Origin of the sequence: Pedobacter sp. UBA5917 (genome assembly GCF_002432345.1) — a bacterium.
GTDB lineage: Bacteria > Bacteroidota > Bacteroidia > Sphingobacteriales > Sphingobacteriaceae > Pedobacter.
In genome coordinates, this window is sequence record NZ_DJDT01000161.1 from 1 (window position 1) to 57265 (window position 57265).

The window sequence follows — 57265 nt, forward strand, 5'->3', positions numbered from 1 at the left end:
AGCAGGAATGCTTACCGATCTGTTATTGGATGGCGTTATTGCAGGTTTGGGCGGTATTTTTGTATTTATCCCACAAATAGCCATTCTTTTTGCTTTTATATCCATTTTGGAAGATACCGGCTATATGGCCCGCGTTACCTTTATGATGGATAAAGTGATGAGCAAGGTAGGTTTGAACGGAAAATCGGTGGTACCCATGATTGGTGGTCTGGCCTGTGCTGTGCCTTCTATTATGGCCGCCAGGAATATTGAGAACTGGAAAGACCGGATGATTACCATCATGGTTACCCCATTGGTAAGCTGCTCAGCCAGGCTTCCGGTATATATTTTAATCATCTCCCTGATTATTCCCTCTAAAACGGTTCTTGGTATTTTTAATTTACAGGGCCTGGCGCTGATGGTGATGTACCTTGTGGGTATTGTTGCTGCGGTATTAGTAGCCTGGGTGATGAAATTTATCATTAAAACCAAAGAAAGATCGTATTTCATCATGGAACTGCCGGTTTACCGCATGCCAAGGTGGAAAAATGTGGCTTATACCATGTACGAGAAATCGAAAACCTTTGTTTTCGAAGCCGGTAAGGTAATTATTGCCATTTCGATAATTCTTTGGGTAATGGCCTCATTCGGACCGGGAAACCGTTTTGAGAGCATCGATAAAAAATATGAATCCGCTTTGGCTGATACGACAAAAAATACTGATCACATTAAAACACTGGTGGCTACCGAGAAGCTCGAAAATTCTTATGTGGGGCTTTTGGGGCACGCCATTGAACCTGCCATCCGCCCGCTGGGTTACGATTGGAAGATTGGGATTGGTTTAATTACCTCTTTTGCTGCCCGCGAAGCTTTTGTAGGGACCATGGCAACCATTTACAGTGTTGATGGTGGTGATGAAGATACAAGTACCATCCGGGAGCGTATGTCGGCCTCTAAAAACAGCCGTACAGGTTTGCCTGTTTATACCTTTGCAACAGGTATTTCGCTGATGCTTTTTTATGCTTTTGCCATGCAGTGCATGAGTACCGTGGCCATCGTTTACCGCGAAACCAAAGGCTGGAAATGGCCGGTAATCCAGTTGGGTTATATGACGGCTATGGCTTATGTAGCGGCGCTGATTGCTTATCAGTTGTTGAAGTAATTAGACCCGTCATTTCGAGCGGAGTGTAACGAAGCCGAGAAATCTGTCTCGAGATAGATCTCTCCCTGCCCGTTGCAGGCGGGTGTTCCACTGCGTTTCAGTCGAGATGACGACGTTTATTATTTAGTCTTTTTCCTTCGGTATGATTGCACCGATTTTTAGATTGCACAGATTGTAGCTTTTCACGTTTAAATTAATAGGCGAATCGATATTATTGCACTTACCTTTGTTAATAAACCCGGTAGAAGCGGTTCCGATTTAAGCATTGTTATTATTGTTTTTTGGTATGCTTGCTTGTTTCACAGGTTTCATCGGAATTAGCGGATAACGGGACTGCTGTTCCCGGAATCCTACTGAATGTTCATTTTCTAATAGGGCACCTAATTTTTTATTTTAGTCACTATCCTTTGGTCTTTAGTCTTTCTGCTTTAGTCTTCCTTACCCCAATTCAATCTGTCGCTTAATACTCTCTTCTAACGAGATTAAAGTCTCTGTACGCTGGATACCGTTCACCGCCTGGATTTCTTCGTTTAAAACATGGCGTAAATGGTTGGTATCCCTGCAGATAATTTTGGCAAACATACTGTAGGCACCTGTGGTGTAATGAAGTTCTACCACTTCCTTAATTTTGCTCAGCTGTGCAACCGCATCTTTATACTGGATCCCTTTTTCCAGATAGATACCCAGAAAGGCGCAGATATCGTAACCGGCCTTCTGAGGGTCGATAATTAAGTGAGAGCCTTTTATAATGCCCATTTCCTGTAGTTTCTTCATCCTAACATGTATCGTTCCGCCCGAAACAATCAGATCTTTAGCGATTTCTGTATAGGGTTTAGTGGCATCCTGCATCAATTGCTTTAATATATCGATGTCGAGGTTGTCAATTTCTAAATTGGAATTGTCTTTTTTAAGCATATTTTTGAATTATGATAAGCGAATTTACAAATATTTATCAATATTATAAAAATAAAATTAAATGTTTAAAATATTTGCAAGGTATTGGATGTTCCTTTACATTTGTATCAAGCAATTAACAAAAAGGAAACGTTCTTTCAAAATTGTTTAACAAAAAATGTAGGGTGGTGAAACAGGCAGACACACCTCCTTGTCTCGGTGGCGGAGAATAATGGGAATATACTGGCAACAGTACTAACCACTCCTTGAAGGTTCGATTCCTTCCCCTACAGCGGCTTTAGTCCTAAGTCAAGAGTCAATAGTCTTTTTAGACTTGGGACTGCAGACTTTGGACTAATGACTATATAATGTTGGGTGGTGAAATTGGCAGACACGCCTCCTTGTCTCGGTGGTGGGGAATAATGGGACAAACGCAGTTTATTGGGTTGACCACAAATTAATTTTTTGAACTGTAGCTAACTACCCCTTGAAGGTTCGACTCCTTCCCCAACAGCATTTTTTATGAATAATAAGTTAGTTAATTGAGCAATCCTGGATAGGTTGCTCTTTTTCTTTTTAAGGCTAATTTTAACATTTTTGTAGATATATTCCTATATTACCAGTTCAATTTATTCTAACCTGTGTAATGCCAGTAATGAAAAAACGTGTATCCATAAAAGATATAGCCAAACAGTTAAATATTTCCATTACAACCGTATCGTTCGTAATCAATGGAAAAGCGAGAGAGAAGAACATCAGCGAATCGCTTACCAAAAAAGTTTTGGATCTTGTTGCCGAATTAAATTATCAGCCCAACGCCCTTGCTACCAGTTTACGAACAGGCAAAACAAAAATTATCGGTTTCCTGGTTGATGATATTTCAGAACCATTTTTCTCGGGCATTGCACGCCGCATTGATGAAATTGCCTCCAGCCTCGGTTATAAAATCCTTTTTAGCAGTACCCGTAACGATACCGAAAAAGCGATAGAGTTATTGCAGATTTTTAAAGACAGACATGTTGACGGCTACATTATGGCATTGCCCGAAGGTTTGGAAGAAGAAGTGAAAAAGCTGATCCAAACGGAGGCACCGGTTGTGCTGTTCGATCGTTATGTACAGGATGTTAATGCCGATTATGTTATTATTGCCAACGAAAACAGTACGCTCGAAGCTACCGAGCACCTGATTAACAATGGCTATAAAAATATAGGTTTTGTTACGATTGATACCGCTCAGCAACAAATGGTAGATCGTTTAACCGGTTACGAAACCGCGGTGAAAAAGCACCAACTGCCTGCCATTGTAAAAAAGATTAGTTATGTAAATTCTGCCGAATCAATAAAAGAAATGGCAAAATTTTTTAAGAAAGAAAAACAGCTCGATGCGGTAATTTTTGCGGCCAACTATATCTGTTTGGATGGTTTAAGAACGTTCAGAAAAGAAGGTATCCATATCCATAAAGACCTTGCTGTAGTATCTTTCGATGATTTCGAGATCCTGGAGTTCTGCGAGCCACCTGTTACGGCCATTGCGCAGCCCCTTGAAGCCATTGCCGAAAACATTATGAAGATTTTATTGAACAAACTTAAAAAAGCTGGTAAAAACATCGGAAATGCGCAGGTATCGCTTCCAACCATTTTAAACGTACGCGCATCAAGTGCAAAAAAATAGCATAAAAAAAGGGAAAAGATTTAAATCCATTCCCTTTTTAATCATGTTTGCTACAGCTTAAACTGTCATTACATCTTTTTCTTTAGCTTCTGCGTGTTTATCAACTTTGATGATATAAGCATCGGTCAGTTTTTGTACTTCACCTTCGCCTGTTTTAATTTCGTCGTCTGATACACCTTCGCCTTTTAATTTCTGGATTTTAGAATTGGCATCTTTACGGATGTTACGAACGGTAACACGGCCTCTTTCTGCTTCTTCCTTTACTTTTTTAACCAGGTCTTTCCTGCGCTCTTCTGTTAGGGGAGGTACAACCAGGCGGATTACAATACCGTCATTTTGGGGATTGATACCGATATTGGCTACCTGGATAGCTTTTTCGATAACGGTTAAAAGTGATTTTTCCCAAGGTTGGATTACGATTGTCCTTGCATCCGGTGTATTGATGCTTGCTACCTGCGCCAATGCTGTAGAAGCTCCATAATAGTCAACAAAGATACCATCCAACATTCCAGCTGATGCTTTACCAGCCCTTATTTTAGTTAATTCAGCTTCACAATGATCGATCGCTTTCTCCATAGAAGATTGCGCATCCATTAATTGCAATTGTATGAGTTCGTTCATAATTGTATGTATATCTACAAAAATAATATTTTTTTTAATGCTTACTTCACCAATGTACCGATTGGTTCGCCACTGGCAATTTTCATGAAGTTACCATGTTTGTTCATATCAAACACAATAATCGGAAGTTGGTTTTCCTCGCAAAGGGTAAAAGCTGTCATGTCCATTACATTTAAGCCTTTATCGTAAACTTCCCTGAACGAAATATCATTGTACTTTGTCGCCAAAGGATCTTTTTCAGGGTCGGCAGTATAAATTCCATCAACACGTGTACCTTTTAAAACCACATCGGCTTTAATTTCGATTGCACGTAATGCCGCTGCAGAGTCGGTTGTGAAATATGGATTTCCGGTACCGGCACCAAAAATAACCACGCGGCCTTTTTCTAAGTGGCGTACTGCTCTTCTGCGGATAAACGGCTCACAGATCTGCTCCATTTTAATTGCAGTAAGCAAACGGGTTTTGATACCAACTTTCTCCAATGCATCTTGCAGGGCCATAGAATTGATCACTGTTGCCAACATGCCCATGTAATCGGCCTGAGCCCTGTCCATCCCACTTTTTTCGGCGCTTAAGCCCCTAAAAATATTTCCTCCACCGATTACGATAGCGATTTCCAGTCCTTTATCGTGTACTGCTTTGATATCTTCTGCATATTGCTTAACACGATCATTATCAATACCGTATTGTTTATCGCCCATTAGCGATTCTCCGCTAAGCTTTAGTAGGATGCGCTTGTATTTCATGACCTCAAAAATATTAACATTTTTTTAATACCGAGCTATGCTTTTTAATAATTGATGTAAATATTTAAATAGAAATAGCGGTTTAAAGAAAAAGAGCGAATTTATTAAATAAACTGCCCCCAAATAGTGTAGCTTTTTGGGGGCAGTAGAGAAAAAAAATATTTAAAATTATAACTAGTTAAAGGTATACCGTACGCCAAACTGTGCCTGCCAGCGCGAAATCTGGTCGGTAATATTTTTATACGTGGTGGTATATGGTGTTAAATTTGCTTTGTCCTGATAAGGGAAAGAATAAGTTGGTTTTCCTGATGTTGCATCTAAACCTTTATAGGCCAGTAATACTGCGGTATTGTAGGTTGATAAGGGAATATTTGGTGTTTGGTATAAACCCCAATCGCTGTTTAACAGGTTACCAACGTTAATGATATCCAAACTGAACTGAAGCGTATTCCTTTTGCCTTTTGCACCTACAAAGAAATCCTGTGCGATGTGCAGATCGGCCCTTTTAAAGTACGACATGATGGCGCCGTTTCTTTTTGCAAATTGACCTCTGTGCTTGCTTAAATAGCTATCCTGACTGATGTAAGCATTTAGCTGATTCCAGATCTGATCCTGGGTGCGGGTATCGCCAACAAAATCGGGCACTAAAATAATATCGCCTTTGTTTTGTGGAATGTAAAGTAAATCATTCGCGCCACCATCGTTGTTAATATCACCTGATGAAACGTAACTGAATGCACCATTATTGGCCGATTCGAAAATGATACCTACTGTGGTAGCTGCATGTTTAAAATACTCTTTTTTATAGCTTAATGAAGCAATAACCCTGTTCGGCTGGATGAAGTTGGTGTTGGCCAGAACATCCGAATTTGCATCACCGGCAATGGCCCTTTGCGACCAGATAGAACTTGCGGTAGAACCACCATCGTTTACAGATCTAGATTGACTGTAGGTATAGGCCACACTTGCATTAAAGCCACTGAAGAAAGATTTTTGTAACTGACCAGTGATGAAATATGAATAACCTTTATTGGTATTCTGCATGTAGATAAATGGCGAAATAGACGGATTTGCCGCCGTAGTACCGGTTTGTGTCGATTTTACGGTATAACGTTGCTGTCCTTCAATTCCTGGCAGTGTAATTAAGCCCGTTGAATTATTAGGCAATGCTGCATTTGAGAAATTTACAGCGTTAATATCTTTAGTGTATGATGCTTCTAAAGTCGCAATAATACCCATTGGTAATTTTTGATCAACGGCTACGTTTGTTCTCCAGATCTGTGGATATTTAAAATCTTTCGAAGCCGCATCTACCTCATAAGAAGTATTGGCACTAACTGTACCCGGTGCCGGGCGGTTTGCATTAACATTTGGGTTAAAAATCAACCTTGGATCGCCAGGGGTTGATACAGTAGCAGAACTGAATAATGTTCCGGTGTTAGAAGCCTGGTTGGAAATCCATACATAAGGCACCTGACCGGTAAAAATTCCGGTTCCTCCACGTAATTGTGTGGTTTTATCTCCAAAAACGTCATAATTAAAGCCTACACGCGGCGAGAACAATAATTTTTTATTCGGAAACTTAGAAATGTCAACCTGTAAACCATTTTGGAAGGTTAATGCCGCCAAATTCGGGTTCGGATCTAACTTGGTAGGAAAATAAGTATAATCGGCACGGATACCATAAGTTAATTTGAAGTTATCACTCACCTGGTATTTATCCTGTGCATATAAACTCAGGTTATACGACGACATTTTGGCAAATGGAAACGAGCCATCGGCCAAAGCAGAGTTACGGTACGAATAACTTACTGCAGGCTGGTTATTGATAAAATCGTCGGCTGTTCTAAAATAATATAAACCATTATAGTTGGGAGCAAAACCATTTAAAAATTTATTTAACTGGTTGCTTGTTCCGATGGTGATTTCGTGTTTACCCGCATAAATCGAGAAATCGTCCGAAAATTGATAAATATCAGAGTTTAACAGGTTACCTGCTGTGAAAACCTCGTAACCAAAACTGGTTAAAATGCCACCGTTTCCGTTACCGATATCAACCATTGGTAATTCAGCGCCATTTGAACCGCGGAAATCCCTTAGTGCAGAATAGCCTAAAGTTAATTTGTTCGACATACTGTTGCCGATCCTGGTGTTTAATTCAACAATGCCGATGTTAAAGTTATTGTTAATGGTATAACTCGAACCGAAATAAGGCATAGAGGTTGATGAAGGAGAACGGCTACCATTTAAACCTGCCGGAATACCCGAGCCGCTGGCCACAACCTGTCTGTTTGATTTTAAGTAGAAATATTTTGCACTTAAAGTGTTGTTTGCGTTGATATTCCAGTCTATTTTGGCCGTAATTTTATCACTTTGGGTTTTGTATGGATAATTTTCGTACGGGCCGGTCGCGTAATTGTATTTGCTCATTAAATAGTTTGATAACTTATCTAATGTAGCTGCATCTGCTGCCGAAACGTTAGCTCCTGATAAACCTGGACGTGAGGCTACAAAAGAGGTTGCTGGTGTACTGATCCTTTCCTGCTCGCCCGAAACAAAGAAAAACAATTTGTCTTTAATAATCGGTCCGCCGATATTCAAACCACGTTGGTTATAGCTGAAATCAACAATCGGTATTTTGGTAACACCTGCCGAATATCCTGTTAAATCCGTACCTCTGGTGTAGTAGTATGCCGAGCCCTTAAAATCATTTGTTCCTGATTTTACAATGGTATTGATACCTGCCCCGGTGAAAGATCCCTGACGAACATCGTAAGGTGCAATATCAACCTGGATCTGCTCAATCGCATCTAACGAAATTGGTTGAGAATTGGCCTGTCCACCCAAACTGCCTGATAAGCCGAAAGAGTTGTTAAATAAGGCTCCATCAACTGTTAAATTGTTGTAAGAACCGCTTCTGCCGCCAAAACTTAAACCACCAACAGTTGTAGAATTGGCAGAAGGTGTTAATTTGGTAAAATCGGATAACGAACGGCTGATGGTTGGTAAATTATCGATCTGCTGTCGAGTTATCGTTTCCCTTGCACCGGTCCGCGATGAGTTAATCACCTTATCCTGTGTTCCTTTTACCACAACATCAGCCAGGTTTTGCGAGGTTTCGGTAAGTGAAACATCAACCCTTAAATCTTCACCAATAGTGGTATTCAGGTTTTCCTTAACCAGTTCGTTATAACCAATATAGCTTATTTTAATGGTGTATGGACCGCCAACACGTACGTTCGGCAGGTTGTACCTACCATCGGCCCTGGTAATGGTTGAATATTTTGTACCTGAGGGGATGTGTATGGCGGTAACCGTTGCGCCAGGTATCACCCCTTTTTGATCTTTAACTGTACCAATAAATGATGCAGTGGTAACCCCTTGTGCGAAACCATAAACGGTTACCACAAGCATAAATGACAATAATAGTAGCAATTTTTTCATTAATTCATGTTTTTTTATTAGTGATGAAGCAATTATAATTTGTTGTTACCCTTATCGTAATAAAATTATGATATTTCACTCAATTTTTAACAAAAATACGCTGACTTAATGCTGCTAATGTTCTATTTATATTAATTAATTGTTAAGCACTTGCCTTGTTCGGGAAAAATTAGTTTTAAATCTTTCGGTTTTCCTGAAATTAATTGCCTTTTTACTATTTCGGCTGTTTTTTGTGGAGGTTTAACGTGGGTTATAATGAAAGAAACTTTTTTAAAAGCTTTTTCGTTCGTTAAAGCTTCAAGTTTCGACAGTTCGTTAAAGAAAAGTTTTGGTTTAAGGTGCCCAAACAATAGCTTATCTGGCTGTTCGTTGGGGAAAGAAACCTCTAAAAAGATAGCTTTTAATTGCCCTGCAGTAATCAAAGGCGCTATGTTCTGCCACAGCTTGGCCAGTTTATCCGATTTTTCAATTTCATCGGCACCGGTATCTCCCAAATAAAGTGCGTAACTATCGTTATGGCCAATCAGGAAAGCTGTGCTTTTGTAGGGGTTGCCGTGGCTGAGTTCGAAGGCCTTTACGTTCATATCTGTTCCTTCAAGTGGATAGGTATTACCTTCTAGCAAAGGAAAATAAGTATACTTTTTTAGCTGTGGTTTTTCGCCTTCGTTGGCAAAATTTGCCCAGGCATCCCAGGTAAAATATTTATCCCTTAAAATGTTGAGTACAGAAGGCAAACCATAAATGTTTTTCGCCGTATCGGCAGGAGAATTAATGATCAGGCCAGCTAAATGGTCTAAATGTCCATGGGATATCAAATAACCTTTAATCTGCCTGCGCTGTATTTCCTCACTGATTCCTTTCAGCGATTTTAGGTCGATTGCTTTTTGGATACCGGCATTTATGGTACCTGCATCAAGACAAACATATTTATCGCTTCCTTTTGGAGCAATCATGTAAGATGATAAATTACTTTCATCATCACCACCTTTAACACCAAGCGGAATAACAGTAAATCCTTTATCTGTTTCCTGCGCCCACGAATTACAGGCATAAACAGAAAAGAAAATAATGGCTGGAAGAATTTTTTTGAACATATTGGATAGATTATATCGTTTCGCCTTTAAAAATGACTTCTTTTAAATTCAATTCATCATCAAGCACTATTAAATTAGCTGTTTCGCCGCTTGCTATATTTGCAGTCAGATTTTCAATCCCAATTAACTTTGCAGGATATTGTGTAGCCATTTTAACCGCATCGTTTAAATCAATTCCACAGTATGATACACAGTTTTTAACAGCTTCCAACATGGTAAGCGAAGAGCCTGAAAGTGTACCATCGGGCATTACATATTTATTACCTTTCTGGATGTGCTGATAAGGTCCGGTATTGCAGGCAGTAACTGCATCTGTAATCAGGAATAAACGTTCTTTTAATAATTTCTGCGCAAATTTAACCACCTCGAAATCAAGGTGTTGCCCATCGGCGATGATACTGGCCATTGCCTTATCGTGGCTGAAAACTGCGGTTGGTATACCCGGTTCGCGGTGATGGATCGGACTCATGGCATTAAAGAGGTGCGTAGTGGTTTGTATCCCTTTGTTGTAGGCAGCGGTTGCTTCTTTGAAAGTTGCATTACTGTGCCCTAATGAAACAACTACACCATTATTTAACAGGTATTCGATTATTTCATCATCCTGAACTTCTGGAGCAATGGTCATCATTTTGATCACGCCATCTCCAAAATCGATCAGTTTCTTGATTTCATCCAATGAGGCTTTACGTACAAATGCAGGTATGTGCGCACCCAAACGTTTTGGGTTTAAAAAAGGCCCTTCTAAATGTAAACCCAAACAATTCTTAGCTACTGAGCGGTGCGCTTTAGCAACTTTAATACATTCGTTAAAAACTTCAGGAGAATTTGTTGCCATACAGGCCAGGAAACCTGTAGTTCCTTTTTTTAACAGATCCTCTTCCATTATAGTCAAAGATTCTACGCTTGGATCAGCAGAAAATAACCTGTTGCCAGCGCCATAAATCTGCAGGTCTATAAAACCTGGTACAACAAGCGAATGACTGTTTTCTTTGTTGCTACTTTCCTTAATATTTGAAATAATTGCACCGTCGATTACGATGTCCTGATTCTTTTTTAAATCGTTGCCCTGAAAATAGGAGGTATTGGGGATTACTTTAGGCATAACAAACGTTTGAGTAAATTTAATCTTACACGGTCAAAGTTAAATATTGTGGCTATATATTTGGGTAATAAGATAAAATAACCAAATGAATGAAAATCAGTCTAATAGAAGAAGTTTTTTAAAAGCCAGCCTAACTTTAAGTGCTGCTACACTGGTGGCACCATCGATGGCGATTGCAGATTTGCCCAATAATGAAGAGGGTTTTAAAATTGCGGTTGGTCCTTATCTCCAAACCAATTTTGATAACGCAATGACCGTTCTTTGGCTGACCAATAAAAATGCCGCGGGCTGGGTAGAATATGGCGAGCAGGCGGATCAGTTAAACCAAAAAGCTTATGGAAAAGCCCAACTGGGACTGATGCAGGCCAATAGTAAACTCAATGCTGTAACGCTTAACAACCTAAAACCCGGTGCAAAATATTATTATAAAATTGTTTCAAAAGAGATTAATGATTTTCAACCATATAAATTAACATATGGTGAAACGGTGAGCAGCGCTGTAGAGGAATTTGTTAATGCCGATCAAAGTAAGGATGAGGTTTCGTTTTTAATGTTGAACGATACACACGACAGGCCTGAGTCTATTCCACATTTGTTGGGATTGGTTCCGGATAAGAAGCAGGATTTTATCTTTTTTAACGGTGATATATTCGATTACCAGACCGACGAAAAGCAGATTATCGAGCACATGCTTCAACCGTGTGTAGATAATTTCGCCAAAAATACACCATTTATTTATGTAAGGGGCAATCACGAAACACGTGGTAAGTTTGCACGCGAATTTCCGCAGTACTACATGCATGTTGGTCATACCGCTTTTACTTTAGGGCCGGTACGTTTTGTGATTTTAGACACCGGCGAGGATAAGGAAGATGCGCATCCGGTTTATGCTGGTATTGTAGATTTTGATGATTACCGGGTTCAGCAGGCTGAATGGTTTAAAGCAGAAATGAATTCGAAAGCATTTAAAAAGGCATCATTCAGAATTGTAATGATGCACATTCCTCCACGCTTCTCCGGCGATGCGCATGGCCCAAAGCACTGCACCGAATTGTTTGAGCCCTTACTTAATCAGGGAAAAGTTGATTTGGTATTAAGTGGGCATACGCATAAATATATGGTTCACCAGCCTGATAAAAACTTAAACCATTATCCTTTAATTATTGGTGGCGGACCTAAAACAGGCATAAGAACCATCACAAAAATAAAAGCTGATAAAAATAAAGTAACGGTGAGTATGCTTAATGATTCGGGGAAAGAAGTAGGGACTTATACTGCTTTGAGGAAGTAGGAGAATTGCATGCGGCCGTCATGCTGTCCCGAAGTTTCGGGATCAGCATCTATCTCGCATGTAGACCCTGAAATGAATTCAGGGTGACGACGGGGGGATAGAACATAAAAAAAGCCCCAATTTCTTGGAGCTTTTTTTAAATATGTTTTTCAGTGCTTATGCACCTAATTGTACACGTTTGAAAGCTGATACTGTTAAACCTTTAGAAGTGTTATCTAAAAATTTACGTACATCGATAGAACTATCTTTAACAAACTCCTGGTTTAATAAAGTGCTGTCTTTGTAGAATTTGTTCAATTTACCAGCAGCAATTTTTTCAACCATTTCTTCTGGTTTGCCTTCTTGACGGATAACGTCTTTAGCAATCTCGATTTCACGTTCGATAGTAGCAGGATCAACACCGTCTTTATCAACAGCAATTGGGCTCATTGCAGCAATCTGCATAGCCACATCTTTACCAGCTTCAGTAATATCTGCACCGTTAGTATTTTCAAATACTACTAAAACGCCCATTTTACCATTAGAGTGGATATATGAAACGATTTTTTCACCAGAAACGTTTGCATACTCCTGGATAACGATTTTCTCTCCGATTTTACCGGTTAATTCAGTAATAGTTTCGGCAACTGTACGTCCATCTTCCAAAGTAATTGCTGATAATTCTTCAGCAGTAGCAGGATTGTTGGCAACTGCTGCAGCTAAAACAGCCTGAGCCAAATTACGGAAATCTTCAACTTTAGAAACCGGCTCGGTTTCGCAAGCTAAAGCAACTAATTTACCATTTGTACCGTCTGCTGAAACAGCGATTGATACCAGGCCTTCAGAAGTAGCATTACCAGAACGGGCTGCAGATACTTTTTGACCTTTTTTACGTAATAAATCAACAGCTGCTTCGAAATCGCCATTAGCTTCAACTAGAGCTTTTTTGCAATCCATCATACCAGCGCCAGTTTGTTGGCGTAGTTTATTTACATCTGCTGCAGAAATTTGTACTGTAGACATTTTATTTCCTTTTTAAAGTTTAAAATCTTGTTATAACAATTACAGGTTACAAGTTACAAGCGCTAAGTTAAACTCTTGTTAAGCCAACTTAAAACCTGAAACCAGTAACCTGCAATTAAAAAATATTACTATTCTTCTGTTTTAGTTTCTTCTGATGCTGACGCTTCAACTTCTGCCTCAGCAGCTTTTTTACGTCTAGGCTCTTTTGATTCAGGAGCATCAGCTGCTGCTTTAGCGGCTACTGCTTCTTTTTCTGCCTCATCATCTTTTTCGCGTTTACGCTCATCTAAACCTTCTTCGATCGCTTTGATAATTACATCAGTAATTAAAGAGATAGATTTAGTAGCATCATCATTCGCAGGGATTGGGAAATCGATGTTAGAAGGATCAGAGTTTGTATCAACCATCGCAAAAGTTGGGATGTTCAATTTTAACGCTTCAGTTACCGCGATGTGTTCTTTCTTAACATCAATTAAGAATAAAGCTGCAGGTAAACGGTTTAAATCAGCAATACCACCTAAAAGTGATTCTAATTTAATACGCTCACGCTGAATCATTAAACGCTCTTTTTTAGATAAGATCGCGTAAGTACCGTCTTTAGTCATTTTATCGATGTTAGACATCTTTTTGATTGACTTGCGAACAGTAGCGAAGTTAGTTAACATACCACCTAACCAACGCTCAGTTACGAAAGGCATGTTTACTTTTTTAGCTTGTTCAGCTACGATTCCTTTAGCTTGTTTCTTTGTAGAAACGAATAATACTTTACGTCCTGATTTTACGATTTGTTTAATCGCAGCCGCAGCTTCTTCAGTTTTAGTTAAAGTTTTATTTAAATCTATAATGTGAATTCCATTACGCTCCATGAAAATGTAAGGAGCCATTTTTGGATTCCATTTACGGGTAAGGTGACCAAAGTGTACACCTGCATCCAATAAGTCTTGATAAGTTGTTCTTGCCATTGTTCTTGCCTCCTGTGATTAACGTTTACTGAATTGGAATTTCTTACGGGCTTTAGCACGTCCTGGTTTTTTACGCTCAACCATACGCATATCACGCGTCATTAGGCCTTTAGCACGTAATGCAGGTTTTTTCTCCGCATCTAGTTCAACAATCGCTTTAGCAATAGCTAAACGAACAGCTTCTGCTTGTCCTTTTACTCCACCACCCTGTACGTTTACAGTGATATCATAACGACCTGTAAGTTCAGAAACCTCTAAACTCTGGTTTACGATATATTGCAAAGGTAAAGTTGGGAAATATACTTTGTGATCTTTACCGTTAACGGTAATTGCGCCAGCACCATCTTTTAAGTAGATACGTGCAACAGCTGTTTTTCTTCTTCCTGAAGTGTTAGTAACTGACATTTCTTAAAGTTTAATGGTTTTTGGAGATTGAGCTGCATGAGGGTGGGTTTCACCTGCATACACAAAAAGATTGGTGTAAAGTTTTTTACCCAATTTAGTTTTCGGTAACATACCACGTACCGCTTTCTCGATTACACGTTGAGGGTGTTTCGCCATTAACTCCTTAGGAGAAATAAAACGTTGACCACCTGGATAACCAGTATAAGAAACATATTGCTTTTCGCTGAATTTGTTTCCTGTCAATTTAACCTTGTCTGCATTGATAACGATTACATTATCACCGCAGTCTACGTGTGGGGTGTACTCAGGCTTGTTTTTACCACGGATGATCATAGCGATCTTCGATGACAAGCGCCCCAAAATCTCGCCTTGCGCATCAACAACAATCCACTGTTTGTTAACAGTTTTCGCATTGGCCGAGACAGTTTTGTAACTTAACGTATTCACTTGCTTGTATTTAATTTATTAAACAATTTATTATTCCCATTAAATTTGGGACTGCAAAGATAGATAGAAAAGTTTTATTATCAAATAGTTGGGCAGAAAAATTTTATCATAAAAAAGTCTTATAAAAACCTTATCCCGAATTTTCAGCATAAGCATCTTTTCTGCCAGATAGACCCTGAAATAAATTCAGGGTGACGACGATGAGTTAAAAATGTGCGCAGGAGTCCTTTTAAACAAATATTAATTATCGAACTCTACTCTAGTCGTAGCATCTCGCTACGACATGCTATAAGTAAGTTTTGGGGGTTAAAAAGAGGTTAGACTAGAGGCTTCCAAATCATTAATATCACAGATCATCAGGCATATAGCCGATTCTTTTTCTTGGACCGATTTTCTTATCGATCAGTTTATCCAGATAGGTAAAAACAAGTTCGATGTTTTTATCCTGATTGCTTACTTTTTGTTTGATTTCTTCAATTTCGAGTTTAAGCTCGCCGCTATCTATAATAAATTGACGGATACGCGAGAAAATCCGAACAATCTGGATATTCACTTGAATGGCCTGTTTGCTGTTTAATACACTAGAAAGCATCAGGATGCCATGTTCGGTAAAAACATTGGGTAGATAGGTCCTTCCGCCTCTTCCTTTTTTTGAGGTCACAATCTGTGACCTCAATGGTTCCCACTCTTCAGTGGTTAGCTGGAACATGAAGTCATCCGGAAAACGTTCGGCGGATACTTTGATTTAAAACTTTTGTCTCCACGCCATAAAGTTCAGCCAGATCACTATCAAGCATTACTTTTACGCCTCTTAGCTCGTAAATTTTATTAACTACAGTATTATCAGGGATGATAGGAAGCATTTGTTTAGCTGTCATATCATTTTTGGTTTGATTTAAGCCTAAGGTACAAAAACGGATGTGCCTAAATTAAAATTGAAGTGATATATTTTTTTACATTCTCTTCCCTTTCTTCATAATTTCCGCTGATCAGAATATAATTAATGCCGCGCTTTTCGAGCTCCGATTTAAATAAATTAAACATCTCTAATCGTCTGTCGCCAAAATCGCGCAGATGATCAGCTACCCACTCCACATCAATATTCATCAGGAAATATAAATCGTACTTGATTTCGTTTTCAAGATTATTGAGGATTTCAGGAACTTCATTTAAATAATATTGCGAATATATTTTTGTGGTGATTAAATCAGTATCACAAAAAACGATTTTATTTGCAATGCTTGTTTTTTCCTTTACCCTGGCTGTTTGCGCTATCCCGATATTGATTATATCCTTAGTTGTAATATCATTTGAGGTAATTAATTCGCGTGCAACTTCTGGGACAAAGGTGGTATTGTAATGTTTTGCCATTTTTTCGGCCATGGTCGATTTTCCCGTGCTTTCCGGTCCGTAGAAACAAATTTTCTTTACAAAATACGGTCTTACTATTTCAGGGATAAAGTCCCAATATTGAAATGGGTTATTTCTGATCAAGGTAGCAGAAACAGGTGTGAATTTTCTGGCTTCATCAAACAGGATATGTTCGGCCTGTAAATGAAGGGCAAATGGTGCTCCATAAAATTCGGAACTGAATAGAATATCGATCTTTGGATAAACCTCGCGCATCCTGTTTGCCCAAATAGCTGTACGTTCTTTTAATGTCAGGGTTTCATCATCAAAGTTATCGGCAATAATTGCGGGTTTGATGTTTGGCTGATCTTTAAAGATTTCCATGATCCATCCGAAACGCAAAACCGGATCGATTTTATCATCGGGCGTAAAACTCATTGATACGATAAGCTCATCACAATGTGCAGCTGCAAAGTTGATCAGTGCAATGTGCCCTTTATGGATCGGCATAAACTTACCGATAACTAAACCCCTTTTCATGCTGTTTTAGCGTAACTCCTGTATTCTTTTATCCAATGCCACAATGCAAAAGCAGCAATAAAGGTAAAAACCAGGTATTCGATACCCATAAATTTGATGCCTTTTAAAAAATATAGGTAGGTTGCCACAACATCTATAATTAACCAGATAATCCAGCATTCTACCCTTTTCTGTATCATTAAAAAAGTAGTAATTACACTCATTACGAAAATAAATGAATCCACAAAAGGATACGCGCTGGGTAAATTGAACAGCAATGGTAACCAATTATGTAACTGACTGGCCAGTGTGCCCATTAATAATGTACCAACAATGCCCACAACCAATAAAAGCAAAAACTGTTTTAGTGGCATAAAGCTGATTTTAAGCTCTTTATTTTTATCTTCTTCTCCGGGTTTGGGATTTGTCCACCGCCACCAGCCCATAATGTTGGTTATAAAAAAGAAAACCATCAGAAACATATCGGGGTAAAGCTGATTTTGATAATATAAAAAGGCCGATAAAAATACATTAACAATACCTGCGGGCCAGCTCCAAACACTTGCTTTTGCCGAAAGAATAACTGAAATAATCCCTGTAATTACAGCGGAAAATTCCAAATAACTCATTTTATAGCCTAGAACCGTGAAAAATATACTATGGGCATCGAAAAAATCCATCTTTTCCTTTTTTTGAAGATCTATAAAAAGCTAATGTAAATAATTTATTTGCGGGTATCGGGTTTCTGTAAGCAAACAATCCAAAAATATAGCTGTTGTAACTATATCTATTGGCTTAGCGCCGCATTTATTAACCAGCAGATTTCGTGTATGCAATATATCGACCAGCTTTTCGGTTATCCAATCCCTTTGTTTTTCAAGAACCTTATTATTGGTTTAGTTGCAGTTTTGCTGGGGATTTTAATCAAATTTATCATTCACAAAACTTTTATCCTGCTTTCGCGCTGGTGGGATTTCATCATCATAAAATCGACTATTATACATTTAAGAAGACCGGTTGCGGTTTTTATTCCGTTGCTATTGTTGAATTTTTCTTTAACGGTGATGGAAATGCCACCCGCTTTCAGGTTACCGATTACAAAAGCATTGGAAATTGCTTTAACCATTACATTTGCCTTGATATTGGTCCGCTTAATCAATGTTCTGGAAGATTATTTCTATCTGAAGTATGATCTGAATAAGGAAAATAACCTTAAAGAGCGTAAAATCCGCACACAGCTTCAATTTGTGCGGAAATTTATTGTTTCACTCATTATTCTGATCACTGCTGCCATCATTTTATTGAGTTTTGAGAGTATGCGGAAAATAGGGGCTGGCTTACTCACCGGAGTTGGAATTGGAGGGATTATCATTGGCTTTGCTGCGCAGAAATCGCTTGGGAATTTATTAGCAGGTTTTCAGATTGCTTTTACACAACCCATCAGGATTGATGATGTTTTGATTGTAGAAGGCGAGTGGGGAAAAGTTGAAGAAATAACTTTAACCTATGTGGTGGTGAATATCTGGGACCAACGGCGCTTGATTTTACCGATTACCTATTTTATCGAAAAACCTTTTCAAAACTGGACGCGTGTTTCGGCTGATTTGCTTGGGACCGTTTTTTTATACCTCGACTATACTATTCCTATTGAGCCTATGCGACAGGAATTAACAAGGCTGTTAAATTTAAATCCGCTTTGGGATAAACGTGTAAATGTAGTACAGGTTACGGATAGCACAAAAGACGGTGCAATTGAAGTCCGTTTTTTAATGAGTGCTTCTAACTCTTCAAGAGCTTTCGATCTGAGGTGTTATGTAAGGGAAGCCATGATTGCTTTTATCCAAAACCATTATCCGGAAAGTTTGCCGAGGAAAAGATTGGAGTTTAGGGATAAGCAGGATAAATAAATGTCAGTCTGAGCTTGTCGAAGACCGTTAAATACTTCGACAGGCTCAGTATGACAACTTTTTACTTAAACATACCTTTCAGCTTTGCCAACTTTTCCTGTAGATCGCCATCAGCGTCTTTTGGTTCATTACGTGGCTTGAAGTTTTGTTTGTTATTCGGCTTGTAATCTTGCTTTGGCTTCTGCTCTCTGGACTTCTGACTGCGGACTTCCGACTTCGGACTACTTTCTGTCTTCATCGATAACGAAATCCTCTTGCGGGCCACATCAACTTCCATTACGGTAACTTCTACCTTTTGATGCACTTTTACCACATCATTAGGGTTAGCCACAAAACGGTTTGCCAATTGGCTGGTATGCACTAAACCATCCTGGTGAACGCCGATATCAACGAAGGCACCGAAATTGGTTATGTTGGTTACAATACCCGGTAGTTTCATACCGGTTCGTAAATCGGCAATTTCGTTTACACCATCGGTAAAGCTAAAAGCTTCAAACTGCTCACGCGGATCGCGACCCGGTTTTGCCAGTTCTTTTAAAATGTCGTTTAGCGTTGGCAGACCGATTTCGTCTGTTACGTATTGTTGCGGCTTGATCTGCTTTTGCAGTTGTGTATCTTTCATCAGGGCCGAAACGGTAGTGCCAAGGTCTTTGGCCATTTTATCTACCACGGCGTAACGCTCAGGGTGAACACCACTGGTGTCCAAAACATTTTCTGCATTGCGGATACGCAAGAAACCTGCAGCCTGCTCATAAGCTTTGTCGCCTAAGCGTGGTACTTTTTTCAGACTTTCGCGGTTTTTAAATGCACCATGGGTATTTCTATAATCAACAATGTTTTGTGCCAAAGTTGGTCCAAGGCCCGATACGTAAGCCAAAATTTGTTTAGAAGCTGTGTTCAGCTCTACACCAACAGCATTTACAGCGCTGATTACGGTATCATCTAAACTTGCCTGTAATTTATTCTGATCAACATCGTGCTGGTATTGGCCAACACCGATAGATTTTGGATCAATTTTAACCAATTCGGCCAAAGGGTCCATTAAACGGCGACCGATTGAAACGGCTCCACGTACGGTAATATCCTGTGTTGGGAATTCTTCCCTTGCCACTTCTGATGCTGAATAAATAGAGGCTCCACTTTCATTAACCATTACAATGGTGATATGCGGTAAATTTAAAGCGCGTACAAAAGCTTCGGTTTCCCTTCCTGCAGTACCGTTACCAATGGCAATAGCCTCAACTTCATATTTCTCACAAAGCTGTTGGATGGTAAATTCGGCATTTTTTACGTTGCCCTGTCCGGTATGCGGGTAAATGGCGGTATTTTCTAATAACTGACCTTGTTTATCTAAACAAACCACTTTACAACCTGTGCGGAAACCCGGATCGATGGCCAGCACATTTTTCTGCCCCATAGGCGCTGCCAATAATAATTGACGTGCATTTTCGGCAAAAACACGGATGGCTTCTTCATCAGCCCTCTGTTTAGTAAAAACACGGAGTTCAGTTTCCATTGCTGGTTCCAACAAACGTTTGTAACCATCTTCTAAAGCTTGCTGAACTTGTTTCGAAGCCGCATTATTGCCTACAATAAACTGGTTTTCTAAAATAACAAGTGCATCTTCTGCTGGAGGAAGTGCATCTAACCTTAAAATCAATTCTTTTTCGCCACGGCGCATCGCTAAAACACGGTGCGATGCTGCAGTTTTAACCGGTTCGTTCCATTCGAAGTAATCTTTATATTTAATGCCTTCTTCTTCTTTACCTTTGATCACCTCGGCCTTAAATTCGGCTTTTTCCTGAAAATAAGTACGCATTTTGGTACGTGCTTCGGCATTTTCAGAAATCATTTCGGCAATAATGTCTCTTGCTCCGGCCAAAGCTTCATCAAGCGAGTTTACCCCTTTTTCGGCATCGATAAATTTATCTGCTTCGGTATCCAGATCAAAACTGCTCTGATCGAAAATCTGTAGGGCCAAAGGCTCCAAACCTTTTTCTTTTGCAACCGATGCACGTGTTTTGCGTTTCGGTTTATAGGGCAGGTAAATATCTTCTAGTAACGAAATGGTTTCTGCTTCGTTAATCTGTTTTTCGAGTTCGGGTGTTAACTTGCCAAGCTCGTTCATCGATTTTAAAATCGCTTCGCGGCGCTTGTCCAGATCGCGCAATTGCAAAACCCTATCGCGGATTGCGGCTACCTCAACCTCATCTAAACTGCCGGTTGCCTCTTTACGGTAACGGGAAATAAACGGTACTGTTGCACCTTCATCCAAGAGGTTTATGGTTGCGGTTACTTGCTTTTCTGCAACTTTTAATTCGGCTGCAATTATTTTATGGTGGCTTAACATATCCTAAAGGGTAAAATTAAAGGAAGCAAAGCTAATGAGGATTTGCGGGATTTAAGGATTTTTAAAATGAAGTTTTCCACCGAAATTTGTGAGTAAGTTTTTGAAAAAAAATGGTGCTATAACTATCAACGATCGATCATTTCACCATTAATAATAAGCCAACAATTGGGAAATAGTTTGATAACCCTCTGTTTTTCTGCTTCTGTAATGGCTCCGGTAAGCTCCAATCTGTTGATGTTTATTTTGGCCAGTTCATCAGGGATAATAATGTTTTTGGTAAATTTGATCCTTAAAGTGCCGATACTTTTTAGGTTATACAGTGCTTTCGGAATTTCGCTGATGTTACTCATAGAAAGGTCATTGGCCTGCGTTTTATTGTCGAAAACCGAGGTTTCTAAAGGAGCGCTGTTCTTATTTATAATGGCCCAGCTCATTTCTGGTTTCATGGTGAAATCTTTATTGTTTTGCGACAGGCCTATAAAACCTGCCCATATTTCCATATTATTGGAGGTATGGTTTATATCATCCAGTAAAATAAATGGCACTTTTACAATCTCTGATGCTAAACTGTTTACGCTTGTAATTGGTTTTAACCCGGTTTTGTTACCTTCTTTGGTGTAAGGGAAGAATTTTACGATCCAGCCATCAATCGTGTTAACTGTTCCATATTTCTTTTCGGTATGGTATTTAACCATATTCATCCAGAAATCTTTATTTACTTTTCCCTTTTTTGCTGCTATAATCTCTTCGATAATGGGCACGAGTTCGTTTGTCCACCAGTCTAATTTATACTGAGAAAGGTATTTGGTTTTTTCAAGTAATTTTTTCCAGTCCTGGGTTGTTCCCTCTATGGTAACTTTTGGGATTCCGCAACCCATAATGATCACTTTAAATTCAAAATAAGATTTCACGGTTTCCATAATAGTAACCTGATTTACAATTTTTGAGGTGGCGGTTGTTGTCGTGAAATCGGAAGTTAAAACACCGACCAATTTTTTGCCGGTATAATCATTAACCTGTTCGTTAAATTGGGGGAAAATAGATGCCCAATCTGATTTTGGATTTCCAATCTGGATTTTATCTGACATTACAGTTAATGTTTTCCGGCCATCAAAATTTACCATTTTCGACCTCAATTCCTCAGCGTTTTGGGTAACGTGCCTGGCAAAACCCTGACTGATAAGTAACCAGAAAATATCTGGCGAGATTACAAAAGGCCGATGGTCGATGTAGGAATTTAAAATACCGGTTAAAAAAGGATGTTTGCCATAATAAACCAGGCTGTCGGGTAGATTTTCGACATTTTTTTCAATATCAGCCTTAAGTACTTTGAGTATTTCGCTACTGGGAACAACCGGGATGAACTTTGCAGGTTTAGAAAGTGTTTCGATTTCTACAACTGTTGCATTTTGGCAAAATGCTTTGGCACATATAAAAATCAGGAAGAATAGAAGTATGTTTTTCATCAAGAAAGAGGTTTTAAGAATGGTTTATAGAATAGATGCCTGATTGGCGAGTTTCCATAAATCATTTAAAAACTTATCCCTTCTTTTTCTTCGTTTTTTCCAGATCATGTTCTGCTTTAAATTTTGTTATCCTCGTAATCAGTTCTAAAGGCAGAGGCTTATCCAAAGGAAACTGAACTGCACCTTTGCTCCATTTGTAATCAGAAAATTCATCTTTAAAGGCTTCGATACCTGATCCGGTTGGATAAAAACCAATGTGTTTGGCATAACCTGCAAAATACACTAAAACCGTATGCTGCTTAAAGGCAGGCATGCCATAACTGATGACTTCCTTTGCTAGAGGTACTGCTTTGTGGATGGTTTCTCGAACCTGTTGCAGGAGTTTTTGTTTATCAACAGGGAAATTGGCGATATATTGATCAATATTTTCAGGTTTTGGCTGCTCCATATCTGATGGTTTTGTAAAATGAATTTACAAAATTTCTCAAAAACTATTCGCTGATCTGGATATCGTATTTCTGCAATAGCCCTGCAAGTCCGGATTTTGAAAATCTAGCTTTTTTGATCCTGTTGTTATCCGGATCTATGGAATAATTGTAAGCTGTTCTGAAATCTGCTTTTTCGAGGATAGTTCTGTCAAAAGTAGTGTTTAGTAAGTCACAGTTATCGAAAGTTGAATTGGCCAGATCGCTTTCCGAAAAATCGACCTCATGTAATTGTGAGGTTTTGAAATCCGTTTTCTTCAGCTTCAATTTGTAAAAAGAAGAATGATCCAGTTTACAATTGTTAAAACTGAATGCCAAACCGAAATCGTTACAGCTATCAAATTTTAACCCCAGCATTTTGCAGTCCTGAAAATTCACATCAATTAGCGAAGTTTTTGTTAAACCGGCCAAACTTAAATTGCAGGAAATAAACCCGCAGTCTAAAAATTTAACACCGCTTAAATCTGAACTTGAAAAATCGCAGTTGATAAATTTACAGTTTTCATATTTTGCTTTTGGAAGCGGGCGTAAGGTGAAATTCGCTTTTTCGAATGTTTGATCGGCTATGTATTCGGACATGGGAAGAAATTGAATTGGTATAGCGAAGATAAAAATATTTATTTCCAAACCTCGCAGGTTTCAAAAAACTGCGAGGTTTAAAATAGAAAAAGTTTCCAAACGAGTGCATAAATAGCTATACAATTCAATCGTTTGGAAACGATAAGTTATTCAACGCTCGTTAGAAACGAGCGTTAGCGGTGAAAAGACCCTGAAATAAATTCAGGGTGACGACTGTATCAAAAACCGCAGGTTTAAAATAGATGCAAAAAAAAATCCCCCAAAATGAATTGGAGGATTTATATGTTTTTGGGTCTTCGACTTCGCTCAGACTAACAATTATTTTTTAACGTACATTACTTCTTTCACTGCTTTAACTACACGTTCAGCGTTTGGTAAGCTGGCCGCAATTAAAGTTGGAGAGTATGGAAGTGGTACATCGGCACAAGTGATACGTAAAACCGGAGCATCTAAATAATCGAATGCGTGTTTTTGTACCATAAAAGCAATCTCTCCTGAAAGAGATGCCAAAGGCCAGGCCTCTTCTACAACTACCAAACGGTTAGTTTTCTTAACAGAAGCAATGATGGTATCGTAATCAATAGGACGTACAGTACGTAAATCGATCACCTCAACGTTTATTCCTTCTTTAGTTAATTCTTCTACAGCAGGATTTACAACGCGGGTAAGCATTTTACCAAAAGTTACGATAGTTACATCTGTACCTTCTTTGGTTACTTTAGCTTTTCCTAATTCGATGTAGTATTCTTCTGCAGGAACGTCGCCTTTATCGCCATACATTACTTCCGATTCCATGAAAATAACCGGATCCGGATCTATGATTGATTGTTTTAATAAACCTTTTGCATCGTAAGGTGTAGCCGGAACTACTACTTTTAATCCTGGTGTATTTGCAAACCAGTTTTCGAAGTTTTGAGAGTGTTGTGCGCCTAACTGGCCTGCGTTACCTGTAGGGCCACGGAAAACCATAGGGCATGAGAACTGACCACCGCTCATTGATAAAATTTTAGCAGCACCGTTGATGATCTGATCGATAGCTACTAGTGAGAAGTTAAAGGTCATAAATTCAACAATCGGAATAAGGCCTGCTGTTGCGGCACCAGTTGCTATACCTGCGAAACCTAATTCGGCAATTGGGGTATCGATAATGCGTTTCGCACCGAATTCGTCAAGCATGCCCTGACTTACTTTGTACGCTCCGTTATATTCTGCTACTTCTTCACCTAATAAAAAAACGCGGTCATCTTTACGCATTTCTTCGCTCATGGCTTCGCGTAGTGCTTCTCTAAATTGGATTTCTCTCATTGTAAATTTTTATAACGGGGGCAAATATAATTATTAATCGCTTTGAAACCAAAGGCTAAAATGCCTATGTTTTGTAATAATTATAAGTGTTTTGCCTAATTATTTAATGTTTTTTGCGGTGTATTTTTTGTTAATCCTGTTAAAGAAGAAATATTATTGGGGAATTGTGTTTTTGTTAAGCGTTTTGTATCAAAGCCTGTGCTTTTTCCGAAATATCTTCTCCAAAACAGATAATATTATAGATTTTCTAAATCATTAATATCTTTTGCCCTAGCAGCCGATTTTTTGGCAAGTAAAAGGTCGTTATAGTTTATAGTTCTTATTTTTAATCCGTCTTCCTCAAAAAATATTGAATTTGGATAGCATTCATCAAAATTTAAACCTTTTACCATAATCATCAAATCAATTGATATTGGTGGACGACCGAAACTGAAAACTTCCCAATCTGGGTGATAGAGGAAATTTTCTTTGGTCATATCAAATACAGGCATTCCAAATTGAAAAAAAGCATTGAATATCTTTCGATAATTTTCTTCCGTTCTTTCAACCCATATATCCATATCTCCAGTTGTACGTGAATATCCATGCAGTATTACTGAATATCCACCAACCAAAATGTATTTTACATTTTGACTGTTTAAAGCCTGAATAAATTCTCTGAAATCGTCATTGAAAATGTTTCCCATTATTTTCTACTTCTGACCGAAAATGCTAATTTATCCATTTTTGGGGGAGTGTTTTCGGGATAGTTATAAGCAATACTGTTTAAATAGTTGGCAATCCTTAGCCGCTCTTGCCATGATAGATTTTTATAATAAATCCGATCGGCTTTACTAGCTTCCTCTGCTGTTTGTGCACTAAATGCTGTTCTATCTAAACGGTACATATCCAAATATAAAAAATGTTTAGCCTGATTTAATGATTTGGATTCAATAATCCATAAATCTCACTATCAAGAAACTGGCCCCTAAAGTAATAATCCTGTTTAAAGTGTGCCTCTTTTACAAAGCCATGTTTGAGCAGCATCTGCCTTGAAGCATCGTTTTCTACGTTGATGTTTGCGCTGATGGTATGCAGGTTAACTTCTTCAAAACCAAAATCGATAGATCGTTTTAAAGCTTCGGAGATAATTCCCTTTCTCCAATAATCAGGATGCAGCATGTAACCGATCTCCGCGCGGTGGTTGGCAAAATCGGTACGCCAATAACCTACCGAACCTATCATTTGTTTGGGATTTTCTTTTAAGGCAATTACCCAGGCCAGGTTATCGCCATTTTCGTAGCCATTTCTGAAACGGGATATAAAATCTTTGATCTCAAAAATATCTTTTGGCCTTTCCCGGTCGATATATTTCATTACCGTTTCGTTGGTGCGCAGGGCAAAAAGTGCATCAGCATCTGCCAGTTCGTGTTCGCGGAGAATTAAACGTTCGGTTTCGAGTATGGGAAAATTTGTGAAATTTAAGGTTAGCATTTTTAAATTTAAGAGATTAACCGCAAAGCAAGCAAAGTTTTTCGCGAAGTATACAAAGTTTTATTTTACCACAGAGAACAAAGAGAGTATCACAGAGGACACTAAGTTGATGTTTTTCAATCAGGCCCGGTGTGCTCGGTGGTTATTTTACAGTGGGCTTAGCGCCCTTTGCGATTTACTTTATTTCTTTGCGGTTGGAACCTACTTCCCAAACAAAGTTTTATAAATAGAGTATTTGTAATTATCCTCCACTGCGCTGGCCACAAAATAAGGAGCTTCGAAAAGTTCAGTGAGTTTTTTTCTTAATTCGGTAAGGAATTCGGGTTTGATTTCCTCTAAATAAGTGCCTGATAAATTTTGCCTGCCCGATTTAAACCAAACGCCATCTACACTCATGGTTTTTACCACATACAAATTCGGTTCTACAAAGCTTTTGCCCGAAAATTGTTCGTAAGCATAAGTGTACAATAAAGTTTGGATCAGCGCTTTGTTGATATGTTTGCCGTCTGAATTGAAAAGTTCGGGTATATCTTTAAAGGTTAATTTATCACTTCCGGTTTTATAATCGATAATTTTGGTTACGCCATCTTTTACATCTACTCTATCGATAAACCCAAATATTTTAACGCTGGCTTCTTTTCCCTTTAGCGGGAAACTGATTTCGGCTTCTACCTTCTGCTCAAGACTAATAATATGGAAAGGAGTTTGGGCCTCATCCTGATTTAAAATAATGTTTACATAGGCATCAACAATCGATAAAATTACCTTTTGCATACCCTTGTATTCCATCACCGTATCGGGATTTTTAAACATCACCGCATTAAATCCTTTCTGGATCAATGTGGGTATCTGTTTCCGTTTCTCTTTGATCCGTTCTGCAGTAATTTCTGCCGATCTTAAGTCCTCATAGAAATACTCCATCACTTTGTGCAGAATAGACCCGATTTCGTTGGCTTCTACCACGGCACTTATCTCTTTCGGCTCTTTAATGCCTGCAATATAATTGAAAAAGAAATCGATGGGGTTGGAGATATATTGGGTAAGTGCCGATGGAGAAAGTACCTTCTTTTTATCGAGATATTTTTGAAGGGTTTCCTGAATAAAGGCATTATTGGTTTTCTCGATCTTTACCTCTTTAAAAGCTTCGGTTTTTACTTCCAGATTAAGCTCATTGTAGGTGAATTCGAAACCACTTTCGTATTCGAGCTGTTTTAAAATCCTGCTGGCTTCGCCCGAAGTAGATTCGTCTGTCAAACTGTTATAGATAAAATTGATATTGTTTGCCCTTTGTAATAGACGGTACACCATGTAGGATGAAATGGCATCAAGATTTTCTAATACGGGAAGACCATAAACGCGACGGATAGAATCAGGAATGAAACTATTGCCAATAGATGATTTTGGGATAATGCCTTCATTGAAACCCAGAATAAGCACCTTATCGAAGTTTAGGTTCCGGGTTTCGAGTAATCCCATTACCTGGATGCCGTTGAGCGGGTCGCCTGAAAGCGGTACAGCAATGGCCTGTAGTGACTTTTGAACAAGATAAATTACAAAAGGAATTTCCTCTTTGCCAATGTGGTTACTAAAAGTATCGTGTAGCCTGTTTAATTCCTGTATGGTTTTTACGAATAGTTCTGCATCGATTTTTTTGAGTGTTTTTGCATTCGACAAACGGGTTAATACATAATCAAGCACATCGAGTAAATTGGTGACCACATGCTGCGGATCGTCGATTTTTTTATAAAAAGCCTCGAATAATCCACTTTGACGCAATAAACGTTTGTGGTCTATCTCGACCTGGTTTTCTTCCAATAATGCGGTTAAAATTTTATCCCGCATTTTTTGGCTGAGGCCTGTTAAAGGGTGGGTTAAAAAGGCCTCTACATTTTTATAGCTCACTTTATCGCGCTGTAAAATCTCCAGCTGACTGCCCAGCCACAAATCAACCAAACCAAAAATACTGGAGGTTGACAGGGCAAAACCCATGGTTACGTTAAGGTCGATTTCTTTTCCGTTTAGGGATGTTGGAATGGTTTGTAAAGTAGGTATCAACAAACTTTCATCGGCCAAAACCACTACTGTTTTTCCAACGGTTTCGGCGGATGTGTAATCTTCTTCCAGAATATTGTTTAAAATTTTGGCCTGGGCGGATTGTCCCTGAACCTTAAAAACATTTACATGGTGCGGGGCAGATTTCATTAAACTTTTCTGGTTGGCAAATTCATTTTTCAAGCCAAGCTGATTGATGGCTTTACGTAAAAACAAACCTGCTTCCTGCGAAACATCGTCTAAATAATAGGTGTCGGCATCAAAATAAAACAAGGCTTTACCAGCTTCCTGTAATTGGGTAAATATTTTAGCTTCAGCACTGCTCAAAGCATTAAAGCCAACGAAAATGATTTTCCCTTTATCAAAATTGGAAATAAATTCCTGATGGTTGGTAATGTCGCCGGCCAGGAAACGGTAAATAGAGCCATTGGTTAAATAACCCTGCTCTTTAAGCGTATCATGGAATTTATGGTAAAGCTTGGGCATTCTGCGCCACATTTTGATGAACAGTTCCTGCTGTTTTTTATGCTTTCCCTCGGAGTAGGAAGTCCAGAACTGGGCAAGAAACTCGTATTGCTCGGTACTTAAGTAATCAAAATCTTTATTGATTACCGAAATATCTTCCAGATCGCGGTATAGCTTTTCTGCATCTACCAGATCAGCATCAATCTGGCTAAAATCACTCAGAATAATCTTAGCTAAAGGAAAAAACTTATGACTGGATATATTTTCGAGTTTTTCTTCTGCCAGGAGCTGGTTGTAGATCCTATGTAGCGTGAAAAACTGCAGGTAAAAATCGGCAATTTTATAACTGGTAGAGCTGGCAAAGAATTCCTGTATGGTAAAAAATGACGGGCTAAAAAATGGTTTGCTGATAATATCGGCAAAGTGTTTCTGTAAATAAGCAGATGGACGTTTGTTGTTAAAAACAATGGCGCAATTTTCGAGCTGATTCCCAAACCGGGCAACTAAATCTTCGGCAACTTCCTGTAAAAATGGTTTCATGTATGGCGTTTTAATAGTTGCCCTGGTTTTTTAATTGCAATTCGATAATAGCTTTATCGTTTTCAATCCAATCTGCCAGCTGTTTCTCTGTAGGCAAGTACATCTGGTATTTTGACGCGAATAACTGTTTACTATCTTTCAACATCGAATATTTAACAACAGTTTCTTCTTTATCGGTGCAAAGAATAATGCCAATTGTTGGATTATCATTTTCCTGTTTCTTTAAATCATCAAACATTTTGATATACATATCCATTTGACCAACATCCTGATGGGTAAGTTTATTGGTTTTTAAATCAAATAACACAAAACATTTAAGGATATAATTGTAGAAAACCAGATCAATATAAAAATGGCTGGTTTCAGTGCTTATTCTAAACTGTCTGCCTACAAAAGAAAAGCCTTTGCCCAGCTCTAATAAAAATTGCTGAAGATGATTAATTATCCTGGTTTCTATTTCTTTCTCATTTAATTTTGAAGGTTCTTCTATTTTTAGAAATTCTAAAACATAGGGATCTTTAATGAAATTTTCAGAAAGCTGTACTTCATTAATGACAGGTTTTGATTCTTTCTGATTAGATAGTAACCTTTGAAAATATGATGAATTAATATTTCTTTCCAGTTCCCTTGAGCTCCATTGCTGGCTTTCTGCTTCACTTAAATAATATGCCCTTGCCTGCGCGTCATCAACCCTCATGATTAGTCGGTGATGTGTCCAGCTCAAATTGCTACGCAGTGCGTATGATATTTCATTTTGTTGATTATCAGTGGTTTCCAATTTCCTACGCAGTGCGTAGGAAATTGGATTATTTAAGTTTTCAATATCTGAATAGGTAAGGTAGAATTTTCTGAAACTTTCTAACGTTGCTACAGAGAAGCCTTTGCCAAATTCTGAAGATAGTTTTTTTGACAACGTTTTAATAACTTCTTTTCCATAAGTCGCTTTTACATTCCCCTCTTGCTCATTTTCTACTATTTCTTTCCCAACCTGCCAATAGGAAATCACCATGGCCGTATTAACCGCTCGGTAAGCGTCGGTTCTATATCTTTTCAGTATATTTAATATGTTGCCGTATAAATCGTTTGCTTTTTCCATATTACACTAATTTCAATTTGCCTTTAACTGCGTAGAAAAGATAGGTTTTAATATTTTGATAGCCCATTTCAGTAAGTAATATCCGGTAGTTATTTACCTGTTCGATGTGTTTGTCGCTTTCTTCGAGTGTAAATTTATAATCGAGGATGATTACCTCATCTGCATTGATCAAAACCCGATCGGGGCGGTGCATCTTTCCATTGGCATCAATAATATTTTTCTCTACAATGCTTTCGCTCGCTTTACCTAAAATCTCCTTAAGCTCGGGATTATTCAATACCTCAAGTGCCGAGGTGATTAATTTCTGCTTTTCTTCTTCTTTGATAATGCCCTGCAGCACCAGGTTGGTGGTATAATCGTCAACTTCTTTCCGGGTGCTGGCACTGGCCAGAATATCGTGTAATAAAGAGCCTTTTCTACCTGATTTTTCGATATTAACCAGATGTTTTAAATGCTTTTCTTCTGATGGGATATAAAGCTCTGATAAACGCGTTGTGGTTGGATAAGTATTTAAGTTGATAAAATTCGATTCTTCGGCTTTACCTTTAACATTTACGTATTCCACAATTTCGTACACACCGTTTTCATCAAACTGCTCATCGAAAGTAAAATTGATTACATCACCCATGTTGGATAATTTCAATTCCTTTTTGGCCATTGTAGCGATGTACAGGTAATCTTTAGAACGTGTAGTGGCCACATAGAGCATATTTAGTGCATCCATGTTATTGTAAAGCAGCTCTTCGTAATAAGCTTTTGCAATTGCCGAATCGGCTAAGGCTTCGTTATATTTTAACGGAATACCTTTCAGCTCTTTATAAACTGTTTCTTCTGAAGATACCCAGAAAGTGCTGTTGGGTTTGCCTTTGATTTCCCAGTTGCAAAAAGGAACAAAAACAGCCCTGAAAGCTAAGCCTTTCGATTTGTGGATGGTTATAATTTGTATGGCATCGGCACCTTCGGGCGAAGGCAATGATTTTTTGATACCATCTTCTTCCCACCAGGTTAAAAATGAAATAATGCCTTTTTCACCAAGTTTTCCGGCAGAAGCGGTAAGGTCCCTAAAAGCCAATAAGTAGGGGAGGTTTGCTGTCAGGTTTTTTAAACCATAACTTTCAATCAAAATCTCAACCAGTTCGGCCAATGGAAGCTGTAGCCAGCTTTGCCAGTTCTCGCATAAAGCAACGGGCAAAACCGCAGTAAGTGTATTTAAAGGTTTATTGGTGAGGTTAAGGTAATAATTGGCATCAATCTCTTTTTCGTGCAAAGAATGATAAAGTGCAATACAATTGGCTTTGTAAAGTGCCGTTTGCGTTTCTAAACCAATCAGCACTTTTAAGGTGTTAATGATCAGTTGTATCGCCGAGTTGTTCGAAATCAATAGGGCGTCGCCCGATAAAACCGGCAATTTGTGCTCCATTAATTTTTTAACGGTTAATAAAGCTTCACTGTTCGATCGTACTAAAATGGCAATATCTTTCAGTGCGTATTGCTGTTCGTTTTTAAGGTGGTTTATTTCTTCAACAATATCATCCAGGGCAATATCTCTAAAAACGGTTTCGGTAAAACGCGCTTCGTTCGGGGCATGATCTTTACCAAACTTTTTGATTTTTATAGTTCCACCTTTTAGCGTATTACCTGCGAAATTTTGGGTCGATCCGCCATAAATATCGGTAATAATCTGCTGATAATGCTGGTCCTGCCACCATTTTGAGATACTGTCGGGTTTAGTAGCCAGGTTTTCATTCAGCTCATTCTGCAGCGTTAATGGAATTGCCTTATAAAGAAAGTTATTGAAACTGATGATGTTTTCGGTACTCCGGTAATTTTCTTCCAAACTTTCTTCTAATACATTTTCCGCACCAACATCAAGTTTGGCATGTTTATGCAAAATATTCCAGTCGCCATTACGCCACCGGTAGATAGATTGTTTGGTATCGCCAACAATCAGGTGATCGATCAGATTCTCACTCGGTGTAGCCATTGCGTTGGTCAATAGTGATTTAAAACTTCCCCACTGACTGGTAGAAGTATCCTGAAATTCGTCGAAGAGAAAATTGCGGTAACGGTTGCCCACTTTTTCCCAGATAAAGGAAGGATTATCGCCTGCATCTTCGGTAATTCCGGAAATCAGTTTTTGTGCGTCGCTGATCAGAAGGTTATCGTTTTCGGCCCTGTATTCTTTCAAAAGCACAGCAATTTCCTGCATCAACCTTAAATAATAAAGGTTTTTATTAAAGGCGATGGCTAAACTATAATTCGGCAGATGTGTTAAATAATGTGTTTTTAACTTCTGTAATATTGGGTTTACCGTATCGTAAGCTTCGGGAAAGTTGGCATTTTTTTGGAACCACTCATCTGGTTCATCGATTAAATTAAAAAGCGGTTCAATTTTGGAGAAATCGCCCCTTGCAACAAGGACAATTTTAGCCAGGGCACTTCTTGATTTGCCTTTAAGGTGTTCGGTTTCTACTCCGATTACATTCAGGGCTTCGTTTGCTTCTGTTGCCAGCGAAACCAGTTCTTCTTCAAAGTTTTTGATTTCTGCCTTGGTAACACTGATGTATTTTTTGAATAATTCGTCAATATTTTCTAAACCGAGGGCACTTACCGCATCTTCGAAAATCTGGAAACGTTCGGAGAAAATTTCGCCGATGAGGTTATAAAGCTCGAATTTATAGTTCCAGCTTTTATTATCGCTAATGCGTTCGATGGCCAGATCGATAATCCATTGTAAAAGCTGTTTGTTATGATCTAAAGCTTCGTCGAGTTTGTTTACGAGGTCATCTTTTACCTTATCATAATTCATTTCTAAATTATAATCGGCGTTGAGCCCCAGTTCGAAAGCAAAACCGCGGATTACTTTTTGCACAAAGCCATCGATGGTGCTTACCGAAAAACGGCTGTAATCGTGCAGAATTTTACGGTAAATCTTATCTGCTTTGAACTGTAGTTCCTGCGGGCTTAATATCGGATAGGCTTTTAAAATCAGTATCCGATAGTCGTCTATCTTTTTTGATGGATTGCCCTTTGCCAGTCCTAGCAATACCTCCAAAATCCTCGTTTTCATTTCCTCCGTGGCCTTATTGGTAAAGGTTACTGCTAAAATTTCGCGGTATTTATTGTCGCCACTAAAAAGCAGGGTAAGGTAATGTGCAGTTAAGCTGAACGTTTTACCAGAACCTGCGGAGGCCTGAAGAATTTTGAGGGGTTGGGGCATAGTGTGATATTTCTCGGAAATTTAAACTTACAACAATTTAAAATTTTCCCGAAATCATGATATCAACAATTCGTCCCGTTTACGGTTTTTTCTTCTTCCTTTTGTTGAGTGTTTTGTGGCTGATCCTTGCCGGACGTTCGGCCATTTCGATGGGAAGGCCGAGCAGATCGCGGATCACTACCGATGCGCAGGCACCACCAAATGCTGCGGGCAGATAAGAAACGGTGCCATAAGCCGAACGCTTGAAATTGCTTCCATCAGTCATGATCATAGAGTTTTTGTCCATTTCCTCTGTGGAGAAAACTGCTTTGATTTTTTCGGCATTGGCCAATTTATTCAGCCTTTTACGTACATAGCTGGCAAAAACACACTGGTAGGTATTGGGCAATAGGGTTATTCTTAATCGCGTAGGGTCCATTTTGCCACCTGCACCCATCGAACTTACAATTGGTATATTTTTTTCCAACGCGGTCGATAACAAGGTGATTTTCGGCATTACACTATCAATGCAATCCATGATGTAATCGAAACCTGTTTCTAAAATTTCCCTGCATTTCTCGGGTGTAAGGAAAGTATTTACAACATGGAGCTTTAATTCTGGATTAATGGCGAGTAAGCGTTCCTGCATAATGGCGGCTTTACTTACGCCATGATTGGTGGCTAAAGCAGGCAATTGCCTGTTACGGTTGGTTGGATCAACCACGTCACCATCAACAATGGTCATTTCGCCTATACCCGAGCGGCAGATAAATTCGGCAGCAAAAGAACCCACACCGCCCAAACCGATCACCAAAACGTGTTTTGATTGGAGTTTCTCTATTCCATCATTCCCAACCAGGAGGGCAGAGCGCGAAAGCCAGCTAACATCAGACATATATTTATTATTTTAACACAGATGAAAAGAATTAACACAGGTATTTAACTTATCTGTGTGTATCTGTGCTAATCTGTGGTTAATTATTTAAACGAATTTATTCCAGTCGGCAAAAATACGAGCTTTGAGCTCATCTACTGTACATTTTTTTAAAATGGCTGCCACTTTATAAATTTCCTGTATTGAAATATCGGTATCATCGGTTTCTAAGAAAAAATGATCCGTACTTTCAATCAATTTTGCTGCACCCGAATTTTCTTTTAAGGCAGTTATTCCGAACGAAAGCAGAAAACCTTTATCCAGTAATTGTTTGCCAAGTCCTTCATTTTTATTAAAACCATGGATAATCATCGGTACCTTAACTTTTAAGCGGTCTTTAATGGCGATTAATTCTGAAAAGCATTTCACACAATGTAAAATCAACGGTTTATCGATTTTTTCAGCCAATTCGATCTGTTTTTCTAAAATAAGGATCTGATTTTCGAGATTTTCGCCCCTTAACCGATCTAAACCACACTCTCCAACTTGTTTAACATTTGATTGATTGGCCACAACGCTCAGGTATTTCATCTGTGGCTCTAATTGGTCAATTTTTGCAAACCAGGGATGCAGACCTACAGAAATCGGTTTTGTTTTAGGCATCGCCAAAAAGATATCGCTGGTTAACGACAAACTTTGGATGCTGATTACCCCTGGCTGAGTGGCAACTTTATGGGTATGTATGTCTAAAAAATCCATTGGTTAACAAAGATAATGTTTTATGGAGGAGGTGTGATGGAAGATGGAAAATGTATGATGGGAAATTGTTGGAAAAGAATAAATTGATTAAACCTTTTTCGCATAGAAAAATCCATTAATGACCAATGACCAATGACCAATGACCAATGACCAATGACCAATGAATATAGTTGATATGTAAAGAATTTGCTAATAATCTATCGCATCACTAGACTTTATTAAATTTGTGTTTATTATTCTAAATAATCATGAAAAGATTAGTCATTTTATTAACTGCTGTATTGATTTCGACTGCTGCTTTTAGTCAGGCGAAAAAAGAAGGCGTTCATATCTATAATCCACAGGCTGATGCCAAGGCAGAAATCGCTACGGCAGTAGCAAAAGCAGCGAAAGAAAATAAACATGTTTTACTGCAGGTTGGCGGAAACTGGTGTACCTGGTGTATTGCTTTCCATAATTTGGTTGACAGTACCGCTACTTTGAAAAAATACATTAACGATAATTTCGAAACCGTTTTGGTTAATTATAGTCCTGAAAATAAAAACGAAAGTGTTTTGGCCAGCCTAGGTTATCCCCAACGTTTTGGTTTCCCTGTATTTTTGATTTTAGATGGAAAAGGGAAAGTGCTGCACATCGAAAATTCTTCTTACCTGGAAACAGATGAAGTTGCAGCTAATGGCAAAAAGAAAGTTGGGCACGATGTAAAAAAAATCACCTCGTTTTTAAAAGGTTGGACCACTACAGCAGTAAATCCTGAAACTTATAAAGCGAAAGCTAAATAGAGGTTGAAGGCAGAAGGTTTAGGGCTTAAGGTAAAAGCAGATCGCCTAAATAAATAAAAAAGCCGTTCGGATGTAAAATCGGAACGGCTTTCTTTTTAGTCATCAAGTTCATCTTCGTCTTCATCATCGAGGTTTAGCTCGTAAGATGATCGTGACGCCCTGTCGGCCTGCTCCAGCAGATCTTTATCATGTTCAATACTGGTATCATCGCCACTAATTTCGTTGATATTTTCTACGTCGTCTTCCCTGCGTAATGCATCGTTCGGATCGTTTGAATAATTATCGTCTTCTGGATCTATCATAACTTTGAGGTTTTATCATTAGATAATCGTTTTAAAGGCGAAATTGTTTTGAGGAAAAAGCTTAAAGACTAAAGGAGAAAGACCAAAGACTAAAGCTGAAAGACCAAAGTGAAGTACAATCTGTCAAATCCGTGTCTCTGTGGCAAAATACCTATTCTTCGTGCCTTTGTTGTCAATTACAGACCTTCCCCAAATTTATAAAACGGTGCCACACTTACCGGTAATTTACCTGTTGGCACTAACCGGTTATTAATTACAGCTGCGGCAGAAATCTGCATGAAATCTTCTTTCTGGTAAGCCACAACCAAACCCTTGCTATTTTCTAAACCAGAAAGGCTAGCTAAATTATATGGGTTGGCAAACAGGGCAAAAACTGCATTTTTAGCCGATAATTCTTTAATAAAGTTTTTTACACCAGCGTTTAAAGGCATATTATTTGCCGGTCTCGATCTGCTGTCGTGTATACCTACAATCACCTGGTCAAATGCACCGATTTCGCGGGCAATGTTCGAAATTTGTGTAGCACTTGCGTCTTTATCGAGCACATAATAAACAGAGTTGTAATAACCTTTCGAAATCTCTTTTTGGAAAGTGGTAACCGAAGGCACACCGATGCTGATAATTGCTGTTCTCCTGATCGGGATCAGGCGTTTGATATAATCTTTACCCTTTACCAATGTTACCGAGGCATTGGCCAGCTCCTGCACCAAAGCGTTGCTAGAACTGCGGTTTACGCCTGCAACAACACCCTGGGTTACAATTGTATCGCGTTTAGCTAAACCCGCCCAGTATTTGGCGGTTAATATTTTGCGTACACTCTGGTCAATTTCGGCCATGCTTATACGATCCTGCCTTACGGCTTTACGAACCAGTTTTATAGCCCTGTCGCTATTTTCTGAAAGTTCTATAATGTCGTTTCCTGCGATGATACCCATTAAATCGGCTTCGCCATCTTTGAAATATTTTACCACGCCTTTCATATCCATGGCATCAGAGATGATCAATCCTTTAAAGCCTAATTTTTCCTTTAAAATACCTGTAACAATAGGCTTAGATAAGGTAGAAGGCAGATTTGGTGTAGCATCTAATGAAGGGATGTTCATATGGGCAATCATTACACCAGATGCACCTTGTTTAATCAGCTCTTTAAAAGGATACATCTCAAGCGTATCTAAGCGCGTTGCCGAAAAAGTAAGCTGTGGCAGGTCGTAATGCGAATCTACATCGGTATCGCCATGACCAGGGAAGTGTTTCAACGTAGTTAATAAACCGCCATCCTGCATGCCTTTCATGTAAGCAGCAACTTTTGTGGCTACATTGTATTTATTCTCACCAAAAGAACGGTAGTTGATTACCGGGTTTTTAGGGTTGTTATTGATATCCGCATCAGGTGCTAAATTCATCTGCATCCCCATGCGTTTGTAATCTTTAGCAACTTCCAGGCCCATTTTGTACAAGAGTTCTTTGTTTTGGATAGCGCCCAAAGTCATTTGGTAAGGATAAGATACCGTACTATCCAAACGCATCCCCAAACCCCATTCTCCATCGTTTGCTACAATAAGTGGCACACGGCTTAATTTCTGATAGGCATTGGTGGCTAAAACCTGCCTGCCCGGACCTCCCTGAAAAAAAATTACCCCGCCCAATTGCTCTTTTTTAATTACCTCACCAACCGAATCGGTATATTTTTTACCCAGATTGGTATGCGCCCGCACAAAAAACAATTGTGCAATACGTTCCCTGCGGTTAAGTCTGTTAAAAACCGAATCCACCCATTTAGGTTGATTGGCCAATAATTCTAAATAGGTTTTTTGTTGTGCGCCTGCAGAAAATGCAATGCTGCAAAAGGCAAAAAGTATAAATAAATTTTTTCTCACGTGTTTTGTTGTATCAGCTGCTAAATTAATCATCTAAAGCCTAATAAAACAAAAACCAATCCAAGTAATTGATTTAATACAATATGTTGTGAATCTTTACCTGTACATGCCTTTGCCTTCAATAAAATCGACAACTTTATCGGGCAGGAAAAACTGTACATTCTTTTTCTCTTTAACGGCCTTACGGATAAAGGTTGAAGAGATTTCCATTAAAGGAGTATTGGTAAAAGTAATTGCAGGATGGTTTTCCCACTCGCTCACATCAGCACCCGGACGTGGGTATACATAAATTTGGTAGTTTTTTAGCAATACCTCGTAATTTTTCCATTTCTTGAATGATACTAGGTTATCTGCCCCCATAATGAGTACAAATTCTTTTTCAGGATATTTTTCGTGGAGATAGGTTAAGGTATCAATGGTATAAGAGGGGTGGGGCAACGCAAATTCAATGTCGCTTACACGGATGTGCTCTGCATTTTCGGTAGCGAGTTTGGCCATTTCCAAACGATCGTACATGTTGGTTAAACCGCTTTTATCTTTTAATGGATTATGTGGGGAAACCACCAGCCAAACTTCGTCAAGCGCCGTATGGTTAGCCATATAATTGGCAATAATTAAATGGCCGGTGTGGATTGGGTTATACGAACCGAAGAAAAGACCGGTTTTAAGTTTACGATGTTCTGTCGACATTTTTCCAGTTTTCAGTTTACCAAAGTGTTTTAGTCTTATAGAAGCTAAAGTTTTGGTCTTTTGTTAAAATCGTCAAATTTTCAGAAATGCCTTGAGCAATCAAAATCCGATCAAATGGATCGCGATGATGAAAATCTAATTCATTTAGCTTAATAATGTGATTAAAGGAAATAGGCAATATTTCTATTTGATTGTGATCTAAAAAGTCTAAAATTTTGTCGAAATCGGCACTTAAAGAAAGTTTATTTAATTTTGATTTTATAGCAATTTCCCAAATGCTTGCAATGCTAATAAAACATTGATTATTTAAATTTTTAATCTCGTCAACTATTTTCTTTGGTAAAGAAGAATCGCCATTAATAAACCAGATAAAAGCATGCGTATCTAACAGAAACTGCATTACATATAATCTTTAAAGTCTTCTAATGGTTCATCAAAATCTGCAGACATTTTAAAGAAATCTTTAGCATAGCCAAATTGCCTTTCTTTTAATTTTTTATCAGTTTTAGATTTTTTCTTTAATGATGAGACAAAATCAGATACTTGCTTCTTCAGGTCCGAAGGCAATGAAGATATTTGGCTATATAATTGAATATCAGTCATCAATCAAATATAAACATTTCTGTCTTTTTTCGAAAACTATTTCTTCAAGAAGTCCCCCACCAACTTCTCTGCTTCTGCACAGGCTGTAGCCAGGTCGTAATTTTTTAAGATCACGTCAAATTTATCCGCATAAAGCAGTTCTTTTTCGGCTTTGATAAAACGTTCCTGTAATTTTTCAGCACTATCTGTTCCGCGGCCGCTTAAACGTTCTTTTAACACCTCTAATGATGGTGGCTGAACGAAAATAGCCAAGGCATCCTCTTCGTATTTTCTTTTTAAACGAATCCCACCTTCTACATCGATATCGAAAATTACATGTTTGCCATCGTTCCAGATACGTTCTATTTCGGAGCGTAAAGTGCCATAGAAAGTTCCGTTATAAACCTCTTCAAACTCCACAAATTCCTGATGGGCAACTTTGTGTAAAAACTCTTCTTTACTGATAAAATAGTAATCGTTTTCGTGTTGTTCGGTGCCTCTCGACTCGCGTGTTGTGGCAGAAATAGAAAAGCTCAGCTCAGGAAACTTTTTTAATAAATGGTGTACTATAGTGGTTTTACCTGCTCCTGATGGTGCCGAAAATATAATTAATTTGCCTTGCATGCTTTTTTAAAGTTTTGCGATTGGCGTCTGGCGTTAAGCGCTTATTGCTTTCCGCCTAACGCTACAACACATTCAGTAACTGTTCTTTGATCTTTTCTAATTCTTCTTTCATCCCTACAACAAACTGCTGCATCTGGGCATCATTTGCTTTCGCTCCCATGGTATTAATTTCGCGTCCGATTTCCTGTGAAATGAAACCCAGTTTTTTGCCATTTGCTTCCTTGCTGGTTAAAGTCTGCAGGAAATAGTCGCAATGGCTTTTTAAACGTGTTTTTTCTTCTGTGATATCTATTTTGTCGATATAATAGATCAATTCCTGCTCAAAACGGTTCTGATCGATATTTACTTTACCAACGGCATCATCTAAAAACTGGGTGAATTTATCGCGGATAGCCGAAATCCTTTTAGGTTCCAGTTCCTCAACAGATTTAAAATAAGAAAGGATATTTCTGATCCTTAATTCTAAATCGGCCTTTAAAACCCCACCTTCATCTTCTCTAAACTTATTGAAATTGGTAAGCGCTGATGTGAAAATCTGAAATAAATGGTTCCATTCGTCTTCAGTTACACTTTCTTCCTTGTAGCTAATCACATCAGGAAAAGTTAAAGCTGTTTGCAACAGGTTGCTGCTTTCGGCACCCAATTCGTTATTAACGGCAATAAGTTGCTTGTAATAGTGGCTTAACAGTGCGGTATTGATTGTAGCACCCGTAACCTCGCCATTGGTGCGTTCTACATTGATGCTCAAACTTACCTTTCCACGTTCGATATCTTTACTGCAGATATTGCGCAGGATGAGTTCTTTATCAGAAAAAGCTTTAGGGTATTTTAAATTCAGCTCCAGGAATTTACTGTTGAGCGATTTGATTTCGACACTATACTTTGCATTTGCATAATCGGCTGTTGCTAAGCCGTATCCTGTCATGGATTTTATCATGTGCAAAGATAGGCTTTTAAGCGGAAAGGAGAAATAATATTGTTAGAGGTGGCGGAATTGGGACTAGCTAAGGATGCTAAAATTGTCTTCTTGGCATTTTGAAAACGAATGTTCTCTAATTCTTAGGGAACTGCAGCCCCGCTTTTCATTACAAGTCCTCGCTGCGCTGCGGGCTTTTCATTTCAATCGGGTTTATGTACAACGTGGGTGGCTTTTGGTTCGGGCCTGTTTCCCACAATGTGCCAACCGATGTTTTTAAACCTGATGGGAGTGAGCATCCCCGATTTTTCATCGGGATAAAACGGACAGCAGGACTGGCTTATCCAAAAGTGCCGGAGCCCTCTTTTTCCAATAAAATAGATTTGATATTACTTTTTCAGCATCACCAAAATAACATCAAATGTTTTTTGCTTCAATTCTTCTAAATCCTCTGCTACCAAACCTTTTACTTCTATAGCTTCGCCGAATACAGTTCTAATCAATCCAGGGTTTAACAAAAGTGGATCAGTACGTGGCAAATGTGCCCTGCTGTTCAATATTGCAAAAGGTAAAACCGGCGTTTGGGTTTCTATAGCCAGACGGAATGCTCCGTCGTAAAATGGATTTAAAGGCTGATCGGATTTATTCATCGTTCCTTCCGGAAAAATCAAAATTGATTGTCCATCGGCCAGGTCTTTCCTTAGTTCGGCTACAGAGTGATCGCGGCTTTCTCTGCTGCTCCTGTCTATCATCACCACCAAACGTTTATAAATCCATCCGAACACAGGGATTTTAAGCATTTCGATCTTTCCCAATGGACTAAACGCCTGTGGAATGCAGATTACAATGGCTACGGCATCTAAAAAAGAACTGTGGTTGCCCACGTAAATGTATGATTTGGAAGTATCAATTTTTGTTCCATTGGCCGAAAACCAGAGGCAAGTTAACAGGCTAAAACCCCATGCCCAGCATTTTAAAAAATAGAAAGAGATTTTCCTCCCTGTTTTCTCTTTAAAAATGCCCATACTAATGATAATAAAGGGGCAAACGATGAGCATGAGCAGGAAAAATGCAATTGCCGAATACAATAAATAAAATCCGCCCAGTAGTTTTCTCATAGAGATTAACGTTTCTTTAACAGTTTGCAAGGTTAACAAATGTTAATTTTACAAAAAATATCTGATAGATAAATATTTAATGCTCTTGATCTTAAACATCCCGAATGCAATGGTGATGTAACAATTAAAGCAGAAACAAACAACAAAACCGATTAACTGTTAGCTTATTAAAGCTTCAGGAATTTATTTTTATTGCAAAAAGCATATTTCAATTTATAATTGAGCACTCCATGATGAAGCATTTGAAAATAATCTTTCTACTGGCCATACTAATGCAGGGCTTAACCATCAAAGCACAGGATTTTGTATTTAAAGGTGTAGTGATAGAAAAAGGTTCGAATGTGCGTGTAGCTTTAGCAGGGATTACCAATTTAAGGAGTAAAATGGGCGCCAGCAGTAACGATATCGGAATTTTTCAGTTAAAGGCGCGTATAGGCGACACCTTGTTGGTTACCAAGAAAAACTTGATCGATCAAAAGGTGGTTATCAGTTCAGATGATGACCTGGTAATATATCTTGTAAGGGGAAGTACCATGCTTGAAGAGGTGACGATTAAGGGCCAAACAAAAAAACAGGAGATGGAAGCGATTAAGAGAGATTTTAGACGAAATGGTTCGTTTTTCGAAGGTAAACCACCATTAATCCTCTTAAGTCCATTTGGTGGCAGTCCGCTTACATTTTTCTACGAATTATTTGGGAAAACACCAACCAGGGCTCGTAACTTTAACCGGTATTATAAAAAGGAACTGGGTTTGCTCGAAGTGGATAAATTCTTTAATAAAACCCTGGTTACGGATAATACGGAATTAAGGGGGAAAGAGCTTGACAAATTTCTGCTCGATTATTACCCAACACGCAGTATGGTAAACAGTTGGAACAATTACGATGCTGTTAAATACATCAAACAATCGGCCAAGCAATATACCGATACTTTGAAACACACAAATTAGCTACACAATGAAAAACTTTAAATTTGCCGTCATACTTTTCGTTCTTACCTCAACCGGCTTTATCTCGAAAGCACAGGAATTTATTATTAAAGGGGTAGTGATCGAGAAAGGTTCAAACATCAGGATTGCCTTATCAGAAATTACCAACTTGCGCACGGGCATTGGAGTAGGGAGTAATGATATCGGTATGTTTCAGCTCAAAGCTAAAATTGGCGACACTTTATTGGTAATTAAAAGAGACCTGATCGATCAACGTGTGGTGGTAAACAGCGAAAAAGATCTTGTTATTTACCTGGTTAGAGGGAGCACCACTTTAGCCGATGTAACCATTGTTGGCAACACAAAAAAACAGGATTTAGACGATATTAAGCGCGAATTTAGAAATAAGGGCGTATACAATGGAGGGAAAACCTCATTCCTGTCGGCTATATTTAGTCCGTTAAATGCTTTATATAACCTGATAGGTACCGATCCTAAAAATGCCCGTAGGTTTGGCCGATATGCCGATAACGAGATCAAACAATCGCAGATTGATGTTTATTTTAACCAAACCATTATTAAAAACAATACCGAACTAAGGGGCGATACATTAGAGAAATATATGCTGAACTGTCGACCTGAATTTGATAAAGCCCAATATTGGAACAGCTACGATTATATTAAGTATATTAAAGAATCGTCGAAGAAATTTACGGATACGCTGGGGAAGGGGAAGTAGGGGTTGTTCTCAGTCCTTAGTCCAGAGTCTTTAGTCCTGAGTCGAATTGATATCAGTTTAGAGTTGGGGGGAGTTGAGAGTCGGAAAGTCCGATGTCGGAGGTACGAAGTTTAGTCGCCAAGACAGTTAACTGATTAACCAGTTTATACAATTAACCGTTTGTGCCAACAATTTAACAATCCCAACAATAAAGCAATCGCTAATAAACAAGTTTAATGCAGTTTGGCGTTGTGCGATTAGCGTATTGCGGTTAATTAACCAATTTAAACAGTTAACCGATTAACCAACAATCCCAACAATAGAGCAATTCGCTGTTAACCAATAAACAAATGACAAGTGAACCAATGAGCTAAATACTCAACGCTTCGCAAGCCTTCTCTGCGGCTAATTTCTCTGCATTTTTCTTGTTATAATCTCTTCCGGTACCATACTGTTCGCCTTCTACGATGGCACTGATGGTAAACAGTTTGGCGCTTTCGCCTTCACTATTCTGCACCAGTTCGAACATTACATCCTTGCCGTGGCGTTGGCACCACTCAATGAGTTTACTTTTGAAGTTGGTTTCTGTTTGTTCCAGGGTGTGGATATCGATATGTGGTTTTACAATTCTACGCAACAAAAACTCTTTGGTAAAGTTGTAACCTTTATCCATGTAAATGGCTCCTACAATCGCTTCAAAAGCATCGCCGAGCATCGAATTATGTTTGGTTTGGATACTTACCGAACGCTGATCGAACTGGATAAGCTTATCGAAACCGATTTTCTTGGCCAGTTGGTTTAAATTAGCACGATTTACGATTTTTGAACGCATTTCGGTAAGGAAACCTTCTTCTTTGTACGGATAGTGCTTAAAAAGCAGCTCGGCTATTACCGAGCCTAAAACCGCATCGCCAAGAAACTCCAGTCGCTCGTTACTGCTTCTGCTTCCGTTTTTTAAAACTTTTGCAACAGAACGGTGCCTGAACGCCATTTTATAAAGCGTAACATTACCCGGAACAAAGCCTAAAATATTTCTCAGCTTCTTAACAAACTCCTTTTCAGGAGAGAGATAGAGTTTATATAATTTTAATATCGGCATTAAATAAATAACACAATTAACGGCTAATTAGCATATTTAACTAAGTTATCTATTTTTAATTAGCATACAAAATTATATAGCAGCGCTGTTTTAAATTAATCTTCGTATTTCTTGAAAATCACAGAAGCGTTATGGCCACCAAAACCGAATGTATTACTTAAAGCAGCCCTAACAGTACGTTTTTGCGCTTTGTTGAAAGTAAAATTCAATTTAGGGTCAAATGCAGGATCATCTGTAAAGTGATTGATTGTTGGAGGAACAATATCATTTTTAACAGAAAGGATTGCTGCAATCGCCTCAATAGCTCCGGCGGCACCCAAAAGGTGACCCGTCATCGATTTGGTAGAACTGATGTTCAATCTGTAAGCATCTTCACCAAACAATGTACCAATGGCTTTGGTTTCACTAATATCGCCCAGTGGCGTAGAAGTACCATGTACATTGATATAATCTATATCAGCAGTTGTTAAACCAGCATCTTTTAGTGCATTGGTCATTACCATTCTAGCGCCCAAACCTTCAGGATGTGGTGCGGTGATGTGATTGGCATCAGCACTCATTCCACCGCCAACAAGTTCTGCATAAATTTTTGCACCCCTTGCCTTTGCATGTTCAAGTTCTTCTAAAATAATGGTTCCTGCACCTTCACCGGCCACAAATCCGTCACGGTCTTTATCAAAAGGACGTGATGCAGTTGCCGGATCATCGTTACGTGTAGATAATGCATGCATGGCGTTAAAACCACCCATACCTGCTTCGTTAATGATTGCCTCAGAACCACCGCTGATGATTACATCGGCCATACCCAAACGGATATAGTTAAATGCATCGATCATTGCGTTTGTAGAAGAAGCACATGCCGAAACAGTTGCAAAATTTGGCCCACGCAGGCCGTATTTGATAGAGATATGCCCAGGGGCGATATCTACAATCATTTTAGGAATAAAAAATGGATTGTATCTTGGCGTACCATCTCCCTTGGCGAAATTCGAAATTTCATCAAGGAATGTTTTCAATCCACCTATGCCCGCACCCCAGATTACGCCGATTCGGTTGGTGTCTAATTTTTCAAAATCAAAACCACCATCCTTCACCGCTTCTTCTGTTGATACAAGGGCATATTGTACAAACGGATCTAATTTGCGGGCTTCCTTTTTATCCAGAAAATCTTCCGGATTAAAGTTTTTTACCTCGCAAGCGAATTTAGTCTTAAACTTTTCAGTGTCAAAACCCTTAATAGGAGCAGCGCCACTCACCCCGTTAGTCAACCCTTCCCAAAAATCAGGGACATTATTGCCTATAGGAGTGAGCGCACCCAACCCTGTTACTACTACTCTTTTTAATTCCATTTATACTGAAAAAGCGTATTCTATTTAACGTTTTTTTCCAAATAAGCAATCGCCTGGCCAACTGTACCGATGGTTTCAGCCTGATCATCAGGAATAGCTACATTGAATTCTTTTTCAAATTCCATAATCAACTCTACGGTATCTAAAGAATCTGCACCTAAATCGTTGGTGAATGAAGCCTCTGGCGTAACTTCGCTTTCGTCAACACCTAGTTTTTCTACGATAATAGCCTTAACTCTTGAAGCAATATCAGACATAATTTTATAATTTAATGGTTAAATAATTCTGTGCAAAGAAAAATAAATTCTTACAATTTTCAAATGTTTTTATTTCGATACGTAATTTTGGTATCTCAATAACACAGCGAATATAGAATTAGTTTTTTAATTTCGTTCTGTAAATAATTTATTTCGCTTTGAATAAGACTTACCTAAAACTTACCTTAGACCTTGATTTTATACTAATTGCGATCACAGCACCCCTAAAAGACTATGTGCTTTGCCACAAAATTAATACCCGGCTAAACACACAATTTGAAAAAATAGATGACCACGAAATATTTTTTAATATTGACGAACCTGTCTGGAGTTTTTCCAAATATTACTTTTTTGTAGAGCAGGGTGAGGTAGAATACTACTTAATATGCAATAAAAGCAGCGATGGTTTCCTGATCCCGGAGATGAATAAGGTAGATTTTTTTATTATCATTAAAGAATTTATCGATAAGGAAGATCTCGATTATCTGATTAACGGGCTGAATAAACTACCTGATATTCAGGTTGCTGCAAAAATAGATCCAACCAAGTTAAAGAGTAAGGAGAATTTGGTAATATAAAAATTATATACTTGGTGTATTAAATACACTATATTTGACGGTTACAAACAAAGAACAAAAGAACAAAATATATAAAATTTAATGCAGTTTGATTATTTTAGATAATAATTAATGCTTTCTTAAACTGCATTGCTAAAAATCAATTAAATTAAATGAAACCTTTTCATTCGAGAACTAAAATTGTAGCCACGCTTGGGCCTGCATCAGCAAAACCAGATGTATTATATAGTATGTTTAACGCTGGGCTTGATGTTTGCCGGTTAAACTTTTCGCACGGATCGCAGGCAGATCATCAGGCTGTTTTGGATACCATCCGCGATTTAAACCAGAAATACGATTATAATGTAGGTATCCTTGCCGATTTACAGGGGCCTAAAATCCGTATCGGTTTGGTAAAAGAAGGTGGTATTAACCTGATCAACGGTAAAACTACCGTAATTACAACCAACGAATGCATTGGTAACGAAGAGCGTATTTACATCACTTACCAGAATTTCCCTCAGGATGTTCAGGCGGGTGAGATTATCCTTTTGGATGATGGAAAACTTCAGATGAAAGTTTTATCTACCAATTTAAAGGATGAGGTAGTTTGCGAAATCGTTCACGGTGGTATTTTAACTTCAAGAAAAGGTGTAAACCTTCCAAATACTAAGGTTTCTATTCCTTCTTTAACACCAGAAGACCGCGAAAACTTAGAATTTGTATTAGAAAATGATGTAGAATGGATTGGTTTATCTTTTGTGCGTAAGGCAGAAGATATTATTGAGCTTAAAAAAATAATTGCTGAGCGTGGTAAAACTGCCCGCGTAATTGCGAAAATTGAAAAACCGGAAGCTATTGCCAACATCGACGAAATTATTGCCGCAACTGATGGTATCATGGTTGCCCGTGGTGATTTGGGTGTTGAATGTCCGATGGAAGAAGTACCATTGTTGCAGAAAATGATTGTTGCCAAATGTAGGGCAGCTTCTAAACCTGTAATTGTGGCTACACAGATGTTAGAAAGCATGATTACCACCCCGCGCCCTACGCGTGCAGAGGTAAATGATGTGGCCAACTCTGTTTTGGACGGTGCTGATGCGGTAATGTTAAGTGGCGAAACTTCTGTTGGAGAATTTCCTTTGATCGTTATCGAAACCATGCAAAAAATTATCCAGAACATTGAGGAGAACAACTATCCTTTCAATCCGGATAAGTTTTTAAAACCAAAATCACCATCTTTTTTAAGTGATGCCATCTGCGATTCGGCCTGTTTCTTAGCGAAACAAACCAATGCCGTAGGTATTGTATCGATGACTTTGAGTGGTTACACTGCTTTCGAAATCTCGAGCCACAGACCAGAGGCATTAACCTTCATTTTTACCAGCAACAGGGCTTTGTTAAACGCGGTAAGTTTACTTTGGGGCGTTAGAGGTTTCTATTACGATAAGTGGGAAAGCACCGATAATACCATCATTGAAGTTAACGAATTCTTAAAAAGCAAGAAATTGGTTAAACAGGGCGATATTGTGATCAATACTGCTGCTATCCCAATGGAAGCAAAAGGAAAAACAAATATGTTAAAAATTACGGTTATCGATTAATTTCTGACTGATATTTAAGAAAATGCTTCCGGTTTTACATCGGGAGCATTTTTTTTACCAATAAAAAATATATTTTTGCAACCCAGCACGGAGAGGTGTCAGAGTGGTCGATCGAGCACGCTTGGAAAGCGTGTGTACTGCAAGGTACCGCGGGTTCGAATCCCGCCCTCTCCGCATTTTTTTCTATAGCAGCAGTAAGGTATTTCTACCCTGATAATTGATAGACTGGATATTTTAAACTAAGCAATAGCGGCGTTGTGTACCTTTACCATGCTCTGGTAGGTTTGGCAACCTGAGCCTGAAGGTTCGGCCACAATGGTATCAGCCGCAATCAAGGGTTTCAAAATGCTCCTGTTCTGGTCGCCCCAGTAATTCATGGCATCAATAACAGGCATCAGGGATTTTCCGAGGTCGGTAAGAAAATATTCAACTTTCGAAGGATATTGCTGATAGATGGTTTTACCGATAATGCCGTGGTTTTCAAGTTCCCTTAACTGTGTATTTAGCACTCGTTTACTGGCATCGGATAGTGCCCGCACCATTTCGCTTGGCCGTACAATGTCTAATGAGATGGCATTCAATATGGCAGGTTTCCATTTTCCGTTTAATACTTCGCGGGTGAGGTGCAAACCGCAATCGAGTGGCAATGGGATTTTTCTTTCGTACATAGCCTGATGTTTTTCTTACAAAGTTAATGATAAGATACGCCTAAACCCAGTGGGGAGAAATTTATCCCCCATTAAGAAATTTACCCCTCATTGTCAGTAATTACCCGCTGAGCTAGGTTTGCATAAAAAAAATTATGTCAGATCATATTCCACCACTTTTCAAAAGTTTTCAGCTTGGCGATCTTGAGCTTCAAAACCGTATCGTAATGTCGTCGCTCACCAGAGGGAGGGCAACAAATCCTGAACTGGTACCCACAGCAATCATGGCTGATTATTATGGCCAGCGGGCAAGTGCCGGACTTATTATTACCGAAGGTACCTGGGTTAGCAAAAAAGCAATCGGGTTTATCAATGTTCCCGGTATTTATACGGAGAAACAGGTAGAAGGCTGGAAACTGGTTACAGATGCAGTACACAAGAATAATGGGAAAATATTTGTGCAGCTGGGACATTGTGGTTCGGCCAGTCATCCCGACTTTTTTGATGGCGAAATACCCAGAGGCCCCTCAGCAATCAATCCACAGTTACAGTCATTTACACCAGAAGGTTTTAAGGATACCGTAACCCCGGTTCCATTTACACTGGAGGAGATTAAAGAAACCGTTAACGATTATCGTAAAGCTGCCGAAAATGCGCTTAAAGCGGGTTTCGATGGCGTTGAAATTCATGCACAGATATATACCCTTATTCCACAGTTTTTAAGTGCGGCCACCAACCAGCGTAAAGATGAATACGGAGGCAGCATCGAAAACCGTTCGCGCATTCTTTTTGAGATCATTGAAGCCTTAAAAACGGTTTGGCCCACCAAAAGGATCGGGCTCAAATTTACTCCTGCCGCTTTCAATCCGGGTATATTGGTGCCCGATAGCGAAACCATTGCAACTTATCAGTACATCCTTAAAAAGCTGAACAGTTATGATCTTGGCTATGTACAATGGGTTGCACCAGCTGTTGATCTTGCCGGTACAGTAATCGAAGCTCTAGATGATGATTATTTTGCACATCCACGTACAATTTACAAGGGCAGTTTAATGGCAAACGGCGGTTTTACATTTACCAGTGGCAATAAAATCATTGAAGAAGAAACTGCCGATCTGGTTTCATTTGGAATGCCATTTATTGCCAATCCAGATCTTGCTGAACGGTTTAAGCAGAACCTGCCATTGGCAACAGCAGACCCTGAAACATTTTATGCTGGAGGAGAAACCGGTTATACCGATTATCCTAATGCAATATAAACCTTTAAATGATTGCCAAAGGGGTTGATCATTATCACATTGGGCTGCGCAGTTGCTTGGGAAAACAAAAAAGCGTAGCCCATTTGCGGCTTAAAGGTTAATCAATTAAAAGATAACCTAAATTCTCCTGGCGATAAATTTGTTTTGGTTTTAAAGAATTTGCTAAACGATTGAGGATGCTCAAAGCCCAGTTGATAGGCAATTTCGCTTACGGATAAACTGGTAACCAGCAGCTTTTCTTTAGCCTTTTCAATTAATTTTACATGGATGAGCTGTTGGGTATTTTGCCCGGTTAACGCCCTGAGCATATCGCTTAAATAGCGTGGCGAAAGATTAACTTCTGCAGCAAGATACTCTACTGTAGGCAGGCCCGAAACCAAAGATTTTTCATCTGCAAAATAAATGTCCAGTAAATGTTCTATTTTGGTGAGCACATCGTTGTTAACCACTTTGCGGGTAATAAATTGGCGTTTGTAAAAACGGTTGCTATAATTGAGCAATACCTCGATATAGGAAACAAGCACATCCTGACTGATTTCATCAATGGAGGTATTAAGTTCGTTGTTGATATTATCAAAAAGCCCTAAAATAACTGCCTTTTCTTTTTCCGAGAGGAACAGCGCTTCGTTGGTTTCGTAAGAGAAAAAGCCATATTTTTTTATTGTTGTACCCAAAGGATAGTTGCGGATGAAATCGGGATGGAACAAAATGGTAGCCCCAAAATATTGTGCATCATTGTCTACATAAATCAATTGATTGGGGGCTGTAAACATCATACCTCCTTCATTAAAATCATAATAGCCCTGTCCATATCCCATTCTTCCTGTGGTTGAATATTTATAGGATATTTTATAGAAATTAAGTAAGAACGGACGGTTCAACAACTCGGTATTGGTGGCCATCTGCGAATTATCGACCAAACTGATCAGCGGATGCACAGGTTTTGGTACACGCAACAATTCGTGTATTTCAGAAATTGATTCGATCCTTAATGGGTTTTTCTTTTCCATAAAGCTTAAAAATACAAATATTAGGGCAACACAGATTATTATGGCCGCATTGCCCCAAATTATTATTGTCCTAAAAATACTTTTGCAAACTCTGCTCTAAAAGCTTCATCACCTTTTTCCAGCCGTTGTGCATATAAGGCTTTTGCATCTTCGCCAGCTACATAACGCAGTTTGTTTTTTGCGTCTGTGGCCGCTTCGTACACTACTTCGGCAATTTGCTCCGGCGAAGAGGCTGTTTCCATCATCGAGCCAAAACCGGCCATCATTGATTGTACCAATGGATCATAATCTTCATTGCTTGCCAAATCTAAAGAACGACCTGAAAAATCGGTTGTAATTCCACCTGGCGATACGGTTTTGATGTTTACACCAAAAGTGTTCAGCTCAAACGACATGCTTTCGCTCCAGCCTTCAAGTGCCCATTTAGTAGCATGGTAGGTTGACCCCAACGGGAAAGCAATTAAGCCCCCGATAGAAGTAGTGGTGATAAACAATCCATCTTTTTTTGCCCTGAAATATGGGATAAAAGCCTGTGTAACCCTGATTACACCCAATAAATTGGTGTTAAGCTGTTTTACGATCTGTTCATCATTAAGCGCTTCCAATGGGCCGATTAAACCGTATCCGGCATTGTTGAATACCACATCTACGCCTTGTGCAATTGCTTCTCTAGTGGTTGAGTGGATCTGGCCTATGTTGGTTACATCCAGAGGTAGTACGGTAATATCGTTTAAAGTGGTTAATTCTGTTTCATTTTCGGGATTACGCATAGTGGCGATTACTTTCCATCCCCTGCTTTGAAATAATTTGGCAGTAGCTTTTCCTAAACCTGTAGAAGCTCCTGTAATAAAAATCGTTTTTTGCATTTTCTAATGTTTTAAATTGATAATGCAAAATTGGACCGAAAGGAAAACTTCTACGTAGCCTAATTGAGTTTGATTGTAGTATAAATGGCGGATTTTGGATTTTACTGAAGTTAAAGCTTAAATTATTCTTCCAAATTAGACCTTAACCTGAGAAAAATAATGACGAGTTATTGTTTCTTCGTTGTAAGGATAACGTTGGTTTCTTGATCATTATTGCGTTTTGAAAAATATACCCAAAAAACGTTGATATCGTGGTTTTTAGCTTATATTTTTGGATTTGTTCCCTTAAAAATGTGATTAAAAGGAACAGATTTCTACCAGATAAAACAAGAATAATATGGGTAATTATGTAATTGGTTTTCGGGAAACCGGTAGGTTGGACATTTTAAAAGTTGGTGGTAAAGGAGCCAATTTAGGAGAACTATCCAAAATTGAAGGTATAGTTGTGCCTGATGGTTTTTGTATTAGCACTGAAGCCTACAAAAAGATCACAAAAAACAATCCACAGATTAAAACTTTAATTGATCAGTTGACCGATCTTAATGCCGAAGATCGGATTGCGGTTACTGAAATCGGGTCAAAAATCAGGTCAGCTATCGAAAATATAGCAATTCCAACAGTTATAGCTGATGAAATTGAAATTTATGTCGGGCACTTTACTGAAAATGAATCATTTGCTGTACGATCAAGCGCTACCGCCGAAGATCTGCCTACGGCATCATTTGCAGGTCAGCAGGATAGTTATCTTAATGTGATTGGCATAGAGGATATTTTATTGCATCTCAGTAAATGCTGGGCATCTTTATTTACCGATCGTGCTATTATTTACCGCATTCAAAATCAATTCGATCATCATAAAGTGCAGCTTTCTGTAGTGGTGCAGAAAATGATTTTTCCCGAAGCAGCCGGGATTCTGTTTACGGCCGATCCTATAACGGGTAACCGTAAGGTTTTATCTATAGATGCCGGCTTCGGATTGGGCGAAGCCATGGTTTCCGGCTTAGTAAATGCCGATAACTACAAAGTGCAGAATGGCGATATTACCGATAAAAAAATATCAACCAAAAAACTGGCTATTTATGCTGTAAAAAGCGGGGGGACCATATCAAAAGAGGTTGAAGCTGAACAACAAAATCAACAGGCGTTAACAGATAGTCAGATTTTACAGATCGAAGGTATAGGGAGAAAAATAGAAGCACATTTCGGTCAACCACAGGATGTGGAATGGTGCTTGGCCAATGGTTTATTTTATATTGTACAGAGCAGACCGATTACAACATTGTTCCCAATCCCTGATGCAGGTGACCAGGAAAATCATGTTTATATATCAGTTGGCCATCAGCAGATGATGACCGACCCTATGAAGCCCTTAGGGCTATCTTTATGGCAGTTAAGGGCAGCCAGGCCTATGTTTAAAGCTGCCGGCAGGTTGTTTGTGGATGTGACGGATAGCCTGACTACGCTTACGGGTACAAAAAGCCTCATAGAAGCCATGGGGCAGCACGATCCATTGATCAAAGATGCATTGATCAGCATTACAGAACGCGATTTTATAAAAAAGTTACCAGATGATGGGAAAGGTCCTGCGATTGTTAAAAGCACTAAAGGTCTATCGTCGGCAGCTATTTTAGCACAGGTAGGGAACAATCCGGCAATTGTTTCTGAACTGATCAAGAATGCTGAAGCCTCTTTGGCGCTACTGAAACAAAATATCCAAACGAAATCGGGAACGGATTTATTTGATTTTATTGTTGAAGATATCGAACAATCAAAGAAGATGGTATTTGATTCTCAGCACATCGGGGTCATCATTGCTACAATGAATGCCGCATCATGGATCAATGATAAGATGGATGAATGGCTGGGCGAGAAAAACGTAGCCGATGTACTTTCTCAATCGGTATCAAACAACATCACTTCCGAAATGGGTTTAGAACTACTTGATGTTGCAGATGTAATCCGTCCTTATCCTGAAATTATTGGTTATTTACGGGAGGTAAAAGAAGATCATTTTTTAGATAAACTGCTTCAGTTTAACGGTGGTGCTGAGGTTCGCGATGCCATTTTAGCCTATCTGAATAAATATGGTATGCGCTGTGCCGGCGAAATTGATATTACCAATACACGTTGGATCGAAAAACCATCCATACTGATCCCGATTATCCTGAGCAATATTAAAAACTTTGAGCGCCATGCGGCAAAGCAGAAGTTTGAAAAAGGTTTAGAAGAAGCACTAAAAAAAGAAAATCAGCTTTTGGATAAGCTCGCTTCTTTACCTGATGGTGAGCAAAAAATCAGGGAAACAAAAGAAATGATCAATCTGCTGCGCAATTTTGCAGGTTATCGTGAATATCCAAAATATGGGATTGTTAGCCGTTTCTTTGCTTACAAACAGGCTTTACTTAAAGAAGCCGAAAAATTGGTGCAGGCCAATGTGATTCAGGAAAAAGAAGCTGTTTATTACCTCACTTTTGAAGAACTGAGAGAAGTGGTACATACGAACAAACTCGATTTACAGCTTATCATTGAGCGGAAAGAAGAACACCGGTTATTCGAAAAACTGAACCCGCCCCGTGTAATTACATCCGATGGTGAAATCGTAACCGGTAAATACAAACACGAAAATCTTCCGGCAGGGGCGATTGTAGGTTTGGCGGTTTCTTCGGGCACTATAGAAGGCAGGGCACGCGTAATCCACAATATTGATGGCGCCGACCTGGAAGACGGGGATATTTTGATAACCACTTTTACCGACCCCAGCTGGACACCGTTATTTGTAGCCATCAAAGGTTTGGTTACCGAGGTTGGTGGCTTAATGACCCACGGAGCGGTTATTGCCCGCGAATATGGCCTGCCCGCAGTTGTAGGAGTAGAAAATGCAACCAAACTGATCAAAGATGGGCAACGGATCAGGATAAATGGTACTGACGGTTATATCGAAATCATTTAGTTTTTCAATATACAAAAGGGCGCTAATCAGCGCTCTTTTGTATAAAGTCTTAACTATTTTCTGATCGAAATGAATGTTTGTAAAATAACCGAGGTCATTACAAAAGCTAAACCTATATAAAAAGAAATATTGAGTTCTTTACCCTCATTAAAAAATATAAAAGCCAATATAATGGAATATACGGGTTCGAGGTTAAAGCTTAGATTTACCGTAAATGCAGGGATACGTTTTAAAGATTCGGCAAATAAAACATAAAGTCCAACGGTGCAAAAAGAAGCCAATAAAATGAGATAGGCTGTATCTTTCAAATTTGGTATTACACTTTCAACAGGAAAGAAATGCAGATAAACCGGAAGTAAAATGCCTAAACCAATTGTACCGCCGAGCATCTGATAATAGTTAATTAACCTGCTATCGTAAACCTTTACCAATCTTTCGTTATAAATGGTATAAAGCGCAGCAAATGCCGATGATATCACACCTAAACCAATCCCCAATTGATAAGAGGAGTCGAAATGGAAAATCAGCGCAATACCGAACAGCGTAAGTAAGCTTAATAAAATTTCAGACAGGTTAAACTTTTGTCTGTTGATGAGCGGGGCAAAAACTGCAGTAAAAAAACTGGTTAAACAATAACACACCACACCAACCGAAATATTGGAATATTTGATGCTTGCATAGAAAAATACCCAGTGCACCGTAATAAACATTCCGATTTTAGCGATATCGAACTTTTCTTTAAGTTTAATATTGGTTGCAACTTTAAATAGTTTTAAAACCAGCAATAAAATAATAGCCGAGAAGAATACCCTGTACCAAACTAAAAGACCTTCGTTAAGGGAGATAAGTTTACCGAAGATGCCGGTAAAGCCTGCAAGTATTACCGCAAAGTGTAATACCAGATATGATTTTTTCATAAAAAATAGCTGCTGCCCAAAAAAGGACAGGAATAAATATCAATAAATAAAATAGTTTGCAATGTCGAAATACCGGTTTAATAAACCAGCCGAACCTTTATTGCATACAATAGGTTACTTATTAAAATTTTGGAGGGGAAATGCAGCTACTGATGTTCATATCTTTTGTTTGTGCTAAAAGTAGGGAATTTAATTGGAAGAAGCTATAGGAGATTGTTAAATAGTCGGAGGTCAGATGTCCGAAAGTCCGAAGTCATAATGTGAAAAAATAGCCTCCGGCTTTGCGACCTCTGTGCCTTTTCCTAGATGACGACACTTTTTAGCGAAGTTTGTTAATGTTAACTCTCCGCTCAACACCCTCTGCCCTCTGCTCCATGCACTCCACCTAAATTTTGTATCACGATTAATACCAATCATTTGCTAAAACAGTATTATTTTTATCGCAAGATTAACTAACATGATGAATAAATATTGGCTTACCGTAACGGCTTGTACTTTGGCCATTGCGGCAAATGCTCAACAAAAAATTTTAACCCTAAGCGATTACGAAAGGGCTGAAAGTTTTATGAGCTACAACACCGCAAAGTATATCGACAATGCCAACGTACAACCAAACTGGCTCGAAGGAGATAAATTTTGGTACAGTACCAAAAACAATGGCGCCGAACAAACTTTTCTGGTAGATCCGGTAAAGAAAACCAAAACCCCAACCACGGATTATAAAAGTAGCGAAACTTCACCACGCCGCATGGGTGGCCGTAACGAAGTTTTATCGCCCGATGGCAAAAAAGCCATTTTAATTAAAGATTATAACCTTTTTGTTAAAGATATAGCCTCAGGACAATTAACACAGCTTACTACCGATGGCATTAAAGATTACGGTTATGCAACTGATAATGCGGGCTGGAAACATAGTGATGCCCCTATTTTACGCTGGTCGCCCGATTCGAAAAAAATTGCAACTTTTCAGCA

52 protein-coding genes, 2 tRNA genes and 1 pseudogene are annotated in these 57265 nt (G+C 38.8%); 14 read left to right on the forward strand and 41 right to left on the reverse strand.

The features are described from left to right. The coding region (gene feoB, locus B2V92_RS10115) for a ferrous iron transporter B (protein ID WP_293307483.1) at positions 1 to 1141 on the forward strand (1141 nt) is incomplete at its 5' end. Positions 1142 to 1579: 438 nt separating this feature from the next. On the opposite strand, the gene B2V92_RS10120 is transcribed toward feoB, so the two are convergent. Beyond that, positions 1580 to 2056 (reverse strand): Lrp/AsnC ligand binding domain-containing protein, encoded by a 477-nt coding sequence (locus tag B2V92_RS10120; protein WP_025145395.1) that lies wholly within the window; start codon positions 2054 to 2056, stop codon positions 1580 to 1582. 348 nt (positions 2057 to 2404) lie between these two features. Here B2V92_RS10120 and B2V92_RS10125 point away from each other — a divergent pair. Both B2V92_RS10125 and B2V92_RS10130 read left to right on the forward strand, forming a co-directional pair. After that, positions 2405 to 2549: transfer RNA gene (locus B2V92_RS10125), tRNA-Asp, on the forward strand. A 132-nt stretch (positions 2550 to 2681) separates the two neighbouring features. Beyond that, the gene (locus B2V92_RS10130; protein WP_293307487.1) at positions 2682 to 3707 is read left to right on the forward strand and encodes a LacI family DNA-binding transcriptional regulator; all 1026 of its coding nucleotides are present in this window, start codon (positions 2682 to 2684) and stop codon (positions 3705 to 3707) included. A 57-nt stretch (positions 3708 to 3764) separates the two neighbouring features. On the opposite strand, the gene frr is transcribed toward B2V92_RS10130, so the two are convergent. The 5 genes from frr to nagA form a co-directional block, all read right to left on the reverse strand. Then, the gene (gene frr / locus B2V92_RS10135) at positions 3765 to 4328 is read right to left on the reverse strand and encodes a ribosome recycling factor (protein WP_293307488.1); all 564 of its coding nucleotides are present in this window, start codon (positions 4326 to 4328) and stop codon (positions 3765 to 3767) included. A 41-nt stretch (positions 4329 to 4369) separates the two neighbouring features. After that, entirely contained in the window at positions 4370 to 5074 is a 705-nt protein-coding gene (gene pyrH, locus B2V92_RS10140; RefSeq protein ID WP_293307489.1) for a UMP kinase, read from the reverse strand. Between the two features lie 174 nt (positions 5075 to 5248). Next, positions 5249 to 8518: a TonB-dependent receptor gene (locus B2V92_RS10145; protein ID WP_293307490.1), complete on the reverse strand. Its 3270-nt coding sequence runs from the start codon at positions 8516 to 8518 to the stop codon at positions 5249 to 5251. A gap of 131 nt (positions 8519 to 8649) precedes the next feature. After that, complete coding sequence (locus B2V92_RS10150) at positions 8650 to 9612, reverse strand: MBL fold metallo-hydrolase (protein ID WP_293307491.1); 963 nt, start codon at positions 9610 to 9612, stop codon at positions 8650 to 8652. Between the two features lie 10 nt (positions 9613 to 9622). Beyond that, complete coding sequence (gene nagA, locus B2V92_RS10155) at positions 9623 to 10714, reverse strand: N-acetylglucosamine-6-phosphate deacetylase (protein WP_293307492.1); 1092 nt, start codon at positions 10712 to 10714, stop codon at positions 9623 to 9625. A gap of 85 nt (positions 10715 to 10799) precedes the next feature. Here nagA and B2V92_RS10160 point away from each other — a divergent pair, with 85 nt between their 5' ends. Beyond that, positions 10800 to 12005, forward strand: a complete 1206-nt coding sequence (locus tag B2V92_RS10160; protein ID WP_293307493.1) for an FN3 domain-containing metallophosphoesterase family protein — start codon at positions 10800 to 10802, stop codon at positions 12003 to 12005. Between the two features lie 156 nt (positions 12006 to 12161). Here B2V92_RS10160 and tsf read toward each other — a convergent pair whose 3' ends face one another. The 7 genes and pseudogenes from tsf to pnuC form a co-directional block, all read right to left on the reverse strand. Then, complete coding sequence (gene tsf, locus B2V92_RS10165) at positions 12162 to 13007, reverse strand: translation elongation factor Ts (protein ID WP_293307494.1); 846 nt, start codon at positions 13005 to 13007, stop codon at positions 12162 to 12164. A gap of 128 nt (positions 13008 to 13135) precedes the next feature. Beyond that, entirely contained in the window at positions 13136 to 13969 is an 834-nt protein-coding gene (gene rpsB, locus B2V92_RS10170) for a 30S ribosomal protein S2 (protein WP_113947542.1), read from the reverse strand. Between the two features lie 18 nt (positions 13970 to 13987). Continuing rightward, entirely contained in the window at positions 13988 to 14374 is a 387-nt protein-coding gene (gene rpsI, locus B2V92_RS10175) for a 30S ribosomal protein S9 (RefSeq protein ID WP_055913282.1), read from the reverse strand. A gap of 3 nt (positions 14375 to 14377) precedes the next feature. Further along, a complete protein-coding gene (gene rplM, locus B2V92_RS10180; protein ID WP_010602007.1) occupies positions 14378 to 14821 on the reverse strand; it encodes a 50S ribosomal protein L13 in 444 nt (147 codons plus the stop codon). 346 nt (positions 14822 to 15167) lie between these two features. Further along, a pseudogene (locus tag B2V92_RS10185) lies at positions 15168 to 15699 on the reverse strand (ORF6N domain-containing protein). 46 nt (positions 15700 to 15745) lie between these two features. Then, a complete protein-coding gene (locus B2V92_RS10190) occupies positions 15746 to 16711 on the reverse strand; it encodes an AAA family ATPase (protein WP_293307495.1) in 966 nt (321 codons plus the stop codon). Further along, positions 16708 to 17319 (reverse strand): nicotinamide riboside transporter PnuC, encoded by a 612-nt coding sequence (pnuC, locus tag B2V92_RS10195; RefSeq protein WP_293307563.1) that lies wholly within the window; start codon positions 17317 to 17319, stop codon positions 16708 to 16710. The genes B2V92_RS10190 and pnuC overlap by 4 nt, the downstream gene beginning before the upstream one ends. Before the next feature lie 201 nt (positions 17320 to 17520). Here pnuC and B2V92_RS10200 point away from each other — a divergent pair, with 201 nt between their 5' ends. Further along, positions 17521 to 18597 carry a mechanosensitive ion channel family protein gene (locus B2V92_RS10200; protein WP_293307496.1) on the forward strand — a complete coding sequence of 359 codons (1077 nt, stop codon included), beginning with the start codon at positions 17521 to 17523 and terminating at the stop codon, positions 18595 to 18597. A gap of 61 nt (positions 18598 to 18658) precedes the next feature. Here the strand turns inward: B2V92_RS10200 and B2V92_RS10205 are convergent, their stop codons facing one another. From B2V92_RS10205 to B2V92_RS10265, 13 genes are all read right to left on the reverse strand, one after another. Next, entirely contained in the window at positions 18659 to 20947 is a 2289-nt protein-coding gene (locus tag B2V92_RS10205; protein WP_293307497.1) for a Tex family protein, read from the reverse strand. 125 nt (positions 20948 to 21072) lie between these two features. Further along, positions 21073 to 22413 carry a DUF4419 domain-containing protein gene (locus B2V92_RS10210; protein WP_293307498.1) on the reverse strand — a complete coding sequence of 447 codons (1341 nt, stop codon included), beginning with the start codon at positions 22411 to 22413 and terminating at the stop codon, positions 21073 to 21075. 73 nt (positions 22414 to 22486) lie between these two features. Further along, entirely contained in the window at positions 22487 to 22861 is a 375-nt protein-coding gene (locus B2V92_RS10215) for an iron chaperone (protein WP_293307500.1), read from the reverse strand. 43 nt (positions 22862 to 22904) lie between these two features. Beyond that, positions 22905 to 23477 (reverse strand): pentapeptide repeat-containing protein, encoded by a 573-nt coding sequence (locus tag B2V92_RS10220; RefSeq protein WP_293307502.1) that lies wholly within the window; start codon positions 23475 to 23477, stop codon positions 22905 to 22907. Positions 23478 to 23795: 318 nt separating this feature from the next. Next, positions 23796 to 24782 carry a pyruvate dehydrogenase complex E1 component subunit beta gene (locus B2V92_RS10225; RefSeq protein ID WP_113947551.1) on the reverse strand — a complete coding sequence of 329 codons (987 nt, stop codon included), beginning with the start codon at positions 24780 to 24782 and terminating at the stop codon, positions 23796 to 23798. Positions 24783 to 25018: 236 nt separating this feature from the next. Further along, complete coding sequence (locus B2V92_RS10230) at positions 25019 to 25468, reverse strand: nucleotidyltransferase (protein WP_293307505.1); 450 nt, start codon at positions 25466 to 25468, stop codon at positions 25019 to 25021. After that, entirely contained in the window at positions 25468 to 25668 is a 201-nt protein-coding gene (locus tag B2V92_RS10235) for a hypothetical protein (RefSeq protein WP_293307507.1), read from the reverse strand. Before B2V92_RS10235 ends, B2V92_RS10230 begins: the two co-directional genes overlap by 1 nt. Before the next feature lie 29 nt (positions 25669 to 25697). Next, on the reverse strand, positions 25698 to 26255 hold the full coding sequence (locus B2V92_RS10240; protein ID WP_293307509.1) for a GNAT family N-acetyltransferase: 558 nt from the start codon (positions 26253 to 26255) through the stop codon (positions 25698 to 25700). A gap of 201 nt (positions 26256 to 26456) precedes the next feature. Further along, positions 26457 to 29312 carry a PD-(D/E)XK nuclease family protein gene (locus tag B2V92_RS10245; protein ID WP_293307511.1) on the reverse strand — a complete coding sequence of 952 codons (2856 nt, stop codon included), beginning with the start codon at positions 29310 to 29312 and terminating at the stop codon, positions 26457 to 26459. Positions 29313 to 29322: 10 nt separating this feature from the next. Further along, positions 29323 to 30408: a PDDEXK nuclease domain-containing protein gene (locus B2V92_RS10250; RefSeq protein WP_293307513.1), complete on the reverse strand. Its 1086-nt coding sequence runs from the start codon at positions 30406 to 30408 to the stop codon at positions 29323 to 29325. A gap of 1 nt (position 30409) precedes the next feature. Beyond that, entirely contained in the window at positions 30410 to 33628 is a 3219-nt protein-coding gene (locus B2V92_RS10255; RefSeq protein ID WP_293307515.1) for a UvrD-helicase domain-containing protein, read from the reverse strand. A gap of 79 nt (positions 33629 to 33707) precedes the next feature. Then, a complete protein-coding gene (locus B2V92_RS10260; RefSeq protein WP_293307517.1) occupies positions 33708 to 34502 on the reverse strand; it encodes a tRNA threonylcarbamoyladenosine dehydratase in 795 nt (264 codons plus the stop codon). Between the two features lie 87 nt (positions 34503 to 34589). Continuing rightward, positions 34590 to 35240 carry a TatD family hydrolase gene (locus B2V92_RS10265; protein ID WP_293307519.1) on the reverse strand — a complete coding sequence of 217 codons (651 nt, stop codon included), beginning with the start codon at positions 35238 to 35240 and terminating at the stop codon, positions 34590 to 34592. Positions 35241 to 35488: 248 nt separating this feature from the next. Here B2V92_RS10265 and B2V92_RS10270 point away from each other — a divergent pair, with 248 nt between their 5' ends. Further along, positions 35489 to 36022, forward strand: a complete 534-nt coding sequence (locus B2V92_RS10270) for a thioredoxin family protein (RefSeq protein WP_293307521.1) — start codon at positions 35489 to 35491, stop codon at positions 36020 to 36022. 95 nt (positions 36023 to 36117) lie between these two features. Here the strand turns inward: B2V92_RS10270 and B2V92_RS10275 are convergent, their stop codons facing one another. The 8 genes from B2V92_RS10275 to B2V92_RS10310 form a co-directional block, all read right to left on the reverse strand. Then, the gene (locus B2V92_RS10275) at positions 36118 to 36324 is read right to left on the reverse strand and encodes a hypothetical protein (RefSeq protein WP_293307523.1); all 207 of its coding nucleotides are present in this window, start codon (positions 36322 to 36324) and stop codon (positions 36118 to 36120) included. Between the two features lie 176 nt (positions 36325 to 36500). Continuing rightward, positions 36501 to 38234 carry a glycoside hydrolase family 3 protein gene (locus B2V92_RS10280; protein WP_293307525.1) on the reverse strand — a complete coding sequence of 578 codons (1734 nt, stop codon included), beginning with the start codon at positions 38232 to 38234 and terminating at the stop codon, positions 36501 to 36503. A 63-nt stretch (positions 38235 to 38297) separates the two neighbouring features. After that, complete coding sequence (nadD, locus tag B2V92_RS10285; RefSeq protein ID WP_293307527.1) at positions 38298 to 38891, reverse strand: nicotinate (nicotinamide) nucleotide adenylyltransferase; 594 nt, start codon at positions 38889 to 38891, stop codon at positions 38298 to 38300. 16 nt (positions 38892 to 38907) lie between these two features. Then, a complete protein-coding gene (locus B2V92_RS10290; protein ID WP_293307529.1) occupies positions 38908 to 39291 on the reverse strand; it encodes a type II toxin-antitoxin system VapC family toxin in 384 nt (127 codons plus the stop codon). Then, on the reverse strand, positions 39291 to 39494 hold the full coding sequence (locus tag B2V92_RS10295; protein WP_293307531.1) for a type II toxin-antitoxin system VapB family antitoxin: 204 nt from the start codon (positions 39492 to 39494) through the stop codon (positions 39291 to 39293). Before B2V92_RS10295 ends, B2V92_RS10290 begins: the two co-directional genes overlap by 1 nt. Positions 39495 to 39530: 36 nt before the next feature. Further along, the gene (gene gmk / locus B2V92_RS10300) at positions 39531 to 40097 is read right to left on the reverse strand and encodes a guanylate kinase (protein ID WP_293307533.1); all 567 of its coding nucleotides are present in this window, start codon (positions 40095 to 40097) and stop codon (positions 39531 to 39533) included. A gap of 61 nt (positions 40098 to 40158) precedes the next feature. After that, on the reverse strand, positions 40159 to 41022 hold the full coding sequence (locus B2V92_RS10305) for a YicC/YloC family endoribonuclease (RefSeq protein ID WP_293307565.1): 864 nt from the start codon (positions 41020 to 41022) through the stop codon (positions 40159 to 40161). 380 nt (positions 41023 to 41402) lie between these two features. Beyond that, complete coding sequence (locus B2V92_RS10310) at positions 41403 to 42131, reverse strand: lysophospholipid acyltransferase family protein (protein ID WP_293307535.1); 729 nt, start codon at positions 42129 to 42131, stop codon at positions 41403 to 41405. A gap of 230 nt (positions 42132 to 42361) precedes the next feature. On the opposite strand from B2V92_RS10310, the gene B2V92_RS10315 reads away from it, so the two are divergent. Together B2V92_RS10315 and B2V92_RS10320 are read left to right on the forward strand one after the other, a co-directional pair. Beyond that, complete coding sequence (locus B2V92_RS10315) at positions 42362 to 43081, forward strand: hypothetical protein (protein ID WP_293307537.1); 720 nt, start codon at positions 42362 to 42364, stop codon at positions 43079 to 43081. A 7-nt stretch (positions 43082 to 43088) separates the two neighbouring features. Continuing rightward, the gene (locus B2V92_RS10320) at positions 43089 to 43799 is read left to right on the forward strand and encodes a hypothetical protein (protein WP_293307539.1); all 711 of its coding nucleotides are present in this window, start codon (positions 43089 to 43091) and stop codon (positions 43797 to 43799) included. A 349-nt stretch (positions 43800 to 44148) separates the two neighbouring features. Here B2V92_RS10320 and rnc read toward each other — a convergent pair whose 3' ends face one another. The 3 genes from rnc to B2V92_RS10335 form a co-directional block, all read right to left on the reverse strand. Further along, complete coding sequence (gene rnc / locus B2V92_RS10325) at positions 44149 to 44877, reverse strand: ribonuclease III (protein WP_293307541.1); 729 nt, start codon at positions 44875 to 44877, stop codon at positions 44149 to 44151. 95 nt (positions 44878 to 44972) lie between these two features. Then, the gene (fabF, locus tag B2V92_RS10330; RefSeq protein WP_293307543.1) at positions 44973 to 46226 is read right to left on the reverse strand and encodes a beta-ketoacyl-ACP synthase II; all 1254 of its coding nucleotides are present in this window, start codon (positions 46224 to 46226) and stop codon (positions 44973 to 44975) included. A gap of 20 nt (positions 46227 to 46246) precedes the next feature. Further along, a complete protein-coding gene (locus B2V92_RS10335; protein ID WP_008508386.1) occupies positions 46247 to 46483 on the reverse strand; it encodes an acyl carrier protein in 237 nt (78 codons plus the stop codon). Positions 46484 to 46641: 158 nt separating this feature from the next. On the opposite strand from B2V92_RS10335, the gene B2V92_RS10340 reads away from it, so the two are divergent. From B2V92_RS10340 to B2V92_RS10350, 3 genes are all read left to right on the forward strand, one after another. After that, positions 46642 to 47061, forward strand: coding sequence for an IPExxxVDY family protein (locus B2V92_RS10340; protein ID WP_293307545.1), 420 nt, complete (start codon positions 46642 to 46644; stop codon positions 47059 to 47061). Positions 47062 to 47213: 152 nt separating this feature from the next. Next, the gene (gene pyk / locus B2V92_RS10345; RefSeq protein ID WP_293307547.1) at positions 47214 to 48644 is read left to right on the forward strand and encodes a pyruvate kinase; all 1431 of its coding nucleotides are present in this window, start codon (positions 47214 to 47216) and stop codon (positions 48642 to 48644) included. A gap of 89 nt (positions 48645 to 48733) precedes the next feature. Further along, positions 48734 to 48818, forward strand: a tRNA-Ser gene (locus B2V92_RS10350). 65 nt (positions 48819 to 48883) lie between these two features. On the opposite strand, the gene B2V92_RS10355 is transcribed toward B2V92_RS10350, so the two are convergent. Next, positions 48884 to 49312 carry a winged helix-turn-helix transcriptional regulator gene (locus B2V92_RS10355; protein ID WP_293307549.1) on the reverse strand — a complete coding sequence of 143 codons (429 nt, stop codon included), beginning with the start codon at positions 49310 to 49312 and terminating at the stop codon, positions 48884 to 48886. A 134-nt stretch (positions 49313 to 49446) separates the two neighbouring features. On the opposite strand from B2V92_RS10355, the gene B2V92_RS10360 reads away from it, so the two are divergent. After that, entirely contained in the window at positions 49447 to 50550 is a 1104-nt protein-coding gene (locus B2V92_RS10360; protein WP_293307551.1) for an alkene reductase, read from the forward strand. A gap of 101 nt (positions 50551 to 50651) precedes the next feature. Here the strand turns inward: B2V92_RS10360 and B2V92_RS10365 are convergent, their stop codons facing one another. After that, positions 50652 to 51560, reverse strand: coding sequence for a helix-turn-helix domain-containing protein (locus B2V92_RS10365; protein ID WP_293307553.1), 909 nt, complete (start codon positions 51558 to 51560; stop codon positions 50652 to 50654). 62 nt (positions 51561 to 51622) lie between these two features. Then, positions 51623 to 52426, reverse strand: a complete 804-nt coding sequence (locus B2V92_RS10370; RefSeq protein ID WP_293307555.1) for an SDR family oxidoreductase — start codon at positions 52424 to 52426, stop codon at positions 51623 to 51625. 337 nt (positions 52427 to 52763) lie between these two features. Here B2V92_RS10370 and ppsA point away from each other — a divergent pair, with 337 nt between their 5' ends. Beyond that, positions 52764 to 55376, forward strand: coding sequence for a phosphoenolpyruvate synthase (gene ppsA, locus B2V92_RS10375; RefSeq protein ID WP_293307557.1), 2613 nt, complete (start codon positions 52764 to 52766; stop codon positions 55374 to 55376). A gap of 53 nt (positions 55377 to 55429) precedes the next feature. On the opposite strand, the gene B2V92_RS10380 is transcribed toward ppsA, so the two are convergent. Then, complete coding sequence (locus B2V92_RS10380) at positions 55430 to 56293, reverse strand: DMT family transporter (protein WP_293307559.1); 864 nt, start codon at positions 56291 to 56293, stop codon at positions 55430 to 55432. A 457-nt stretch (positions 56294 to 56750) separates the two neighbouring features. Between B2V92_RS10380 and B2V92_RS10385 the strand changes: the two genes are divergently transcribed. Then, positions 56751 to 57265: DPP IV N-terminal domain-containing protein (locus B2V92_RS10385; RefSeq protein WP_293307561.1), on the forward strand; the 515-nt coding region annotated here is incomplete at its 3' end.

Coding starts and splice junctions, on each gene's coding strand:
- B2V92_RS10315 (WP_293307537.1), top strand. CDS start 42,362: ATGATGAAGCATTTGAAAATAATCTTTCTACTGGCCATACTAATGCAG.
- pyk (WP_293307547.1), top strand. CDS start 47,214: ATGAAACCTTTTCATTCGAGAACTAAAATTGTAGCCACGCTTGGGCCT.
- B2V92_RS10310 (WP_293307535.1), bottom strand. CDS start 42,131: ATGAGAAAACTACTGGGCGGATTTTATTTATTGTATTCGGCAATTGCA.
- B2V92_RS10275 (WP_293307523.1), bottom strand. CDS start 36,324: ATGATAGATCCAGAAGACGATAATTATTCAAACGATCCGAACGATGCA.
- B2V92_RS10130 (WP_293307487.1), top strand. CDS start 2,682: ATGCCAGTAATGAAAAAACGTGTATCCATAAAAGATATAGCCAAACAG.
- B2V92_RS10220 (WP_293307502.1), bottom strand. CDS start 23,477: ATGTCCGAATACATAGCCGATCAAACATTCGAAAAAGCGAATTTCACC.
- B2V92_RS10205 (WP_293307497.1), bottom strand. CDS start 20,947: ATGTTAAGCCACCATAAAATAATTGCAGCCGAATTAAAAGTTGCAGAA.
- ppsA (WP_293307557.1), top strand. CDS start 52,764: ATGGGTAATTATGTAATTGGTTTTCGGGAAACCGGTAGGTTGGACATT.
- B2V92_RS10145 (WP_293307490.1), bottom strand. CDS start 8,518: ATGAAAAAATTGCTACTATTATTGTCATTTATGCTTGTGGTAACCGTT.
- nagA (WP_293307492.1), bottom strand. CDS start 10,714: ATGCCTAAAGTAATCCCCAATACCTCCTATTTTCAGGGCAACGATTTA.
- B2V92_RS10355 (WP_293307549.1), bottom strand. CDS start 49,312: ATGTACGAAAGAAAAATCCCATTGCCACTCGATTGCGGTTTGCACCTC.
- B2V92_RS10150 (WP_293307491.1), bottom strand. CDS start 9,612: ATGTTCAAAAAAATTCTTCCAGCCATTATTTTCTTTTCTGTTTATGCC.
- nadD (WP_293307527.1), bottom strand. CDS start 38,891: ATGTCGACAGAACATCGTAAACTTAAAACCGGTCTTTTCTTCGGTTCG.
- rnc (WP_293307541.1), bottom strand. CDS start 44,877: ATGCCGATATTAAAATTATATAAACTCTATCTCTCTCCTGAAAAGGAG.
- gmk (WP_293307533.1), bottom strand. CDS start 40,097: ATGCAAGGCAAATTAATTATATTTTCGGCACCATCAGGAGCAGGTAAA.
- B2V92_RS10255 (WP_293307515.1), bottom strand. CDS start 33,628: ATGCCCCAACCCCTCAAAATTCTTCAGGCCTCCGCAGGTTCTGGTAAA.
- B2V92_RS10270 (WP_293307521.1), top strand. CDS start 35,489: ATGAAAAGATTAGTCATTTTATTAACTGCTGTATTGATTTCGACTGCT.
- pyrH (WP_293307489.1), bottom strand. CDS start 5,074: ATGAAATACAAGCGCATCCTACTAAAGCTTAGCGGAGAATCGCTAATG.
- B2V92_RS10360 (WP_293307551.1), top strand. CDS start 49,447: ATGTCAGATCATATTCCACCACTTTTCAAAAGTTTTCAGCTTGGCGAT.
- B2V92_RS10260 (WP_293307517.1), bottom strand. CDS start 34,502: ATGTCTGATGTTAGCTGGCTTTCGCGCTCTGCCCTCCTGGTTGGGAAT.
- fabF (WP_293307543.1), bottom strand. CDS start 46,226: ATGGAATTAAAAAGAGTAGTAGTAACAGGGTTGGGTGCGCTCACTCCT.
- B2V92_RS10225 (WP_113947551.1), bottom strand. CDS start 24,782: ATGAGAGAAATCCAATTTAGAGAAGCACTACGCGAAGCCATGAGCGAA.
- B2V92_RS10240 (WP_293307509.1), bottom strand. CDS start 26,255: ATGCTAACCTTAAATTTCACAAATTTTCCCATACTCGAAACCGAACGT.
- tsf (WP_293307494.1), bottom strand. CDS start 13,007: ATGTCTACAGTACAAATTTCTGCAGCAGATGTAAATAAACTACGCCAA.
- B2V92_RS10265 (WP_293307519.1), bottom strand. CDS start 35,240: ATGGATTTTTTAGACATACATACCCATAAAGTTGCCACTCAGCCAGGG.
- B2V92_RS10120 (WP_025145395.1), bottom strand. CDS start 2,056: ATGCTTAAAAAAGACAATTCCAATTTAGAAATTGACAACCTCGACATC.
- B2V92_RS10335 (WP_008508386.1), bottom strand. CDS start 46,483: ATGTCTGATATTGCTTCAAGAGTTAAGGCTATTATCGTAGAAAAACTA.
- pnuC (WP_293307563.1), bottom strand. CDS start 17,319: ATGAGTTATTTGGAATTTTCCGCTGTAATTACAGGGATTATTTCAGTT.
- frr (WP_293307488.1), bottom strand. CDS start 4,328: ATGAACGAACTCATACAATTGCAATTAATGGATGCGCAATCTTCTATG.
- B2V92_RS10250 (WP_293307513.1), bottom strand. CDS start 30,408: ATGGAAAAAGCAAACGATTTATACGGCAACATATTAAATATACTGAAA.
- B2V92_RS10215 (WP_293307500.1), bottom strand. CDS start 22,861: ATGGAGCAGCCAAAACCTGAAAATATTGATCAATATATCGCCAATTTC.
- B2V92_RS10295 (WP_293307531.1), bottom strand. CDS start 39,494: ATGACTGATATTCAATTATATAGCCAAATATCTTCATTGCCTTCGGAC.
- B2V92_RS10290 (WP_293307529.1), bottom strand. CDS start 39,291: ATGCAGTTTCTGTTAGATACGCATGCTTTTATCTGGTTTATTAATGGC.
- B2V92_RS10190 (WP_293307495.1), bottom strand. CDS start 16,711: ATGAAAAGGGGTTTAGTTATCGGTAAGTTTATGCCGATCCATAAAGGG.
- B2V92_RS10320 (WP_293307539.1), top strand. CDS start 43,089: ATGAAAAACTTTAAATTTGCCGTCATACTTTTCGTTCTTACCTCAACC.
- B2V92_RS10235 (WP_293307507.1), bottom strand. CDS start 25,668: ATGTACCGTTTAGATAGAACAGCATTTAGTGCACAAACAGCAGAGGAA.
- B2V92_RS10380 (WP_293307559.1), bottom strand. CDS start 56,293: ATGAAAAAATCATATCTGGTATTACACTTTGCGGTAATACTTGCAGGC.
- B2V92_RS10280 (WP_293307525.1), bottom strand. CDS start 38,234: ATGATTAATTTAGCAGCTGATACAACAAAACACGTGAGAAAAAATTTA.
- B2V92_RS10210 (WP_293307498.1), bottom strand. CDS start 22,413: ATGAAAAACATACTTCTATTCTTCCTGATTTTTATATGTGCCAAAGCA.
- rpsB (WP_113947542.1), bottom strand. CDS start 13,969: ATGGCAAGAACAACTTATCAAGACTTATTGGATGCAGGTGTACACTTT.
- B2V92_RS10365 (WP_293307553.1), bottom strand. CDS start 51,560: ATGGAAAAGAAAAACCCATTAAGGATCGAATCAATTTCTGAAATACAC.
- B2V92_RS10160 (WP_293307493.1), top strand. CDS start 10,800: ATGAATGAAAATCAGTCTAATAGAAGAAGTTTTTTAAAAGCCAGCCTA.
- B2V92_RS10370 (WP_293307555.1), bottom strand. CDS start 52,426: ATGCAAAAAACGATTTTTATTACAGGAGCTTCTACAGGTTTAGGAAAA.
- B2V92_RS10200 (WP_293307496.1), top strand. CDS start 17,521: ATGCAATATATCGACCAGCTTTTCGGTTATCCAATCCCTTTGTTTTTC.
- B2V92_RS10305 (WP_293307565.1), bottom strand. CDS start 41,022: ATGACAGGATACGGCTTAGCAACAGCCGATTATGCAAATGCAAAGTAT.
- rpsI (WP_055913282.1), bottom strand. CDS start 14,374: ATGTCAGTTACTAACACTTCAGGAAGAAGAAAAACAGCTGTTGCACGT.
- B2V92_RS10230 (WP_293307505.1), bottom strand. CDS start 25,468: ATGGGAAACATTTTCAATGACGATTTCAGAGAATTTATTCAGGCTTTA.
- B2V92_RS10245 (WP_293307511.1), bottom strand. CDS start 29,312: ATGAAACCATTTTTACAGGAAGTTGCCGAAGATTTAGTTGCCCGGTTT.